The 57,671-nt window shown below is 59.7% G+C and carries 54 protein-coding genes and 1 pseudogene (2 of these 55 running past the window's edge); 6 read left to right on the top strand and 49 right to left on the bottom strand.

The features are described 5' to 3' along the window. Positions 1–326: the 5' portion of a DUF1836 domain-containing protein gene (locus ACKUUJ_RS06230; protein ID WP_409065018.1), read on the bottom strand. 286 nt of this gene lie to the left of the window's left edge; the window shows 326 of its 612 coding nt (coding positions 1–326); it begins with the start codon at positions 324–326; the stop codon falls past the left edge of the window. Between the two features lie 154 nt (positions 327–480). After that, the gene (locus ACKUUJ_RS06225; RefSeq protein ID WP_409065017.1) at positions 481–1,419 is read right to left on the bottom strand and encodes an NAD(P)/FAD-dependent oxidoreductase; all 939 of its coding nucleotides are present in this window, start codon (positions 1,417–1,419) and stop codon (positions 481–483) included. Positions 1,420–1,536: 117 nt separating this feature from the next. On the opposite strand from ACKUUJ_RS06225, the gene ACKUUJ_RS06220 reads away from it, so the two are divergent. Further along, the gene (locus ACKUUJ_RS06220) at positions 1,537–2,838 is read left to right on the top strand and encodes an MGDG synthase family glycosyltransferase (protein WP_409065016.1); all 1,302 of its coding nucleotides are present in this window, start codon (positions 1,537–1,539) and stop codon (positions 2,836–2,838) included. 463 nt (positions 2,839–3,301) lie between these two features. Here ACKUUJ_RS06220 and dut read toward each other — a convergent pair whose 3' ends face one another. From dut to ACKUUJ_RS06205, 3 genes are read right to left on the bottom strand one after another with little or no spacing between them, the layout of a single operon-like run. Then, on the bottom strand, positions 3,302–3,745 hold the full coding sequence (gene dut / locus ACKUUJ_RS06215; protein WP_035138481.1) for a dUTP diphosphatase: 444 nt from the start codon (positions 3,743–3,745) through the stop codon (positions 3,302–3,304). A 4-nt stretch (positions 3,746–3,749) separates the two neighbouring features. Continuing rightward, positions 3,750–4,193 carry a transcriptional regulator NrdR gene (gene nrdR, locus ACKUUJ_RS06210; protein ID WP_409065015.1) on the bottom strand — a complete coding sequence of 148 codons (444 nt, stop codon included), beginning with the start codon at positions 4,191–4,193 and terminating at the stop codon, positions 3,750–3,752. Positions 4,194–4,244: 51 nt separating this feature from the next. Further along, complete coding sequence (locus ACKUUJ_RS06205; RefSeq protein ID WP_117564803.1) at positions 4,245–4,694, bottom strand: LysM peptidoglycan-binding domain-containing protein; 450 nt, start codon at positions 4,692–4,694, stop codon at positions 4,245–4,247. A gap of 163 nt (positions 4,695–4,857) precedes the next feature. Between ACKUUJ_RS06205 and lexA the strand changes: the two genes are divergently transcribed. Together lexA and ACKUUJ_RS06195 are read left to right on the top strand one after the other, a co-directional pair. Beyond that, positions 4,858–5,502 (top strand): transcriptional repressor LexA, encoded by a 645-nt coding sequence (gene lexA, locus ACKUUJ_RS06200; RefSeq protein WP_215674789.1) that lies wholly within the window; start codon positions 4,858–4,860, stop codon positions 5,500–5,502. Further along, positions 5,502–6,206 (top strand): annotated as a pseudogene (locus ACKUUJ_RS06195) (heparan-alpha-glucosaminide N-acetyltransferase). Before lexA ends, ACKUUJ_RS06195 begins: the two are co-directional and overlap by 1 nt. On the opposite strand, the gene hflX reads toward ACKUUJ_RS06195, so the two are convergent. From hflX to pyrR, 42 genes are all read right to left on the bottom strand, one after another. Further along, the gene (hflX, locus tag ACKUUJ_RS06190) at positions 6,191–7,480 is read right to left on the bottom strand and encodes a GTPase HflX (protein WP_409065014.1); all 1,290 of its coding nucleotides are present in this window, start codon (positions 7,478–7,480) and stop codon (positions 6,191–6,193) included. The pseudogene ACKUUJ_RS06195 and the gene hflX sit on opposite strands and share 16 nt — an antisense overlap. Then, entirely contained in the window at positions 7,480–8,418 is a 939-nt protein-coding gene (gene miaA, locus ACKUUJ_RS06185; protein ID WP_409065013.1) for a tRNA (adenosine(37)-N6)-dimethylallyltransferase MiaA, read from the bottom strand. Before miaA ends, hflX begins: the two co-directional genes overlap by 1 nt. Continuing rightward, positions 8,418–9,788, bottom strand: coding sequence for a tRNA (N6-isopentenyl adenosine(37)-C2)-methylthiotransferase MiaB (miaB, locus tag ACKUUJ_RS06180; RefSeq protein ID WP_409065012.1), 1,371 nt, complete (start codon positions 9,786–9,788; stop codon positions 8,418–8,420). Before miaB ends, miaA begins: the two co-directional genes overlap by 1 nt. Before the next feature lie 65 nt (positions 9,789–9,853). Next, positions 9,854–10,171, bottom strand: coding sequence for a stage V sporulation protein S (locus ACKUUJ_RS06175; protein WP_118079896.1), 318 nt, complete (start codon positions 10,169–10,171; stop codon positions 9,854–9,856). Between the two features lie 74 nt (positions 10,172–10,245). Then, entirely contained in the window at positions 10,246–11,331 is a 1,086-nt protein-coding gene (locus ACKUUJ_RS06170) for an ATP-binding protein (RefSeq protein ID WP_409065011.1), read from the bottom strand. 1 nt (position 11,332) lies between these two features. After that, a complete protein-coding gene (rny, locus tag ACKUUJ_RS06165) occupies positions 11,333–12,883 on the bottom strand; it encodes a ribonuclease Y (protein WP_118079891.1) in 1,551 nt (516 codons plus the stop codon). Positions 12,884–13,140: 257 nt separating this feature from the next. Beyond that, positions 13,141–13,833, bottom strand: a complete 693-nt coding sequence (locus ACKUUJ_RS06160; RefSeq protein ID WP_409065010.1) for a regulatory protein RecX — start codon at positions 13,831–13,833, stop codon at positions 13,141–13,143. A gap of 11 nt (positions 13,834–13,844) precedes the next feature. Beyond that, on the bottom strand, positions 13,845–14,993 hold the full coding sequence (gene recA / locus ACKUUJ_RS06155) for a recombinase RecA (protein ID WP_118079887.1): 1,149 nt from the start codon (positions 14,991–14,993) through the stop codon (positions 13,845–13,847). Between the two features lie 257 nt (positions 14,994–15,250). Next, positions 15,251–15,766, bottom strand: a complete 516-nt coding sequence (locus tag ACKUUJ_RS06150; RefSeq protein ID WP_409065009.1) for a CinA family protein — start codon at positions 15,764–15,766, stop codon at positions 15,251–15,253. Positions 15,767–15,793: 27 nt separating this feature from the next. Further along, positions 15,794–16,342, bottom strand: a complete 549-nt coding sequence (gene pgsA, locus ACKUUJ_RS06145; protein ID WP_409065030.1) for a CDP-diacylglycerol--glycerol-3-phosphate 3-phosphatidyltransferase — start codon at positions 16,340–16,342, stop codon at positions 15,794–15,796. Between the two features lie 99 nt (positions 16,343–16,441). Beyond that, a complete protein-coding gene (rimO, locus tag ACKUUJ_RS06140; RefSeq protein WP_409065008.1) occupies positions 16,442–17,791 on the bottom strand; it encodes a 30S ribosomal protein S12 methylthiotransferase RimO in 1,350 nt (449 codons plus the stop codon). A 26-nt stretch (positions 17,792–17,817) separates the two neighbouring features. Further along, on the bottom strand, positions 17,818–18,315 hold the full coding sequence (locus ACKUUJ_RS06135) for a YajQ family cyclic di-GMP-binding protein (protein WP_022094699.1): 498 nt from the start codon (positions 18,313–18,315) through the stop codon (positions 17,818–17,820). Positions 18,316–18,341: 26 nt separating this feature from the next. Further along, a complete protein-coding gene (locus ACKUUJ_RS06130; protein WP_409065007.1) occupies positions 18,342–19,856 on the bottom strand; it encodes a helix-turn-helix domain-containing protein in 1,515 nt (504 codons plus the stop codon). Next, positions 19,856–22,636: a DNA translocase FtsK 4TM domain-containing protein gene (locus ACKUUJ_RS06125; protein WP_409065006.1), complete on the bottom strand. Its 2,781-nt coding sequence runs from the start codon at positions 22,634–22,636 to the stop codon at positions 19,856–19,858. Before ACKUUJ_RS06125 ends, ACKUUJ_RS06130 begins: the two co-directional genes overlap by 1 nt. 1 nt (position 22,637) lies before the next feature. Next, the gene (locus ACKUUJ_RS06120) at positions 22,638–24,308 is read right to left on the bottom strand and encodes a ribonuclease J (RefSeq protein ID WP_409065005.1); all 1,671 of its coding nucleotides are present in this window, start codon (positions 24,306–24,308) and stop codon (positions 22,638–22,640) included. 638 nt (positions 24,309–24,946) lie between these two features. Further along, positions 24,947–27,193: a polyribonucleotide nucleotidyltransferase gene (locus ACKUUJ_RS06115; RefSeq protein ID WP_409065004.1), complete on the bottom strand. Its 2,247-nt coding sequence runs from the start codon at positions 27,191–27,193 to the stop codon at positions 24,947–24,949. A gap of 149 nt (positions 27,194–27,342) precedes the next feature. Continuing rightward, the gene (rpsO, locus tag ACKUUJ_RS06110) at positions 27,343–27,621 is read right to left on the bottom strand and encodes a 30S ribosomal protein S15 (protein ID WP_035138510.1); all 279 of its coding nucleotides are present in this window, start codon (positions 27,619–27,621) and stop codon (positions 27,343–27,345) included. Positions 27,622–27,759: 138 nt separating this feature from the next. Then, a complete protein-coding gene (recO, locus tag ACKUUJ_RS06105; protein WP_409065003.1) occupies positions 27,760–28,509 on the bottom strand; it encodes a DNA repair protein RecO in 750 nt (249 codons plus the stop codon). Between the two features lie 15 nt (positions 28,510–28,524). Next, positions 28,525–29,601, bottom strand: a complete 1,077-nt coding sequence (gene era, locus ACKUUJ_RS06100) for a GTPase Era (protein ID WP_409065002.1) — start codon at positions 29,599–29,601, stop codon at positions 28,525–28,527. Positions 29,602–29,613: 12 nt separating this feature from the next. After that, positions 29,614–29,991, bottom strand: a complete 378-nt coding sequence (locus ACKUUJ_RS06095; protein ID WP_022094706.1) for a diacylglycerol kinase family protein — start codon at positions 29,989–29,991, stop codon at positions 29,614–29,616. 9 nt (positions 29,992–30,000) lie between these two features. Next, positions 30,001–30,510 (bottom strand): rRNA maturation RNase YbeY, encoded by a 510-nt coding sequence (ybeY, locus tag ACKUUJ_RS06090; protein WP_409065001.1) that lies wholly within the window; start codon positions 30,508–30,510, stop codon positions 30,001–30,003. Next, entirely contained in the window at positions 30,507–31,493 is a 987-nt protein-coding gene (locus ACKUUJ_RS06085) for a PhoH family protein (RefSeq protein WP_409065000.1), read from the bottom strand. Before ACKUUJ_RS06085 ends, ybeY begins: the two co-directional genes overlap by 4 nt. Further along, on the bottom strand, positions 31,474–32,766 hold the full coding sequence (locus ACKUUJ_RS06080) for a MiaB/RimO family radical SAM methylthiotransferase (protein ID WP_409064999.1): 1,293 nt from the start codon (positions 32,764–32,766) through the stop codon (positions 31,474–31,476). The genes ACKUUJ_RS06085 and ACKUUJ_RS06080 overlap by 20 nt, the downstream gene beginning before the upstream one ends. 9 nt (positions 32,767–32,775) lie before the next feature. Further along, the gene (dnaJ, locus tag ACKUUJ_RS06075; protein WP_409064998.1) at positions 32,776–33,924 is read right to left on the bottom strand and encodes a molecular chaperone DnaJ; all 1,149 of its coding nucleotides are present in this window, start codon (positions 33,922–33,924) and stop codon (positions 32,776–32,778) included. Between the two features lie 81 nt (positions 33,925–34,005). Continuing rightward, a complete protein-coding gene (locus tag ACKUUJ_RS06070; protein ID WP_373204398.1) occupies positions 34,006–35,109 on the bottom strand; it encodes a DnaJ domain-containing protein in 1,104 nt (367 codons plus the stop codon). 58 nt (positions 35,110–35,167) lie between these two features. Beyond that, on the bottom strand, positions 35,168–36,400 hold the full coding sequence (gene hemW, locus ACKUUJ_RS06065; RefSeq protein ID WP_409064997.1) for a radical SAM family heme chaperone HemW: 1,233 nt from the start codon (positions 36,398–36,400) through the stop codon (positions 35,168–35,170). A gap of 2 nt (positions 36,401–36,402) precedes the next feature. Then, on the bottom strand, positions 36,403–37,446 hold the full coding sequence (gene dusB / locus ACKUUJ_RS06060; protein WP_409064996.1) for a tRNA dihydrouridine synthase DusB: 1,044 nt from the start codon (positions 37,444–37,446) through the stop codon (positions 36,403–36,405). Between the two features lie 4 nt (positions 37,447–37,450). After that, positions 37,451–39,262, bottom strand: coding sequence for a translation elongation factor 4 (gene lepA, locus ACKUUJ_RS06055; protein WP_409064995.1), 1,812 nt, complete (start codon positions 39,260–39,262; stop codon positions 37,451–37,453). A gap of 96 nt (positions 39,263–39,358) precedes the next feature. Then, the gene (gene rpsT, locus ACKUUJ_RS06050; protein WP_022094714.1) at positions 39,359–39,625 is read right to left on the bottom strand and encodes a 30S ribosomal protein S20; all 267 of its coding nucleotides are present in this window, start codon (positions 39,623–39,625) and stop codon (positions 39,359–39,361) included. A gap of 133 nt (positions 39,626–39,758) precedes the next feature. After that, positions 39,759–40,721, bottom strand: a complete 963-nt coding sequence (holA, locus tag ACKUUJ_RS06045; RefSeq protein WP_409064994.1) for a DNA polymerase III subunit delta — start codon at positions 40,719–40,721, stop codon at positions 39,759–39,761. Between the two features lie 78 nt (positions 40,722–40,799). Continuing rightward, on the bottom strand, positions 40,800–42,830 hold the full coding sequence (locus tag ACKUUJ_RS06040; protein WP_409064993.1) for a DNA internalization-related competence protein ComEC/Rec2: 2,031 nt from the start codon (positions 42,828–42,830) through the stop codon (positions 40,800–40,802). A gap of 269 nt (positions 42,831–43,099) precedes the next feature. Continuing rightward, positions 43,100–43,810 (bottom strand): helix-hairpin-helix domain-containing protein, encoded by a 711-nt coding sequence (locus ACKUUJ_RS06035; RefSeq protein ID WP_329738166.1) that lies wholly within the window; start codon positions 43,808–43,810, stop codon positions 43,100–43,102. A 214-nt stretch (positions 43,811–44,024) separates the two neighbouring features. Beyond that, entirely contained in the window at positions 44,025–45,269 is a 1,245-nt protein-coding gene (gene thiI, locus ACKUUJ_RS06030; RefSeq protein ID WP_118079857.1) for a tRNA uracil 4-sulfurtransferase ThiI, read from the bottom strand. Next, positions 45,270–45,551 carry a DNA-directed RNA polymerase subunit omega gene (locus tag ACKUUJ_RS06025; RefSeq protein ID WP_055250050.1) on the bottom strand — a complete coding sequence of 94 codons (282 nt, stop codon included), beginning with the start codon at positions 45,549–45,551 and terminating at the stop codon, positions 45,270–45,272. A 5-nt stretch (positions 45,552–45,556) separates the two neighbouring features. After that, positions 45,557–46,126, bottom strand: a complete 570-nt coding sequence (gene gmk, locus ACKUUJ_RS06020) for a guanylate kinase (protein WP_409064992.1) — start codon at positions 46,124–46,126, stop codon at positions 45,557–45,559. Further along, on the bottom strand, positions 46,127–46,435 hold the full coding sequence (gene mihF, locus ACKUUJ_RS06015) for an integration host factor, actinobacterial type (protein ID WP_006236130.1): 309 nt from the start codon (positions 46,433–46,435) through the stop codon (positions 46,127–46,129). It lies immediately after the preceding gene. 240 nt (positions 46,436–46,675) lie between these two features. After that, on the bottom strand, positions 46,676–47,392 hold the full coding sequence (gene pyrF, locus ACKUUJ_RS06010) for an orotidine-5'-phosphate decarboxylase (protein ID WP_195233596.1): 717 nt from the start codon (positions 47,390–47,392) through the stop codon (positions 46,676–46,678). After that, positions 47,386–48,294: a dihydroorotate dehydrogenase gene (locus ACKUUJ_RS06005; protein ID WP_349125312.1), complete on the bottom strand. Its 909-nt coding sequence runs from the start codon at positions 48,292–48,294 to the stop codon at positions 47,386–47,388. Before ACKUUJ_RS06005 ends, pyrF begins: the two co-directional genes overlap by 7 nt. A gap of 14 nt (positions 48,295–48,308) precedes the next feature. After that, positions 48,309–49,076 carry a dihydroorotate dehydrogenase electron transfer subunit gene (locus tag ACKUUJ_RS06000; RefSeq protein WP_409065029.1) on the bottom strand — a complete coding sequence of 256 codons (768 nt, stop codon included), beginning with the start codon at positions 49,074–49,076 and terminating at the stop codon, positions 48,309–48,311. 116 nt (positions 49,077–49,192) lie between these two features. Then, the gene (locus ACKUUJ_RS05995; RefSeq protein ID WP_409064991.1) at positions 49,193–50,482 is read right to left on the bottom strand and encodes a dihydroorotase; all 1,290 of its coding nucleotides are present in this window, start codon (positions 50,480–50,482) and stop codon (positions 49,193–49,195) included. After that, positions 50,466–51,410 carry an aspartate carbamoyltransferase catalytic subunit gene (locus ACKUUJ_RS05990; RefSeq protein ID WP_035138537.1) on the bottom strand — a complete coding sequence of 315 codons (945 nt, stop codon included), beginning with the start codon at positions 51,408–51,410 and terminating at the stop codon, positions 50,466–50,468. Before ACKUUJ_RS05990 ends, ACKUUJ_RS05995 begins: the two co-directional genes overlap by 17 nt. A 4-nt stretch (positions 51,411–51,414) precedes the next feature. Next, positions 51,415–51,999: a bifunctional pyr operon transcriptional regulator/uracil phosphoribosyltransferase PyrR gene (gene pyrR / locus ACKUUJ_RS05985; protein WP_117654814.1), complete on the bottom strand. Its 585-nt coding sequence runs from the start codon at positions 51,997–51,999 to the stop codon at positions 51,415–51,417. Between the two features lie 452 nt (positions 52,000–52,451). Here pyrR and rpmB point away from each other — a divergent pair, with 452 nt between their 5' ends. Beyond that, a complete protein-coding gene (gene rpmB, locus ACKUUJ_RS05980) occupies positions 52,452–52,640 on the top strand; it encodes a 50S ribosomal protein L28 (RefSeq protein ID WP_022094725.1) in 189 nt (62 codons plus the stop codon). A gap of 207 nt (positions 52,641–52,847) precedes the next feature. Here rpmB and ACKUUJ_RS05975 read toward each other — a convergent pair whose 3' ends face one another. Then, positions 52,848–53,624 carry a transposase gene (locus ACKUUJ_RS05975; RefSeq protein ID WP_409064990.1) on the bottom strand — a complete coding sequence of 259 codons (777 nt, stop codon included), beginning with the start codon at positions 53,622–53,624 and terminating at the stop codon, positions 52,848–52,850. A gap of 332 nt (positions 53,625–53,956) precedes the next feature. On the opposite strand from ACKUUJ_RS05975, the gene adhE reads away from it, so the two are divergent. Further along, positions 53,957–56,605 (top strand): bifunctional acetaldehyde-CoA/alcohol dehydrogenase, encoded by a 2,649-nt coding sequence (gene adhE / locus ACKUUJ_RS05970; protein ID WP_409064989.1) that lies wholly within the window; start codon positions 53,957–53,959, stop codon positions 56,603–56,605. A gap of 88 nt (positions 56,606–56,693) precedes the next feature. Continuing rightward, positions 56,694–57,458 carry a phosphotransferase gene (locus tag ACKUUJ_RS05965; RefSeq protein ID WP_409064988.1) on the top strand — a complete coding sequence of 255 codons (765 nt, stop codon included), beginning with the start codon at positions 56,694–56,696 and terminating at the stop codon, positions 57,456–57,458. A gap of 179 nt (positions 57,459–57,637) precedes the next feature. Here the strand turns inward: ACKUUJ_RS05965 and ACKUUJ_RS05960 are convergent, their stop codons facing one another. Then, positions 57,638–57,671 carry the 3' end of a proline--tRNA ligase gene (locus ACKUUJ_RS05960; protein ID WP_368238421.1) on the bottom strand. Its footprint extends 1,688 nt past the window's final position, so only the last 34 of its 1,722 coding nucleotides appear in the window; the start codon falls outside the window, past its right edge — the gene reads right to left on this strand; its stop codon occupies positions 57,638–57,640.

Raw genomic sequence — 57,671 nt, 5'->3', positions numbered from 1 at the left:
GCAATCTGCTCACGGCCATACTGCTTTTTAACCGGAGCAGGAACGAGACCGACCTTCACGTAGTTATTGATCATCGATGGTGTGATAACGGGCTGCTCTACGCAAATCGAAAGCGGCTCCATCCACAGCGCAACATATTCAATAACCTGATCGCGATAGAGCGTTACGTTGGGCAGCTGGTCATAGCGTGGCAGGCTCAAAGCGTTGAGCTTACCCACCATATCGGACTGAATAAATGCATCCGGCAGCACCGTCGGCTGAATATCCCCCGGCTTAATGCTGACCGATGTATCGGACATCGGGATAACATGTTTGACGTGGTTCATAAGGATCCTCCGTTCGTTATCTATATTGTATTCTAGGTCATCTAGTTTTGCATATCACATAGCCGCTAAGTAAAAGTGGTTGGACAGCACATTTATGCACTGCCCAACCACTTTGTTTGAAGATAACAACCTTACATAAGATATATTATCGTACTTATCCGCGTAAGAAAGCGTATGCGCTGGTAGCCGCTATAGCTCCGTCCGAAACGGCGGTCACAACTTGACGTAAACGCTTGGAGCGAATATCGCCGGCGGCAAATAAGCCAGGTGTGCGGGTGGCCATCGATTCGTCGGTCACAATACCGCCGTCGGGCGCCAGATCTACCAGATGCTCAACAAGCTCGGTATGAGGCTGCGTGCCAGCAAAGACAAAAATGCCAAACGAACCAGGATCAAAGGACTCAACGTGCATTTCACTAGTCGCATTGTCCTTAAACGTGATTGTCGTGGGCATCGCCTCACCAGAAAGCTCAACAATACTAGTTTGGTACCTAACTGAAATATTATCTTTTGCGAGCACCTTTTGAACCACGCCATCGGGGGCACGGAACTGATCGCGTCGCAAGACGATGGTCACGCTGCTGGCGATTTCTGACAAGAACAGGGCTTCCTCGCAGGCAGCATTACCGCCACCGATGACAAAGACCTGTTTACCGCGAAAGAACATGCCATCGCACGTCGCGCAATAAGAAACGCCACGACCGCGATACGTATCCTCGCCAACAAAACCAGCAGATCGCGGCGTGGCACCCATGCAAGCGATAACGCTCGAGGCCAGCGTATCGCCCATATCGTGATGCACCGTAAACAGCGCCGCATCCGCATCGTAATCGATACCCGCAACCATGCTCCATGCAACCTGTGCTCCCAGGCCCTCTGCATGTTGCTGAAACCGCTCGCCGAGTTCGGCGCCACTCAAGAGCGGAATGCCCGGATAGTTCTCGACCTCATTGGTTGTGGCGATCTGTCCTCCCGACATACCTTGCTCAATCACGGTCGTCGTTAGGTTGGCGCGCGCCGCGTAAATGGCTGCAGCATAGCCCGCAGGCCCGCCGCCGATAATCGCAACATCGATCGGCTGATGAGTAGTCATGAAGAGACCTCCTGTCGAAAGATTGGCGTTCTTTGCGCTCATACCCAAATTTATGCGAACGTGACACTCATGCACTACAATGATTCTCTGTGAAACAAAGATGAAGGGGAGATATCGATGGATCAGACGCAGACGAGCGATGACGCTCCCCTGCTCACGCACAGCACTCCCCAATCGGGACAAACCACGCTCTTGGCTCAGCAAAAACCTCTCGTGACTATCGTGCACGCCTCGGTCGGCTCGGGCCACAAGGCCGCCGCAAATGCGATTGCGCAGGCATTCGACCACATCCGCGGCACCAATGGCATCCCCGAGGATGTTGAGATTGAAGTGCTCGATATCCTTGATTTTGGACGCATAAAATTCGACGGCAACAAAACGGCCGCCTCGTTTACCGGCGCCACGCGCCCAATTTATGACTTGACCTGGCGTTATACCCTTACCGGACACCTGCTTTGGGGCGGTGGCACGGCATGGTCGCGCATCATGTTCCCCGCATTTAACGAATACGTTCGAACTCGCAGGCCCATTGCCGTGGTAGCCACACATATCACGGCAGCCAACGTCGCCGTCGGCGCGCGCGTCATTACGGGCATCGACTATCCCGTCATTTGCGTTCCGACCGATTACGAGGTCGAGGGCTGGTGGCCCCATAAGGACACCGACCTATTCTGCGTAGCAAACGAGTTTATGGCCGAAACACTCCGACCCCGTAAGGTTCCCGAGGCAAAGATCCGCATTACGGGCATCCCCATTCGCACCGGGTTTGATACGGATTACAATCGCGAGGAAGAACTCGAGAAGTTCAATCTCCCCACAGACAAGCTCGTTGTGCTGGTGATGGCTGGCGCCAGTTTGCCTCAACCGTACGTTCGCTTTCGGGCGGAGATGGACCGCACCCTCCCCTTCCTGCGCAGCTTCGAGGACATGCACTTTGTCTTTTTGCCGGGCAAGGATGCCGAATATGCCACCCGTCTCAAAACGCTTTTCGATGCCATGAAACTCGAGAACGTCACGGTTCTTGACTACGTCGATGACATGGCAGCGCTTATGCACGGCTGTGACCTAGCAATTCTCAAATCGGGCGGACTCACTGTTACCGAATGCCTGTGCGCACACCTGCCGATGATCCTACTGGGCAAGTCCTATGGCCAGGAAAAGGCCAACACCACCATGCTCACCGGCATGGGCGCCAGCATGCATGTTACCACCGCACGCGAGCTCATCGTGACACTGCGCCATCTCCACGATCATCCCGAATCGCTCAAGGCACTGCTCATCAATGGCGAAGTACTGCGCCGTCCACGCGCGGCCGAGGATATCGCCATCGCAACCATGGAGCTTGCAGGAAAGCCCCAAAAACGTAAACGAGCCTTCTGCCGCTTCTACTGGGGCGGAAAACCTGCGCATATCCGCTAGTCGAATGTCCGCCGCTCTGCCGGAGCCGCCCTTATATCATTCCATGCTCAAACATTCTCGCGGGGCGCTCGCATCCCTCCCGACCACCTCTCACACATATCATCCCGTGCTCAAACATTCTCGCTTCGCTTCGCTCGCTGCGAAACTGCGCGTGGAACGATATGTGTGAGAGGTGGTCGGGCGGCTACTCGCTTGAAACAAAATTATCTTACTGGTTAGCCGGTGCGACAAAGGAACAATCGCTTTGTCGCACCGGCTAACTATTATTAGAAATTTTGTTTCTACCTTCGCAGGCTCTAACTGGGGCGAACCCGGCGTAGCCGCTAGCAAGTAAACGTAGCTCACCTGTGGGAGAGCCCTATATATCGTCCCGCGCGCAGTTTCGCAGCAACGCGAGAATGTTTGAGCACGGGATGATATATAGGGCTCTCCCACAGGTGAGCGAACGTAAGAGGCTATGCGACTAAGCCACGCCGCTGGAGCCGAAGCCTCCGTTGCCTCGGTCGGTTTCGTCTAGTTCTTCTACTTCTATGAGGTTAACCGTGGGGACTTCTTGGATGACGAGTTGGGCTATGCGGTCGCCTTTGTTGATTTGGATGTTGTTTGAGGGGTCCAGGTTGATGAGGATAACCTTGAGTTCTCCTCGGTAGTGGGCGTCGATGAGGCCCGGCGTATTGACTATAGACAGGCCCTGCTTGATGGCCAAGCCGCTGCGGGGCTGGACGAAGCCGGCGTAGCCATCGGGCAGGGCGATGGCCAGCCCGGTAGAGACCAGACGACGTTCGAAGGGCTTCAGGACGCAGTCCTCGTTGGAGCGCAGATCCAAGCCGGCATCGGTGGGATGGGCGTATTTGGGAAGCTCGACGGTGGGGTCGAGACGCTTTATGTTGACGGTAATGCAGGACATGGAATCACCTTAGCTTGTCGAGCTCTTGCAGAAACTCATCGACGTCTTTGAAATCGCGGTAGACCGAGGCAAAGCGGATGTAGGCCACCTTGTCGATCTTGGCCAGGCGCTTGAGTACCATATCGCCCAGGTCGTGGGACGTAACAGCCGTCAGCGTACGTGAACGCAACTCCACCTCGATATCATCGATGATCTCGTTGAGCTTTTTCGTATCGATATCGCGCTTAATCGTGGCGCGCATCAGGCCGACCAGCAGCTTGTTGCGATCGAACCGCTGCTTTGAACCGTCGGATTTGATGACCTCGATGGGATCTTCGCAGCGCTCGAACGTCGTAAAACGATAATTGCACGAACAACATTCACGACGGCGCTTGATAGTGTTGTTCGACTCCTGCATACGGGAATCGACAACGCGGGTATGTGCCTTGCCGCATTTGGGACAGCGCATGGTACCTCCTCCTAAACGATAACAAGGGTACCATGCGACCGAGCGGAAATCTTACGAACGAGCCGGAACTTTCAGAACTGCACCGGCATCAAGGGAGCCGCGATCGAGGTGATTGACACTACGAATCATGTCGGAAGTCTCCTGCGTGGAAAGGCCATCGATGGGATGCTCCTGGGCAAGCGACCACAGAGAATCGCCGGACTGCACACGAACCGTCTCGTAGGTAACGTTGGCTACGGAATCGGCATATGCTGCGTGACGAGCAGAAAAGACTGACGTGGCGAGCACAAAGAACAGGGTGAATGCTACAGCAACAGCAACAATCGTCGAAGCCTTCAGGGCAACAGGAGCCGAAGCAGCGGCCGCACGCTGGGTGCGAACGGGTTTAGTGGCCACGGCCTGAAAATGGGAGCGTCCACCCTTCACGACCGTGAAGGCAGGCGAGGCGGGCGCCTCGAGCTTAAGAGCAAGGTTTCCCTGGACCATATCCGCTGCGTTCATTCTGTTCTCCTCTCGTTTGTTTTGACGAGAACTGTTTTATCAAGCCGCGGGGACAAAAAAGTCTAGCGCGGGAACGAGTGTTCGGTTATTATTATCTTCGAACAGTTGTTCCTGTCAAGCAAAAATAGAACATTTGTTTGGTATGGGTAGAGAGGAATCCCTGATGGCTCGCAAAATTACCAAGCGTCAGCAGCAAATTTACGACTTCATCAAGGAATATCAGCAGGAGAAGGGCTATCCGCCCAGTGTGCGCGAGATGGCTTCGGCCGTGGGCCTTTCCTCCCCTAGCACCGTACATGCTCATCTCTCCGCGCTGGAAGCACGCGGCCTACTCAAGCGTGATGCCACCAAGCCTCGCGCTCTCGAGCTCTTTGACGAGGACGGATCTTCCGTCTCCATCTCAAAGTCCGATGAGCCCACGGCGCCTCGCGGCACCGTATCGCTGCCTCTCGTAGGCCGTGTCGCTGCAGGGATTCCCATCCTTGCCGAGCAGAATATCGAGGACACCTTTACTATCCCAACAGAGATCGCAACGGACCAGGGGTCCTTTATCCTCGAGGTCCACGGCAATTCGATGATTAACGTCGGTATCTATAACGGCGACTACATCATCGTCCGCGAGCAGAAGAGCGCCATGAATGGCGAGATTGTCGTGGCCATGATCGATGGTTCCGCAACAGTCAAAACGTTCTATAAGGAACAGGGACGCGTTCGCCTGCAGCCCGAAAACGACACTATGGAGCCTATCTATGCGACAAATCCCACAATCCTGGGCAAGGTCGTCGGCTTGATGCGCCGGTTCTCGTAATGCAAAAACGCATCACGGTCTTTGATACCATTCGCGGGTTTACCATGCTGTCGATGGCGGGATTTCATGCCTGCTACGACCTTGCCTACCTATATGGTTGGAAGATGCCCTGGTTTACCCAGACCATCTTCTAAGACATCTGGCGCGCCAGCATCAGTTGGGTATTTTTGTTTATTGCCGGCTGGATGTGCACTCTCTCGCGCAACAACATCAAGCGTGCCGCCAAATATGCCGTTGCCGCTTTGATCGTATGGATTGCAACGACGCTCGTCTCAGTCGATGACTCGGTAAACTTCGGCATCATTTTCTGCATGGCGGCATGCACAGCCATTGTTGCACTCGCGCGCCCGGTTCTCGATAGGGTACCTGCAGTATGGGGTATAACGATTTGCCTCATACTCTTTGCCTGTACCTGGAGCATTCCTAAAGCGGTCTACCCTATCCCCTATCTAGCTTGGCTGGGTTTCCCAAGTCCAGACTTCGTCTCCGGTGATTACTATCCGCTCATACCATTCTTATTTATGTACCTCGCAGGCTTCTTTGCCGCCCGCACGGCACAAAAAGCAAACCGTAAAGCGCCAGCATGGGCCTATTCGAATCCCATCCCGGCGCTCGCGAGCCTCGGACGCCATGCGCTGCCGTTCTATCTGCTTCATCAGCCGGTTATCTTGGGTGTACTGGAGCTGATTTATTCCGTTCGGTAACGCTCAAGACGTGGTGCGATACGGGCCGGAAGCTTTGCCACAATACGAACGCCGTCTTCGAGGTATTCCTCGTGCAGGAGGGTTCCCTGTTCGTGCACGAGCGTGATTAACGCGCCCTCTCGATACGGGATATCGGCCGAGAGCAACACGTCTGTAGCGGCCGCTTCACGAGCGATGTGGTCGACTAAGTCATCAAGACCCTCACCCGTCTGAGCCGAGAACAGCACCGCCTCGGGATAGCGCCGGCGAAAGCTCAAGCGATCGACGCTATCGAGCAGATCAATTTTATTGAACACGGTAAGCGTCAAGCGCTCACCGGCACCGATCTCGTCAAGGACACGATCAACCGCCTCAAGCTGACGCTCGTAATCCTCATCGGAAGCGTCTACAACTTTAAGAATCAAATCGGCGCCGAGCACCTCGGAAAGCGTAGATTTAAACGCGTCGACCAGGCCATGGGGCAGCTTTTGAATAAAGCCGACGGTATCGGTGATCGTCATGCCACGGCCACCGGGCAAACGGTACGAGCGCGTCGTAGGATCGAGCGTGGCAAACAGCTTATCCTGCGAAAGTACCGTGGATCCCGTCAAACGATTAAGCAACGTCGACTTGCCGGCATTGGTGTAGCCAGCCAACGCCACGCGAAACGCCGGCGATTCAATACGGCTTTTCGATTGCACATCACGACGTTGTTCAACCTGTTTCAGTTCGCGTCGAAGAGCTGCAATCTTATTACGAATTAGGCGACGGTCGACCTCGAGCTGGCTTTCGCCCTGGCCAAAGCGAGAGCCAATACCGCCACGCGTCTGTTCCTTAGCAAGATGGCTCCACATACCTCGCAGACGAGGCAGCAGATACTGCAACTGTGCCAGCTGCACCTGCAAGCGGCCCTCACGAGTCTGGGCATGCAGGCCAAAGATATCCAAAATCAATGCCGTACGGTCAATAATCTTGACCGGTTCGCCCACGGCTTTCTCAAGATAGGACTGCTGCGAGGGCGTCAGGTCGTCGTCGAAGATAACAACATCCGCATCCATACGATGCACCAAACCGCACAGCTCCTCGACCTTGCCGGAGCCGATAAGCGATTTGGGATAGGGTTTGACCAGGCGCTGAGACAAGCGTGCGACGCATTGGGCTCCAGCAGTGTGCGCCAGACGCTCAAGCTCGTCGAGCGAACGGTCGAGCGGCCAGGCGTTATCGCGCCACTCAACACCAACCAAGATGGCGCGCTCGGGTTCAGGCGCCGTGGGGACCAAAGGGAAACGAGCCATTAGGCAGCCTCGATGCGACGGTAAATATCATCAACGACCTCATCGATCGTAAACTCATCCATATCGAACCAAACGATGCGATCGTCACGCTTAAACCAGGAAAGCTGGCGCTTGGCATAGCGACGCGAGCGCATCTTGATAAGCTCACGGGCCTCATCCATGGTAATAGCGCCTCGCAAGGCATCGATAATCTCTTTGTAACCGATTGCCTGCATCGACGTGAGTGCATCACCCAGGCCCTGATCCATAAGGCCACGGACCTCATCAACCAGCCCCTGCTCAAACATAAGGTCGACACGCAGGTTAATGCGCTCATAGAGCACTTCACGGCTACGCGTCAGACCAAACCACAAGGCATGATAACGCTCGTGCGGGACGCTGAATTTCGACTTCTGCTTGGCATACGACACGCCGTCATCGTGCATCTCGAGCGCACGAATCACACGACGCACGTTATGGGGATGAATCACGGCAGCAGATTCCGGATCGCGTTCGGCAAGCAAGGCATGCAGTGCGTCCTCGCCAATGCGCTCGGCAAGCTCCTGGTAGCCCGCGCGACGCTCGTCCTCGAGTTCTCCCGAAGGAAAATCCATTTCATCGAGTGCAGCCTTGAGATACAAGCCCGTACCGCCGCAAAAGACCGGAAGCCGTTGCTCGCCAAGCAAACGCTCGATATGCGCTCGGCCGTCCGACTGATAGAGAGCAGCAGAATATGCGACGCCCGGATCCACGATATCGACAAGGCGCAGAGGTGCCGAGCACTCCTCGGGCATCATCTTGGCCGTACCGATATCCATACCGCGATAGATTTGCATCGCATCGCACGACAACACTTCGGACGACAAACGAGCAGCCAGGCGGTCGGCAACATCGCTCTTTCCGACCGCTGTCGGACCGACAATCGCTACAGCAGAAAGGCTTGCACCGGGAGAAATCATTAGCGGGGCTCGCCCACGACGGAGCCAGACAGATACCACGTCTTGGCGATATCAACATCGACGTCGACGATTTTACCGATGAGCTGATCGATGCTATAGCCAGCAGGAATCGGCGCATGCACCGTCTGGTTCTTAGGACTCTTGCCCAGAAGGACAGCGTCATTCTTCTTGCTCGTGCCCTCAATGAGCGCAGGCACCACGGTATGAAGCTCGCCCTGGTTATACTCGTGAGCCGTCGTCTCGATAACCTTGACCAGACGGTTAAAGCGCTCAAGGATAACCTCATGCGGGGTGGGGTCATAAATTTCAGCTGCCGGGGTACCGGCACGCTTGGAGTAAATAAACGTGTAGGCCTGGGCATAGCGCACCGTCTCGGCAAGCGAGAGCGTCTGCTCAAAGTCTTCCTCGGTCTCGCCCGGGAAGCCCACGATGATGTCGGTCGAAAGCGCAATATCGGGCATACGGTTGCGAATACGATCGACCAGGCCCAGATAATCCTCGCGCGTGTACCGACGATTCATCTCTTTAAGAATGCGCGTGGAGCCCGACTGAACGGCCAGATGGAGCTGCGGCATAACGGCAGGCGTCTCGGCCATAGCATCGATGGTCTCGGGCAGCAGATCTTTGGGATGCGAAGAGGTAAAGAAGATACGCTCGACGCCCGTATCGCCCACGGCGCGCAGCAGATCGGCAAAGCGCGGCTTACCAAAGAGATCGCGACCGTAGGAGTTAACGTTTTGGCCCAGCAGCGTAATCTCGCGCACGCCCTGGCGCACAAGCCCGGTCACCTCATCGACAATCTCCTCGAAGGGACGACTCTTCTCGCGACCACGGACGTAGGGCACGATGCAGTACGTGCAAAAGTTGTTGCAACCCGTCATGATGGGCACCCAAGCGTGATACTGCGTCTCGCGATGCCACGGCATACTCATGGCGTCGGTATCCTCATGCTCATTCGTACGGATATGGCGCTTGCCATCCAAAAACGCCTCGGCGATAAGCTCGGCCATGTGCGCAATGGAATGGGTACCAAAAATGACATTGGCGTTATCAACGTTGGTGTGCAAGCCCTCGCCATCGCGCTGGGCGATGCAGCCGCCCACGGCGACCACGCGCTTACCCGAAGGCGAAGGAGGAAGGCTCTTGCAGGAATTGCACTGACCATAGAGGCGCGTATCGGCAGCCTCGCGCACACAGCACGTCATGAACACGACAATATCGGCATGCTCGGGATCGAGCGCCATAAGACAGCCATACGAATCAAGCAAACCACTCACGCGCTCGGAGTCGTGCTGGTTCATCTGACAGCCGAATGTGCGGATAAAGTAGGTTTTACCGGCAAGAATATCGCGTACGGAACGCTGGTCCATGAGCATACATCCTAACGATGGTATCGACGGGGCGCATAGGTGCTACAAGCGTGCAGATGGCTCGTTTACGCAACAGGCTTAACGTCGTCCATGACGACGTTATCCATAGCAGCCCGATTAATCTGGTGAACGTAGATAGAGAGACGGATTGCCGTGCGCGACTCCCCGTTAATGAGGATGTCGGAGAACACCGGCGCGCAGGAGACATCAAAGCCGGTCGGAATCAGAAAGCCGCGCGCAATGGCAACGGCCTTAATGGCCTGGTTGACGGCACCGGCACCGACGCATTGAATGTTGACGGGGACGCCATCTTTGACCATGCCGGCAATGGCGCCGGCAACGGACGCGGGCGATGATTTGCTTGATACCTTCAGGCAATCCATGAAGAAACTCCTGCGTTTAAAAGTACGTTTTAACTGCAATAACTGTATCGTACCGAACGGACTCGGTAAAGATTTTATTCCTCTTTGGCAAGATCGAACGTCACCGTGATGCGATCACGCGAAACGCGAATCTTAGGGTCGCCGCACAGATTGAGGTAATACCGGGCAGCGAGGTCGTTAAAGTCACGCTCGACCGCACGCGAAAACTGCGCCATATCATCCTTGGCGATGCGAAGACCTCGACGGTCCTTGGCAAGATCGACGGGAGCCGGCGCATGCGAGGTGGAATCACGCTCGCGCAGCAGGCGCGCGGTCACGCCGCGAACGGGCTTAATCTGTCCCGACAGAATACGGTGGGCAGTGCGCTCGGACATCTCGAGACCCAACCCGGAGCAGATCCGGATAAAGTCCTCGGCATCCGAGGCAAGGCCCAAACGATCGATAACCGGAAGCTCGCACTCGTCATCGATAAAGAGCAGGCGCGACGTATCGAGACGACTCGAAGCCTGAGCGTACAGGGTCGCAGCGATCTCGGACGGAGAGCCCAGATACACATCGCAGCAACGCAGCTCCTCAAGGGCAAACTCACACGCAGCACGAATGATGTTGTGGGGGCCGCGAGCACATACATAGCGGCCGTCATCGTCTTTAACCGCCTGAGGCCAGCTCGACTGGTCGGCGCGCTCACCCAAGCGATCGGTGGCAACACACACCTTAAACGCGGAGCCCAAATCGACGCCCGAGGTAACAACGCGCGCCTCATCCGTGTTCTGCTTGATAGAGAACAGCGCCATACCACGACCGTGAACACCCCAACGGTCCATTTTCATGCTCTCAAGCTTGGAGGTGACACGGGCATCGAAGATACGCTCCTGCATATCCTGCGGCACACCCGAACCGTTATCCAGGAAGAGGAGGGTGCGAACACCCTCCTCCTTGGTCGTGGCAAGATAGACCTTATCGGCTCCGGCATCACGAGCATTGCGCAGCATCTCGATGACAATGTCCTCTACATGCTGAATGTCATGCTTGGCTTGACGGCGCTCGGCCTCCGAAACGCGGAGGCGGACATACCCCTCGCCAAGGTTTTCCTCGACGCGAAGGTTGCCCTCCCCCGACATCGACGCGATAAAAGAGATGAGCTCGTTCGCGTCGTTCATGTTATTTAGCGATATCGACAGCACGGCTCTCGCGAATCACGACAACGCGCACCTGACCGGGATACTCCATCTCTTCCTCGATCTGGTGGGCGATATCGTGCGCAAGCACCGTAGACTGGGCATCGGAGATCTTGTCCGGCTGGACCATGACATGAACCTCGCGACCGGCCTGCATGGCATAGGTACGCTCGACGCCGTCGTGAGAATTGGCAATCTCCTCGAGCTTCTCAAGGCGCTTGATGTAGTTCTCGGCCGACTCGCGGCGGGCACCGGGGCGAGAAGCGGAGACGGCATCGGCAGCCTGGACCAGAACGTCGAGCACCGTGTTGGGGTCGACATCGGCATGATGGGCCTCGATCGCGTGGACGATGACGGGCTTCTCGCCATAACGGCGGGCAAGCTCGGCGCCAATCACAGCATGAGGACCCTCAACGTCGTGATCGATGGCCTTGCCCAAGTCGTGCAGAAGACCGGCACGCTTGGCGGTCACAACGTCCAGACCAAGCTCGGAGGCCATAACGCCGCACAGGTCGGAGACCTCAAGCGAGTGCTGCAGCACGTTCTGACCAAACGAGGTGCGGTAGCGAAGAGCACCCAGGGTCTTGACGATCTCGGGGTGCAGATCGTGGATACCGGTATCGAAGGCGGCCTGCTCGCCAGCCTCGCGCACACGCTGCTGAACCAAGTCGGCGGCCTTGTGATACATCTCCTCGATGCGGGCGGGGTGAATACGGCCGTCTGCAATGAGGTTCTCGAGCGCCACGCGGGCAGTCTCACGACGGACTGGATCGAAGCTCGAAAGCACGACGGTCTCGGGGGTGTCGTCAATCACGAGGTTGACGCCGGACACCTGCTCAAAGGTGCGGATGTTGCGACCCTCGCGACCGATGATGCGACCCTTGAGGTCATCGGAGGGAATATGAACGGAAGTGACGGTGACCTCGGCGGTATGGTCTGCGGCGCAACGCTGAATCGCCAAGGAGAGAATCTCCTGGGCGGTCTTGTGGCACTCGGCGCGGACCTGCTGCTCGGACTCACGGATGATGGTGGCCGCCTCGTGGGTAACCTCGCCGCGGACCTTGTCGAGCAGCTCCTTGTGAGCGTCCTCGCGCGTAAGGTCGGCAATACGCTCAAGCTCGGAAGTCTGCTTGGCGCAGAGCTCCTCAAGCTCGCGAGAGCGCTTCTCGACCTGGCCAGCCTGGCTGGACAGCTGGTGCTCGCGCTTATCGAGCGCATCGTTGCGACGATCGAGCGATTCCTCGCGCTGCATCACGCGGTTTTCGAGCGTGCGAATCTCACTCTTACGCTGCTTGTCCTCGGCCTCGGCGGCCTGTTTGTTCTTGATGATCTCTTCCTTAGCCTCGAGCAGAGCCTCTTTTTTGAGGGTCTCGGCCTGACGCTTTGCATCACCGATCAGGGACTCTGCCTGCGCGTGTGCCGACTGAATCTTTTCGTCGGCCTCGTGAAGACTGCCCTGCTTGGCGGTGCGCATGTAGGCAATGGCGGCGATGGCACCCAAAACGAGGCCAACGAGCGCTGCAATGATAGGCATGCTCACTCCTTTTTATGGATTCGTTACACAGCAAAGCGAACCGTCCTTACGAACGGCTCGCGACATTTGAGTAATATGGGCACAGCTTATGCGGGTCGGATACAGATAAACATATAAACAAACTCATCACAGATGAGCACATATCACAAAGCAAATGACGGTATTTATCCTACGTTGAACCGCAACAACTGTCAAATAAACGCACCCGGCACGGCGCCAATCGAGCGGTGAACGGCAGGGGCGTAACAGGTGCACGCTTACACGGCACACTCCTCGCTTAAGGCATCGAGACGTGCCTTAACGGCATCGGCGGCGATGTGATACGAAAAACCCTTACCCATCAAGAATCTGACGAGCTTTTCGAATGCACGGACCTCGGGGACGCGACGTTTAGCGAGCAAGGCCGAAGCGCGGGCCAAGTCGTCATCCACGGCAAAATATGCCTCGGGATACCCGGGGATATCGTCAAGCACGACATGACGACGCTTGAGCTCAACCTCGATCTTGCGCTGTCCCCAGCCGCGACGTTTGCGCTCTTCGATAAAGTACGAGCAAAAACGGTTCTCGTCCAAAAACCGATACTCGGTCGCTCGAGCAACCGCAAAATCGATCGCGGGCTGTCGAAAGCCATAGCGCGCCAACTTATCGCGCACCTCGCCCGTGGCATGATCGCGGCGCGAAAGCATCTCGGTCACCATGGTGAGTGCACATTTGCGTTCGATAAGCTGCACCGCCTCGCGAAAGTCATCCCAATCACAGGGAAGATCGGGGCGGTTCTTAACGTACAGGCGCGCCACGCGCACGGGAATCCAAATGGAACGTTCGTAACCGCCCTCAAGATCGCAATCGATATGCGCACAGGGCTTTTTAGACGCATAACCGCTCGAGAACGAGGAGGCCGCTTTCTTATCGGGAAAGACGACCGTGGCCTCGGTCACCGTATACGACATGTCGGCATCCGCTACTCGTCGTCATCGTCGAGCATTGCGGAGCCATCGATGGCGTACAGCTCATCAAACTCCTCGGGGGCGGGCTGATCGGTCAGCTCAACCTCGGAGGGGGCATCATCGTCATACTCAAGACCGCAGGCAAGGCGAACCTTGTGCTCGATCTCGTCGGCGCAATCGGGGTGCTCGCGCAGGAACGTCTTGGCGGCCTCGCGACCGTTGCCGAGCTTATCCTCGCCATAGGCAAACCAGGACCCCATCTTTTTACAGATGCCGCACTCGACGGCCATATCCAGAATCGAGCCCTCTTTGGAGATGCCGGTGCCATACATGATGTCAAACTCAGCCGAGCGGAACGGAGCGGCCACCTTGTTCTTAACGACCTTGGCACGCACGCGATTGCCGATAACCTCGTCCTTGAGCTTGATGGTATCGATTTTGCGAATATCGATTCGCACGGAAGAGAAAAACTTGAGTGCGCGGCCGCCCGTGGTGGTCTCGGGGTTGCCGAACATGACGCCGATCTTCTCGCGCAACTGGTTAATGAAGATGCAGGTCGTGTTGGACTTGGCAAGCGAGCCGGCAAGCTTGCGGAGCGCCTGGCTCATCAAGCGAGCCTGCAGACCCACCGTCGTGTCACCGATCTCGCCCTCGATTTCGGCACGCGGAGTCAAGGCGGCAACAGAGTCGACGACGATGGCGTCGATGGCACCGGAGCGCACAAGCATATCGACGATCTCGAGCGCCTGCTCGCCTGTGTCGGGCTGGGAAATCAGGACCTCGTCGATATCGACGCCGATGCGCGCAGCATAGGTGGGATCAAGCGCGTGCTCGGCATCGATAAATGCAACGACACCACCCATGGCCTGCGCTTCTGCAAGGATCTCGAGCGAAAGCGTCGTCTTACCGGAGGACTCGGGGCCATAAATCTCGACGATACGGCCGCGCGGAACGCCGCCGATACCCAAGGCGGCATCGAGCGCCAGAGAGCCCGTCGGAATAGCCTCGACCTCGAGCTCGGGACCGCCGTCGCCATACCTCATAATAGAGCCCTGGCCGAACTTCTTCTCAATCTCGGCCTTGGTGGTGGCGATCATCTCGTCGCGCTCTTTACCCGTCGTGCGTGCATGAACGGTACGTACGGGACCTGAATTCTTGGCCATGAATAGCCCTCCTCTTAACAACCTGAAACGATAATAAACGAACGGCTGTTCGTGGTCAACCGTTCAGATTCATCATATGCACCCGACCATTCCAAAATCCGACCAAACGCCGACCAATCACCGACCAAACGCTTGACCAGGCCAATCACAAATACAGGTATTCGTACAAGTTTATGTCATGTACCAGCGCAAACGTAATTCCGATCAAAGGTCCCTATCTCCACAATTAAGGGGCCCTAAGGCCCCTTAAACCACGTCTATTCCATAGAATTGAGCACGCGGACAATGCGTCCCAAAGCCTCCGCGACCGCATGGGCACGAATGCACGACCGATCGCCCTCGTAATGACAGCGCGCAGACTCGACAACCGGCGCTCCCCCATCGGCCGCGCGATACGCCCAGCCAATATAGAACGTACCGGCGGGGTCCTGCTCGGTGCCACCACCGGGCCCAGCGTAACCCGTTGCGCTCACGGCTATATCGCTCTGATAGAGGTCCAGCGAGCCCGCAGCCATCTCACGCGCCGTCTGGTGCGACACGGCGCTAAACCGATCGAGCGTTTCCTGCTCGACGCCGAGCACGCGATGTTTGATCTCATCGCAATAGGTCACCGCGCCGCCACGAAGCACCGCCGAGGCACCCGGGATATCGGCAATCGTCGAGGCGATCATGCCCGCCGTCAGCGACTCCGCCGTCGAAACCGTCACGCCCCGAGCGCTCGCGCGCTCGACAATATCGCGCGCCAGCTCCTCGTTGTTTGCAGCGATCTGCAAATAAGACTCCGTCATACCCACCAGGACCTAGACCGAAAAGACGATCTTGCGGCAGTTCCAGAAGTACTGGGCGCCCGAGATAACGGTCAGGACAACGGCAACAGCGTACAGGAAGCGTGAGACGCCATAGACACCGAGCAACAGCTCCGCAGGCCCAAACTGGAGGCCGGCCATCGCAAAGACGCACAGATAGCCGCAGATGGAGACCATCGTGGTCGCCGTCTTGTACTTGCCGAGCTTATCGGCGGCAACGACTACACCGGCAGCACTCGCGACCATGCGAAGGGCGCTCACCAGCAGCTCACGGAACAGGATGATGAACACGGACCACACGGTCACCGCGCCAAAATCAAGGAACAGCAGCAGGGCCGAGAACACGAGCAGCTTATCGGCGATGGGGTCCAAGAACTTGCCGAAATCAGTGATCTCGTTGCGCGAGCGCGCCAGATAGCCGTCGACCTTATCGGTGCACGACAGGATCACATACAAAATGAAGGCAGCGGCGGCGAGCGGGCCGTCGAAGGTGCTCCAGTCCGTACCGGCAACGCTCGCGTGAGACAGGGCCGAAACGATCATGAACACCGGGATAAAGACGATGCGAACGCACGTCACGATGTTGGCGGGCGTCCAAACACTCGTCAGTTCCTTATTACTCTCGTTTGCCACGACGCTCTCCTACTCCACAACATGACCGATAAGCTCATAGCAGAAGCTATCGGTAAACTCGACCGTCAGAATATCGCCCACGGACGCCTCGCTGGCGTCCAGATGCACCGCGCCATCGGAATCGGGAGCCTGGAACCAGGCGTGACCGATCAGCTCGGCGCCGTCCTCAGTCTCCTCGATGCCATCGACGATAACCTGGGCGCGCTCGCCCACATGAGCTGCCGTAGCGGCAAAACCGAGCGACTCGGCCAGGTCCATGGCCTCCTGGGCTCGCTCGAGCTTGACCTCCTCATCGACCTGTCCGTCCATCTTAGCGGCCAGGCTACCCTCCTCCCGCGAGTAGGCAAAGACGCTCGTGTAGTCAAAGCCGACGGTGTCCATAAAGTCGATAAGGTCACGGAACTCGTCGTCGGTCTCGGTCGGGAAGCCGACCATGGCCGTGGAGCGAATCACGATCCCGGGGATGCGCTCGCGAAGATCACGGAACAGATCCTCGAGCTCCTGGCGCGAACCGGAGCGACGCATGGCCTTAAGGATGCGCGCGTCACAGTGCTGCACGGGGATATCGATATAGGGCAGCACCTCGGGCGTATCGCGAATCGTCTCGATAAGCTCGTCGGTCATGCCCTCGGGCTGCAGATAGAGCACGCGGACCCAAACATTGTGCGGGCGCACGGCCTCAGCGACGGCACGCAGCAGCTGCGCCAGATTGCGCGGCGAGCCCTCGGCGACGTCCTCGTCGGCAAAGTCGGTGCCCCAAATACCCGTGTCCTGGCCGATCAGCACGATCTCGCGCACACCGCCGGCAACCAGGTCACGCACCTCGGAGATAATGCTCTCGGCATTGCGCGAATGATAGCGACCGCGAATGTAGGGGATCATGCAGAAGCTGCAAAAACGATTGCAGCCATCGGAGATCTTGACGTAGGCAACAGCGCCCTCGACGGTACGCTTGACCTGCGGGATATAGGCGGCAATCTCGCGCTCCACACCCAGTACGCCATCGATGACAGAGACGATACCGTCTTCCTCATCGGCCTTCACAAAGGCCGCGACCTCGGGAAGCTCGTCGGGCAGGTCATCGCCGTAACGAGACGGCACGCAACCACACATGACGATGGGGCAGCCGCGAACGCCGTCCTGCACCTCGTTAGCGAGCTCGAGCGTGGTCTCGATGCTCTCGGACGTCGCCGAGGCAAGAAACGAGCACGTGTTGACGATAGCGATATCGGCATCCTGCGGATCGAACGCTTCCTCGTAGCCCGCAGCGGTCAGCAGCGAACGCATGCGGTCGGTATCGACCTCGTTCTTGGCGCAGCCAAGCGTGATGTAGAGTACAGAACCCAACGGAGTATCCATGTTGGAGAACGGTCCTTTCGAGTAAATTAGCGGTAGTTGGTAAACTGCAGCGGCTGGCCGTAGTCCTGGTCGCGCAGGAACTGGATCACCGTCTGAAGCGCGTCCTTAGAAGCCGAGGAAACGCGCAGCTTATCGGCCTCGATGGTCACCTTGACCTTGAGCTTTTGATCCTTGATGTCCTTATTGATCTTCTTGGCGGTCGCCTGGTCGATGCCCTCGACAATATGGCCGAGCACGCGCACGGTACCGCCCGAAGCTGCCTGCGGGGCGTCCCAAGAGACAGCCTTAAGGTCGATACCGCGCTTGATAAGCTTAGAGCTCAGCACGTCGATGATCTGCTTGGAGACGAAATCGGCCGGAGCATTGATCGTAAAGAGTTTATCGCCCTTCGAAAGCTCGATGGTGGCGCCGGAGTCCTTAAGGTCATAGCGCTGAGAGATCTCTCGGGTGGTCTGCTGGAAAGCGTTATCGACCTCCTGCATATTGACCTCAGACACAACGTCGAAGCTGGAATCTTTAGCCATGGTACTTCCTTTCGGTACGGGGAGCCTTAGTAGCTGTCGTACGAATAGTCATCTGAACCGTTCGCTGTCTGCCCGTCGGATGCCGTGTCGGTGCCGTCGGCAGACTGGGGGTCGGTGCCGTCGGCAGACTGGGCGTCGGTGCCGTTAGCAGTATCGGTGCCGTCGGTACTTTCGCCGTCCTTGGAGTCTGTGGTCTCCTTCTTGGGAACGGTAATGGTCACGCGCGCCACGCCCGATGTCTTGGTGTCATAGCGGACCTTTTCACCGTTCTTGGTAACCGTGACGTCGGAGGGCTTGGACGTGGTGATCTCGATCGAGGACTCGGGCGTGTACTCCTGCTCAAAGGGACCTGTCGCCTGGGCGCCATAGACCGATTTACCGTCGACCTTGACTTCAATCCAGGCGGTCTTGCCCTTGGCAACGGAGACCTTGACCTTGATGACCTCGTCCTCTTCCTTTTTCGCCGTCGCCTTGGCGGCGTCCGAATCGGCAGAATCAGTCGCCTCGTCGGTGCCTTCATCCTCGTCAACGGATTCGGTCTTCTTGGAAGACTTCTTGGTCGTCGCCTTGGTGGCCGCGGGCGTCTCGGGCGTCGACTCGGGTGCAGGAGAGCCGCAGCCACGCAGAAGGACCACGATGAGCAAAATCAGCAAAAGCACTACGGCACCGATGCCAGCGTAAACGATACGCGGATCGAGTCCGTTGTTCTGGGAGACGCGCCCACCGCTGCGTGCGCGATTGGAGCCGCCACGACCGTTTACCTGAGGCATGCGGCCGGGGCCGTTATCGGGACGCCCACGATAGCCGCCCTGGCGCTGCGAGCCACGCTGGCCCGAACGCGGCGCAAGCTCGCCACGGTTCTGATAGTCACGCTGGTCAGAGAGAGGCGCCGAAGAGCGCTGGCCGTAAGGCTGCGATTGCGAACGAAGGCGCGGCGTCACCTGCGTGGTATCGGCGTCGGCATATCCACCGCGGGAACGCCCGGCAGAAACTCCGCGATAGCCACGACCGGAGTAGCCTCCGTCGCCGTAACCGGCGCGAGGATCGCGACTCAACCCGCGAGCGGCGGGAAGCGCACGGTCATCCGGCATGGGCGTACTGCGAAAGCGATCACGCTGAGAACGAATCTCCTCACTGGAGCCCGTCTCGGTGATATAACCCGCCTGCGGAGGACGCTGGCCGTACCGCGTCGAGCGACCACCCTGAACCATCAGAAAGCGTCCTTTATCGACCGACGAACGCGAGTTAACGTAGCCGGCAGCATCCTGAAAACGACCGCCCTGCTGCGAGGTCTCGCGTTCATATGCCATGAGGTCATCAAAATAAGCGTTGACGACCTCGCGCGGATTGAGGCCCAAAAAGCGAGCGTAGCTCGAAATCATACCCTGCGCATAGCCGCGCGGGGGCATCGATGCAAAGTTACCGGTCTCGAAAAACTCGATGATCTGCGGCCTGATTTTGATGGTGTTGGCGACCTGCTGGATGGAAAGGCCCATCCGGCGACGCTGCTCGAGCAGCATGACACCAAAGCGTGCAGCCATCAGAATCCTCCAAACTCACGATCTTCACGTGCCATCTCGGCGTCGACAGACTCCAGCGCGGCAAGCCCCTCCTCGTCCAGCAGGACCTCGCGCGGCTTGGAACCGTCGGGCGGGCCGACGACACCCTTTTCTTCCAGCATGTCCATAATACGCCCGGCGCGCGCATAGCCAACCTTGAGGCGGCGTTGCAGGCCAGATGTGGAGCCCAGCTGCGATTCCACCACAATATGGGCGGCTTCCCAGATAAGCGGGTCGTCATCTTGCGGCTCGGCAACGCCCATGCGAACAATGCCGCCACCACCAGCCATGGACATGGAAGCAGGCGCCACGGCAGACAGGATCTCCTCGTGGTAGTCGGGCTCGCTTTGCGACTTAACGAACTCGACGATCTCGTTGATCTCGTCGTCCGAGACAAAACAGCCCTGGATACGGCGGGGCTTGCCCCAGTCGACCTTGGAGAACAGCATGTCGCCCAAACCAGTAAGCTTTTCGGCGCCCATCTGGTCGATAATGACGCGGGAATCGATGCCCGTAGCCACGTTAAAGGCGATACGGTTGGTGATGTTGGCCTTAATAAGGCCCGTCACCACGTTAGAGCTGGGGCGCTGCGTAGCCACGATAAGGTGAATACCGGCGGCACGGCCCAGCTGGGCGATACGGACGATCGAGGCCTCGACATCCTTGCCGGCGACCATCATCAGGTCCGAAAGCTCGTCGATGATGATGACCAGATAGGGCATCTTTTGCGGCGGGTTATCGTAGTGTTCAAACTCGCCGGCTGCCTGCTTATCGTTATACGTCGATATCTTGCGAACGTTGAGGCGCTCGAAGACCTTTAGACGACGCTCCATCTCGGACACGGCCCATTGCAGTGCACTGGCAGCCTGCTTGGGCTCAGTCACCACAGGCACATAGAGATGCGGCAGGCCGTTATAGCCCGCTAGCTCGACGCGCTTGGGGTCGACCATGATCAGGCGAACGTCCTCGGGAAGAGTGCGCATGAGCAAGGTCGTGATGATGGAGTTAATCATGACCGACTTACCCGAACCAGTGGTACCGGCGATAAGCAGGTGGGGCATCTTGGCGAGGTCGGCGACAACCGGCGTGCCCTCGGCATCGCGACCGATAGCAAGCTCGAGCGGACCGCCCTTCACATAGGGAAGCACGTCGCCCAGGTTGACGTTCTGACGCTTGCGATTGGGAATCTCGATACCAACAAGCGAGGTGCCGGGGATCGGCGCGAAGATGCGCACCGACTGGGCGGCAAGCGAAAGCGCGATATCGTCCTCGAGGCTCGAGATCTTGCTCACGCGCTCGCCCTCACCGGGCTGCAGCTTAAAGGTCGTGACCGTGGGGCCAGCAATCCAGCCGACAACGCGGGCGCTACGGCCAAACTCAAGCAAGGTGGACTGCAACGACTCGGCAGTCTGTTCCAGCTCCTTATCAGAAGACGCGGAGGACGCCGACTGCGGGTTGGCGTGCAAGATATCGAGCGGCGGGAGCTTGAGGCCGTCCTCTTGATCGCCCTCGGCATCGGCAGTAGTACCGTCCGCTCCCCCATCGCCGGCCGCAACAGGAGCAGCGGAAGCCGTAGAGCTGGAGGCATCAGCAACCTTGGGATGCTTTAGGAAGTCGGGGATCTGCGGAGCTGCCGAAACGGGATTCACGGCAAACGGCGGTTCGGACTCGTCGGCCTTGTCCGGGTCGTCTTCCATCGAAAACTGTCCGGTGACCTGTCCTGCCTTGGCACGGCGACGCGGCAGCAAGGTTGTCTTGGCGGTCTCGAGCGGAGACTCGTCGTCCTCGTCATCGCCTTCGGTGAGCTCGATTTCGCTATCGGACCAAGACGGGTCGGACTCGCTCGTGTTGAGCTTGGGAGCGGCCTTGCCCTTCTTGGCATGACGGCGCGGCAGCAGCGTGGTCTTGGCGCGCTCGGCCTCCACGGCCTCGGACACGTCGACAAACGGGTCATCGTCCTCGTCGTCATCCAAAACAGGATCAACATCGCCACCCATGACCGTGGTCACGGCGGCGTCAGTTCCCTTCTGGCGCAGAATGCTCAGGTGCGGACGGGCGACGCCGGGAACCGACAGGGCCTCTTCATCGCCCCACGGGCTCGCATTGACATCGGCACGACGACGCTCGGCAAAATCGGCAGCGCGATCGCGTGCGGAGCGCAAAACGCCGCCCACCGAAAAGCCGATAATGACCAGGCCAACGACGACAAGCCCCAGCAAGACAACCATGGCAATAGGTTTACCCAGGGCGTTTTGCAAGGCGCTTGCGATAAAGGCGCCAATGTAGCCGCCCGAGACGGAAAGGTTCTGCGGCGTAAACATGAGGTCGCACGAGTCGGTCGTACCCGGCACCATCAGCGACAGGATAGAGACAATGGCCACAAAGACCACGGCGCCACCCGCGACCGAGCGAATATTGAGCGGCGAGTCCTCACCCAAAAAGAGCGTGGCGGCAAACAGCAAGATGACGATCGGCAGCACGTAGGCGCCCAGGCCAAAGCCAAGATGGTAGAAACCGGCAACCGCAGCTGTCACAGGTGCTGTTGCCGGGGAAATCACGGCAATGAAGGACGCAATCGCCAAAACGGCAATGACCACGCCGGCGATATCGCGATTGGCCGAAGGCTCGACCAGGGGCTCGAACTCATCGAACTCGGACTCGTGGCCCTTATTGGCACGAAGATGGGAACCGGCACCCTTAGCAGATGCCGGTTGGTTGTTGGCCTTATTGCCTTTGGCGTTTTGTGCAGATCCGCGCGCCAAACTAAACCTCCATGACGACCGGGATGATCATCGGACGGGTGCGCGTACGGCTCCAAATGAAGTTGGAGAGCGAATCGCGCACGGCCTTGCGAATGGCATCGGAGCCGCTGCTGGTAAAGCTAAACTTGCCCTTCTCGATCGTCTTCATGATGGCTGCGGAGGCATCCTCGGAGAACTGATCGTCGATGGCAAACGAAACACCGCGGCCCGAGAACTCGATAGCCTCGATCTTCTTGTGCTTGAGCGAGACGATGGCAACGGCCGTGACCATACCGTCGTTGGCGAGCTTTTGGCGATCGCGCAGGACGATGGGGTCGGTGTCGCCGATGCGAAGACCGTCGACATAGACGACGCCGGACTCGACGGGCGCACCGCGCTTGACGATACCGCCGCGCATCTCGAGCGTGTCACCGTTATCGAGGATAAAGATGTGATCGTCCTTAAGGCCCATCTTGCGGGCGAGCTGGGCATGGGCGCGCAGGTGAACGGCCTCGCCGTGAACCGGCATAAAGTAGGTGGGCTTGGCCATGGCCATCAGGAGCTTGAGCTCCTCTTGACTGCCGTGACCCGAGACGTGGACGAGGGCGCGAGACTTATCCCAGACGTCGCAGCCAAGCTTGGCCAGGCTGTTGACGACCTGCTGGACGGCCTTCTCGTTGCCGGGGACGGGAGTTGCCGAGAGGATGACGGTATCGCCCTCGTGGATGGAAAGCGTCTTGTGCTCGCCGTTGGCCATGCGGGACAGGGCCGACAGCGGCTCGCCCTGAGAACCAGTGCACATGACGACGATCTTGTCATCGGGCAGGTTATCGATATCGAAGGCATCGAGGATATCGGCATCGTCGATGTTGAGGTAGCCCAGTTCGCGCGCCACGCGGGTGTTGGTGAGCATGGAACGTCCGGTCACGACGACCTTGCGGCCGCACTTGCGAGCGGCGTCGCAGATCTGCTGCAGGCGATGGATGTGGCTCGAGAACGACGCGACGAACACACGGCCCGGGGCGTTCTTGATGGCGTGCAGCAGGTTGGGGCCGACTTCGGCCTCGGACTTGGTAAAGCCGGGAACCGTGGCGTTGGTGGAGTCGGAAAGCAGCAGATCGATACCCTGCTTGGCAAAACGGCTGATGGCGGCATAGTCGGGCGTGACGCCGTCGATGGGCGTCTGGTCGAGCTTAAAGTCGCCCGTGTGCATAACGGTGCCCTGGTTAGTGCGAATAAACACGCCCAAAGCACCCGGAATGGAGTGCGTCATGGAGAAGAAGTCGAGCGAGATGCCACCGAGATTGACGTGGCTTCCGCCCTTGACCTCGCGGAACTTAGGTGCGCGAATGCGGAACTCGGAGAGCTTGCCCTCGATAAAACCGAGCGTCAGCTTGCTCGAGAAGATGGGCACCTTGTTGTTGAGGTCCTGCAGCAGGTACGGAAGCGAACCGGTGTGGTCCTCGTGGCCGTGGGTGACGACGATGCCGCGGAGCTTCTCCTCGTTCTCCAGGACATAGGTGTAGTCGGGAAGTACCAGGTCGATACCGGGCTGGGAGTCGTCGGGGAACATGAGGCCGGCGTCGACGAGCACCATGTCGTCGCCGCACTCGAAGACCGTCATGTTCTTGCCGATGCCGTCAAGGCCGCCGAGCGGAATGATCTTCAAGGGAGATGATTTTTTAGCTGCCATAGGTTCGTGTGGTTTCCTTTCTTCGAAACGGGTCTGGAACAACCGACGGGGCGCTTCTGGCAAACCGACCGCCGGGAACGTACAAACATGCATCACAGAGTCGATGCAGTAACCACAGTATGATACCCATTTGCCCACCAACAGACCACCCATGCATCAAAGCCCCATCTGAGCCGGTCTATCCCGCCGGTTTCCCGTGGGGCGGGCACTGATGAAGTTTCCTGCTCTACAGTCCTGCTCACGACGGAGGCCACATTAAGTGGCCTCCTGTTCGTGCGGAACTCGCGATAAACTTCATCAGTGCCCGCCCCACGGGAAACCTGCCAAAACAAGACAGGTTTATTTTGGTCGGTTTTATCTGGAAGATGCTGCTGCGGCTATCTACAGATCTGAAATCTGACTACTGAATAGACCGTCTAACTAAATAGCGAGCGGCATTAACCAGCCCTTTTGCTTGCGCCCGGGAGGGCCGTATATGAAGTTTATCGCGAGTTCCGCACGCAAAGGAAAGCACTTAATGTGCTTTCCGTCTTGCGCAGGACTGTAGAGCAGGAAACTTCATATGCGGCCCTCCCGGGCGCAAGCAAAAGGGCGACCCCCTTAGGAGTCGCCCTTGTTGAGCTGCTTATGTTTAGCTGTTACTCGGCGTCGTGGTGACGGCGAGGCTTGCGGCCTCCGTTGTCGCCGGGACGGCGCGGACGGTCGCTGCGCTCGGAGCGCTCACGACGCAGACGCTCACGACGCTGAAAGTGCTCGCCGTCGCCCTCGGAGGTACCCTCGGCGCGAGCCGGGGCCTCGGGCTTATCCAGACGATCGAGCGAGATCTTGCCGCGATCGTCGACCTCGATGACGACGACCTTGACCTCGTCGCCCACATTGAGGACATCCTCGACCTTCTCCACGCGGCCCTTGGCAACGCGGGAGATGTGCAGCAGGCCGTCCTTACCGGGCAGCAGGTTCACGAAGGCGCCGAAGGGTTGGATGGAGACCACGCGACCGGTGTACTCCTCGCCCGGCTCGGGAACCTTGATGATGAGCTTGATACGCTCGACAGCCTGGTCGACGGACTCGCCGGTGCCGCCGACAAAGACGGTGCCGTCCTCCTGGATGTCGACCGAAGCGCCGGTCTCGTCCTGGATGCCACGGATGACCTTACCGCCGGAACCGATGACGTCGCGGATCTTGTCAGTCGGGACCTGGATGGAGACGATGCGCGGAGCGGTGCTGCGCGTGGTATGGCGCGGCTCGGGGATCACATCGAGCATCTTCTGCAGGATGAAGGCGCGACCCTCCTTGGCCTGCTGCAGGGCGCGGGCCAGGATGTCGAAGGTAAGACCGGTGGCCTTGTTGTCCATCTGCAGGGCGGTGATGCCCTCAGTGGTGCCGGTGACCTTAAAGTCCATGTCGCCCAGGAAGTCCTCGAGACCTTGGATATCGGACAGGACCACGGTCTTGCCCTCCTCCTGGATCAGACCCATGGCGATACCGGAGACCGGGCGCTTAATGGGCACGCCGCCGTCCATAAGGGCGAGCGTGGAGCCGCAGGTCGAAGCCATCGAAGAGGAGCCGTTGGACTCCATGACCTCGGAGACGACGCGGATGGCGTAGGGGAACTCGTTCTCGTCGGGGAGCACCGGGAGCAGAGCGCGCTCGGCCAGGTTGCCGTGGCCGATCTCACGGCGCTTGGGGCTGCCCATGCGACCGGTCTCGCCGGTGCAGAACGGCGGGAAGTTGTAGTGGTGCATGTAGCGCTTGCCCTCGGTGGGCTCGATGGTATCCAGACGCTGGCCCTCGTTGAGCATACCGAGCGACAGGACGGAGAGCACCTGGGTCTGACCGCGCTGGAACAGGCCGGAGCCGTGAACGAGCGGCAGGTAGTTGTCCTTCACCATGATGGGGCGAATCTCATCGGCAGCACGGCCATCGACGCGCTCACCGGTCTCGACGACCATGGTACGCATGGCCTTCTTCTCGAGCTTCTTAAGCGCCACGGGAATCTCGCGCTCCCAAGTGGCCTGCTCCTCATCGGTGAACTCGGCGCGGATGGACTCCTTCAGAGCCTCGACCTTACCGATACGGGAGAGCTTGTCGGCATCGCGAAGGGCGGCCGCCATCTCGTCGTAGTGGGCGAAGATGCGCTCCTGGACCTCCTCGACGGGCTGGTCGAGCGGGTACTCCTTCTTGACGATGGGGCCGTTGACCTGCTCCCACTCGGCGACGAACTCGTCCTGAGCCTGGCAGAAAGCAGCAAGGGCCTCCTGGCCAAACTTCATGGCGGCGAGCATGTCGTCCTCGGAGATCTCCTCGGCGCCGGCCTCGACCATCGAGATGAAGTCGGCAGAGCCGCCCAGCTCCAGGTCCAGATCGGAGTTCTCACGTTCCTCGTAGGTGGGGTTGACGATAAACTCGCCGGTCTCCACATTACGGCCGATGCGCACGCAGGCAAGCGGGCCCTCGAAGGGCACGCCGCCAAGCGTCATGGCCAGAGAGGCACCCATGACGTTGATGACGTCGAAGGGGTTGACCTGGTCGGCGACGAGCGAGGTGGCGACGATGTGCACCTCGTTGCGGAAGCCGTCCGGGAAGCTCGGGCGAATCGGACGGTCGATCATGCGCGCGGTAAGCGTGGCCTTCTCGCTGGGACGGCCCTCACGCTTGAGGTAACCACCCGGGATGCGGCCGGCGGCGTACATCTTCTCGTTGAAGTCGACGGTCAGCGGGAAGAAGTCGTAGTTCTTGCGCTCCTTGGAGACGACCACGGTGTCGAGCATCGTGGTGTCGCCCTGCTTGACCAGGCACGCGCCGGTAGCCTGCTTGGCAAGCTCGCCCGACTCAAAGGTGTAGGTCTTGCCGTACAGCTCAAAGGTCTTGGATACGAGTGTCATTGTTCTCCTTTACCCCACAGGCCCCTTGCCTGCGGGCTTCTCATGTGACGCGGGCCCCCTGCCCCCGCCACGCTTCAGAGCGTGATTGTTCACGCCCTTACACAAAAAGAGCGCCCCGCTGCGCAGGACGCTCTTAGCATGTACAAATCCTACTGGATGTTGTCGCGGATGCCCAGAGCCTTGATGAGCTCACGGTACTCGACGATGTCGTTCTTCTTGATGTAGGAGAGAAGACGACGACGACGGCCGACGAGCATGAGCAGACCGCGACGGGTGTGGAAGTCCTTCTGGTGGGACTTCATGTGCTCGGTCAGCTCCTTGATGCGCTCGGACAGGATGGCGACCTGAACCTTGGGGTTACCGGTGTCGACCGGGGTGTTACCGAACTGGGCAGTCAGCTCCGCCTTGCGCTCTTTGGAAACAGTCATTGTTTCACCTTTCGTTTTACGTCGCCCGCGGGCGACTCGATTCGCCTCGGACTGGGAAGCCGCCGGTGGAGCGAGCAACCAAGGTCGAGGTACCAACAGGTCGGTATGTTACCACAAGCAGCCCGCGCCCGCGCATCATCACCGACCCAACATGAATTCCATCGCACGGAGGCGCTGATCGGCATGTGTTGCCGCCCAGACATGCGAAAGCCCCAACAAAAAAGCGGCAGTATGGGGATCGATCCTCTCAGCCAAAAGCGCATCGAAGGTCAGGGACATGAGGGCGCGCAGCCATGCGACCTCACCGGTCGATACCAACTCTGCACCCGGAACGCTCGACGCGCACGAGCCGCACATGAGCCCGCCGGCCTGGGGCGAAAAATACGACAGCATGGGGTCTCCGCACAGCACGCAGGCAGAAAAATCGGGTCGATAGCCAACATGCGACAGCAGCTTAAACACATATGCCGCCACAAGTAGATCCGTATGTGCCGTATCGAGCCCGCTGCCCACCAGGGCAAGCGCCCGCTGCGTGATGGCAAAGGTAAACGGGTCCTCGGCGTCCTCGAACGAGCACACGCGCGCGACCTCGGCGATCGCGCTTGCGGCGCAGGTCGTCTCGTAATCGGGCGCAGCTCCGAGCGGCGCCTCCATAAGCTCGGCCTGGGAAACCACATCGAGCGACCGTCCATGCGCGAGCAGCATATCGACAGTACAGAACAGCTCGCAGCGCGCAGCCAGGCGCCCACCGGGTTTGCGGGCGCCCTTTGCCACGGCACGAACCTGCCGACCCCGCTCGTCAAGCATCGTCAGGATCAGGTCCGTCTCTTTGAGCTTCGTCTTGTCGAGGACGAGCACCTTCGTGCGATATGTCCGGGAGCCTGCCATGCGCGCCGCGAGTCCTTACTCCTCGGCGTTGTAGCCAAAGCGGCGAATCTGGGCCTCGTCGTCACGCCAGCCGGCCTTGACCTTCACGTCCAGCTCCAAAAAAACCTGCGTGCCAAAGATGCGCTCAAGATCGCGACGGGCGTCGATACCGATATGCTTGATCATCTCGCCGCCCTTGCCGATGATGATGCCCTTTTGGCCCTCGCGCTCGACGTAAATGGTGGCGTGCACGCGCAGCACCTTCTTGGTCTGCTCGAGCGCATCGCAGATTACGCCAACGGAGTGCGGAATCTCATCACGCGTGCGGCGCAAGACCTTCTCGCGCACAAACTCGGCAACGAGCGTCTCATCGGAAGCGTCGGTACCCATGTCCTCGGGGAACCAACGCGGGCCCTCGGGCAAAAAGTGCGCAACGGTCTCGATAAAGGCATCGACGTTGAAGTTCTTGACCGACGACGTCACGATCTCGTCGTCATATTCCATGAGCTCGTGGGCTGCCTTAAGCTGCTCCATGACCTGTGCGGGGTCGGCCTCATCGGCCTTGGTGAGCACCAGGACCTTCTTGGCACGAGCGTTCTTGACGCGCTCGGCAACCCAGGCGTCTCCCCTGCCGATCGGCTTGGTGGCATCAATCAAAAACGCGACGACGTCGACATCGTTCAACTCGAACAGCGCGCTCTTGTTGAGCTCGGACCCCAGGCCGTCCTTAGGCTTATGGATACCCGGGGTATCGACAAAGACCAGCTGGTAGCCGGGACGGTTGACGACGGCGCGCATGCGGCGGCGGGTCGTCTGGGCCACTGGCGAGGTGATGGCGACCTTTTTGCCATAGCAGGCATTGAGCAGTGTGGACTTGCCGGCGTTGGGGCGGCCGACCAGGGCCACGAAGCCGCTGCGGAAACCGGGCTCAACGTCGCCAAAGCCCGCGAGGCTATCGTCCTCGTCGCACAGGGCGTCGAGCTCCTCGTCACTCATGTCCTCAAACGGGTCGAACTCCTCGACATCCTCATAGGCCTCGTTCGCTTCGGTATCCACCGCATCCAGGGACTCGTCGTCCAGAGTTTCATCGATAGGCTGCATATTGTCGGACATGGAAATCCCTTTCTAAATAAAGTCGAGCGCGTGGGCAAATACCAGCAAGCCCACAATCGCGGCGGTAATGGAAAGTACGTATACGGAGGCGGCGGCGATATCCTTCGCACGCTTTGCCAGCGGATGGAGCTCCTGGGTCGCCAGGTCGACAATCGCCTCCATAGCGGTATTGCACAGCTCGCCGTGAATCACCAGGCCACAGCAGATAATAACCGTGGCCCACTCGGCAATATCGAGGCCGACAATGCAGCCGGCAATGACGGTGCACACGCCCGCCACGAGCATGACCTTAATATTGCGCTCGGTCTTGACGGCGGTAACGAAGCCCTCCATGGCGTAGGAAAACGACTTTAAGAAGGACGGATGGTCCTTGTTCGATCCGGGAATCATAGACGGCTCCTAGTCGTGGGCGTGGTTGGTAATGGGGCCGACGTGGACCAGCTTGGGGTCCTCGCCGCGCTCGAGCGCCAGATCGCGCAGGATGGCGTCCTCGCGGGCCTCCATGACCTCGGCCTCGTCGTCCTCGATATGGTCATACCCCAGCAGGTGCAGCATGCCATGCACGAGCATCAGGCGGCACTCGTCGGCAGGGCTATTGCCAAAGCCGGGGGCCTGACGGGCAATGACCTGCGGGGCCAGGATGATATCGCCGAGCTCGAGCGTCTCGTCGGCGGGAATATCCTCGTCAAAGGCCGAGTCACATTCAAACGAGAGGACATCGGTGGTTCGGTCGATACCGCGCCACTCGTGGTTGAGCTCGTGCATCTCGTCCTCATCGACATACGAAAGGGAAATCTCGACTTCACGCTCAACGCCCTCGGCGGCAAACACGACCTCGCAGATGTGCTCTACCTCCTGCGCATCGAGCAGCGTATCGAGCTCGGCATCGTTGCTGATCAATACACTCAACGGGACTCCTTTCGGTCGTGTACGCGCTTCTCGCGCACATCATCATAGGCATCGTATGCCTCGACGATACGCCCAACCAAGGCATGGCGCACGACGTCGGCACGCTCGAGGTGAGAAAATGCGACATCGTCGACACGGCCCAAAATCTGCTCAACGTCGGCAAGACCGCCACGACGACCCACCAGGTCACGCTGACTCAGGTCACCGGTAATCACAAACTTGGAGTTAAAGCCCAAGCGCGTCAGAAACATCTTCATCTGCTCGGGCGTGGTATTTTGCGCCTCGTCGAGCACCACGAAGGCATCGCTCAGCGTGCGGCCGCGCATGTAGGCAAGCGGGGCGATCTCGATCACGCCACGTTCCATAAGTTCATCGGTGCGTTCGCGATCCATCATGTCAAAAAGGGCGTCGTAGAGCGGACGCATATAGGGATCGATCTTTTCCTCGAGGGTACCGGGCAAAAAGCCCAGGTTCTCCCCAGCCTCGACAACCGGACGCGTCAAGATCAGACGGCCCACCTCGTGACGCTTGAGCGCGGCGACGGCGAGCGCCATGGCCAGATAAGTCTTACCGGTACCGGCAGGACCCAGACCAAACGTGATGGTATGCGAGCGGATGGCATCCACGTAGCGCTTTTGGCCGAGCGTTTTGGGGCGAATGACGCGACCACGATACGAAAGCAGCACGTCGTCGCGAAGCGACGTAGCCTCGTGCTCACCGTCGCGCAAGACGGCAAGGCAGCGAGAGACATCGTCGGCAGACAGCGTGCGTCCGGCGGCCGCCTCGCGAAAAGCGTACTCGAAAAAGCGCGCCACGAGCTCGACCTCGTCCGGGTCACCGCTCACGGCGATGCTGTCGCCACGGGCGACCACGTGGGCGCGAACCAAGCTCTCCAGCGCACGTAGGACGCCGTCGCCGGCACCCAAAACGCGCGAGGGGTCAATACCCTCAGGAACGGTAAGTCTAATCTTCGAGGCTTCCATGAACCTCCCTGCGTGCATGGACCAAGCCGGAATCATCGACTCCGATGATAGCAACATCGAGCAGGCACGGGGCTGTGAGTCCATGGGTATCGTCAAGACGGGCATGATGGAACGAACCAAGCGTCAGGTTGTCGCCATACTCGAGCACGGCGCGTTCAACGGTTCCCACGCGACGGCGAGCGTCGGCGATCGCGAGTTCTTGCGCCGTGGCTCGCATACGACGACTGCGCTCGGCCATAACCTCGGGCGGCACCTGGTCGGGCATATCGGCAGCAAGGGTACCGGGACGTTTGCTGTAGCGGAACACGTGCATACGCGAAAAGCCCACGCGGCGGCACAGCGCCAGCGATTCCTCAAACTCCTCGTCCGTCTCGCCCGGAAAACCGACGATGACGTCGCACGAAAGGGACGCCTGAGGCAACTTGGCGCGAATCATGCGCACCGTCTCCTCGAAGGTCTCGGCGCTATAGGGACGGCCCATGCGTTGCAGCGTCCTGGTGCAGCCGGACTGCACGGGCAGGTGCAAAAACGGGGAGATGCGCTGCGGATAGCGCGCCATGACCTTAAGCAGGCGATCCGAGATATCCATGGGCTCGACCGAGGAAATGCGCACATGCGGAATGGACGTGCGCTCCATAATCGCCTCGAGCAGCTCATCGATCTCGACGTGTTCGTCAGTCGCGCTCTTGCCATCGTAGGCGCCCAGGTTCACGCCCGTCAGCACCACCTCGGGCACGCCGGCCTCCTGGGCCTCGCGAACCTGCTCGAGCACGGACTCGACCGGCACGGAGCGCTCGGGGCCGCGGGCCTTCCACACGATGCAATAGGTGCAACGATGATTGCAGCCGTCCTGGATCTTCACGCCCAGACGCGAGCGCCCGAGTGCGTCGACCACCTCGACGTCGCTGCAGGCGGGAACGTCATCGGACTCAACGCCCAGCACCTCGCAGACGCGTTCGGCGACATCGATCTTGGACGGCTCGGCGATCACGCGGTCCGAAAGCTCCAATAGCTCCTCGGGGTGCAAATTGACCACGCATCCGGTCACGACCACATAGGGCTCGCTTGGATAGGCCAGCGCATGGCGGACGGCCTTACGAGTCTTGGCCTCGGCCTCGCCCGTAACGGCACAGGTGTTAATGACGATCAGCTCAGCATCCTGAGGCTCCACCATTGCAAAGCCCAGGCGCATTAGATCGGCAGTGATACGGTCAGACTCAACCCGGTTGACACGGCAACCGAGGTTGACGACGGAAATATGGGGTGCGAGCACGCGGGCTCCTTAATCGAGGATATCGTCGAGAGCGCTCTTAATGCGATCGGTCACCGACTTCTTACCGGAAGCGACATCATCGCCCATCTCATCGGCAAAAGCACGGAGCAGCTCGCGCTGCTTATTGGAAAGATTGGTGGGAACGACCACGCGCAGTTGCACGATCAGGCGACCACGCGAACCGCCACCGCCAATGCGCGGCATGCCGTAATTATTGACGCTCACGGTGTCGCCGTACTGGGCGCCGGCGGGAACCGTCACCTTAACGACCTCGTCGGGCATGATACCCTCGACCTCGATCTCGCAGCCGAGCGCAGCCTGCGCAATCGAGACATCGCTCACGAGGTACAGGTCGTCACCGTTGCGCTTAAAACGCTCGTGGTCGGCGACGCGCACGTTGACGATCAGGTCACCCGAAGGTTCGCCGCGAAGGCCGGCCTCGCCAAAGCCGCTCACGCGCAGCTGGCGACCGGTCGAAACGCCGGCGGGGATATCGATGTCGATCTTTTCGTGCGAAGGTGTACGGCCCTGACCGTCGCAGGTCTCGCAGGGATGGTCGATGACCGTGCCCTCACCGTGGCAGTCGGGGCAAGGCGAAGAGGACTGAACCTGGCCCAGGAACGAGCGCTGGACCGTCGTGACATAGCCTGTGCCGTGGCAGCGGCTGCACTGCTTTTCCTGTGCGCCCTCGGCCCTACCGGTGCCGTTACAATCCTCGCAGGGGGCAAGACGGTCATAGCTGATCGTCTTTTTGCAACCGAGTGCCGCCTCCTCAAGGGTCACCGAAAGGGAGATCGCCATATCGCGGCCGCGACGACGCTCACGGCGATTTCGGGCGCCACCGCCGGCACCGCCGCCAAAGAACGACGAGAAGAGGTCGTCCATGCCCATGCCGCCAAAGATATCGTTGATATCGACGTAGCCCGAACCACCAGGGCCGTCCGCGGTGCCGTAACGGTCGTAGTTAGCACGCTTCTGCTCGTCGGAAAGAACGGAATAAGCCTCGTTGAGCTCTTTGAACTTGGCCTCGGCCTCGGGGTCGTCCGAAACGTCCGGGTGTACGGTACGGGCCTTCTTTAGAAACGCGCGCTTAATCGTCCGCGCATCGGCATCCTTGTCGACGCCAAGTACCTCGTAGTAATCCCTATTTTCCGACACGACCGAATCCTTCCGACTTTCATTATTGTCACAGTGCGTCCTATACCCAAGCTGGGCCGGCCGCAAACAGAGGGCTAGATGTTATTGCATTGCGTAGGGCGAAAGCATGGCGCGTTGCGAGCAGCTCGCAAACCAAACCGACACGAGCGCGAACATAAATCCGTTGGCAAAACCGTTGGCAAACTGCATCACGCCGCGCTTCCACCACAGCAGGCTGCGGTGCAGCACGCCGTCCGAGACCACCATGAACAAGCCCATGGCAAACGGAATAAAGCACATCACGGCAAAGGCCGAGAACACGCCCGAGATGGCCGACAGCACCAAAAACGGCGCCACGATGCCCATCAGGTAAAAACCGGTACGGGCCTTGCCTTCCAGACGCTCGGCCTCAACATGAGCGCGACCGACCAGATCGCCGCCCGAGGCACCGTTGGTGCCGGCGTGACCCATGCCGCTAATGCGGACCTCGTCGCCATCGTGCGTGCCGGCAGGAAACTCAATTGTCTGCTCGGAGGTCACACGAGTTCGCCCGCTGCCGCCGCAATCGGGACAGGGGTCGGCGACGACCTTACCGGAACCTCCGCACTCGGGGCAGACCGACTGGAACGTGCCGGCACCGAACAGGAAGGACAGGTCGACGTCGATGTGGCCGCGACCGCCGCAGCTCGGACAGGTATGTGCATGCTCGGACGAGACAGAACCCGAGCCTCCGCAGTGACCACAGGTATCGAAGCGCGTATAGCGAACGGTCTTGCGGGCACCGCCCTTGGCCTCCTTGGCGTCGAGCTTAATATCGACGACCACGTTGGCGCCGTTCTCGGGATTATAGGCAGCCTGCCCGCGACGCGGCTGGCCCCAGGCGCCACCAAAGGGAAAGCCGCCCTCAAAGGGATTGCCATAGCCCGCGCTACCGGCGTAGCCGCCGCCATAGGGCGAAGCCGTAGGAGCGCCGGCAAAGGGGTTGCCCGAGCGCATGGCGTCGTAGCGCGCACGCTTCTGCTCGTCCGAAAGCACGGCATAGGCCTCGGAAACCTCTTTAAACTTTTCCTCGGCATCCGGTTCTTTGTTGACGTCCGGATGGAGCTTGCGGGCCTTTTGCTGGAAGGCCTTCTGTATATCACGCGAGGTGGCGTCCTTGGAGACACCCAAAATCTCGTAGTAATCTTTTTCGTTCATCGTCGCCATGCGCGGCAACCTCCTGCTCACAGCAGCGTATATATTGCGGTAATTCTACCCGAGCGGCCTAGGCTAGACCCCAAAACAGCTCGAACAGCACATTTCCATCGAGCCAGCCCAAGTGGGTGGGCGCTAAACGAGCACGGACGCGACCTGCGATAACGTCTTTCGAGATGACGCGACCCGCATGTCCTTCAATTTGATCGGGCACCCAAGTGGCAAGGCCCAACTCGAGCGCACGGTCACAGGCCGCCGCCAACTCATCTGCGGCGATCATGCTTGCCGAGCGAACCAACAGATCGGGGCCAATGCCACGCGTCATGCGACAGGCGAGCATCAAATCCTCGGCCGCCGCCTCGCGCTGCGACAGATACTCGGCATCAAACGTCGTCGCGGCATCGTCGCGTTGCACCAAGCGCACGCGATATGCATCGCCGCGAGCAGGCACGTCGGGATACAGCCCGGCCAAGCGATCGAAATCCTCGGCGTCGAGCATACCGGCGGCAGAGCGACCCAAGCCCAGATAGCCCTGTCCGGTCCAATAGGCAATATTGTGGGCGCACTCATGACCGTCGAGCGCGTAGCTTGCAACCTCATACGGGTGATAGCCGGCAGCACCCAGACGCTCACGCGTCGCGTCCATACACGAAGCCTGAAAATCCTCGTCGGGCTCGAGCGACTCGTCGCAGCACGCCATGCGGTAGAGCGGCGTGCCCTCCTCGAGCGTGAGAGGATACACCGATACATGATGCGGCGCCGCCGCCAGCACGTCATCGAGTGTGCGCTGCCAGCTTACGATGGTCTGCCCGGGAAGACCGCACATAAGGTCGCACGACACATCGAGCCCAGCGTCCTTAACCGTCATGATGGCAGCGAGCGCCCGATCAGCATCGTGAATACGGCCGATGGCGGTAAGTTCGGCGTTATCGAGCGTTTGCACGCCCAGAGAGACGCGTGTGACACCAACCTTGGAAAGCGCAGCGGCAAGCTCGGCGGTCAACGATTCGGGATTGGCCTCGCAGGTGAACTCAACGGGCTTACACCACGCAGAGATACGCCGGGCGAGTTCTACCAGACGCTCCCCCGCCAGCGACGGCGTGCCGCCGCCAACATAGACGGTGCGGATGCCCTCGAGCGCCCCGACGTCTCCAAAGGCATCGAGGCGCGCATAAAGCAGCTCAAAATAGGCATCGAGCGCAGCGCTCAGGTCGCACGGAGCAAAACTGCGTGAGTCAAAGTCACAGTACCGGCATTTTTGGGCGCAAAACGGCACGTGCACGTACAGCGCGGTAACGGCCACCGTTAGGCCTCCAGCGGATGAGCGGGCACCGACTCGCCGGCGGCAAGCGCAGCCTCGCAGGCCACCACATCGCGCTCGATATCATCGACCAGCGCCATGAACTCCTCGTATGTGGAGCAACGCACCACTTGGGCGCGCCAGGCGGCAGCATGGGGCATGCCCTTTAGATACCAGCTCGCGTACGTACGGGCACGCGACATGAGCGGTAGAAGCTCGTGCGTCAACGTCAGGTGCTCACGCAGAGCCTCCAGGCGCTCAACCGAGGAGCGAGAAGGAACCGGCGTGCCATCGAGTGCAAGGGCTCGGGCATCGCCGAACACCCACGGATTGCCGTAGATGCCGCGCGCGATAAACACCGCACTGGCACCCGAGCTTTGCAGACGCCCCGCCGCACCCTCGGCCGAGAACACGTCGCCCGAACCGATAACGGGAATCTCGACGGCGTCGGCCACCTCATCGACGACCGACCAATCAGCCTGGCCCGTATAGAGCTGCGTGGCACAGCGACCATGCACCGCCACCGCGGCGGCGCCTGCCCCCTCGAGCATCTGGGCAAACGTCGCGGCATTGCGGTCCTCGGCGTAAAAGCCCTTGCGGATCTTGACGGTCACGGGCACGTGCGCCGCGCCTACCGCCGCCTCGACGATCTGCTCAGCCAGCTCGGGCGTGCGCATAAGTGCCGAGCCCTCGCCCTTGGTGACGACCTTGCGAGCCGGGCAGGCCATGTTGATATCGATCAGTGACAGGCGATCGCCCACACGCTCCTCGACGGCAGCGACAGCGCTCGCAAACTGATCGGGTTTGGAGCCAAAGAGCTGCACGCAGATCTGCTGTTCCTCATCGGCCGGTAGCACCAGGCGCCACGTCTTGTTGCTCGCGTAGGCAAGGCCCGCCACGCTCACCATCTCGCTATAGGCAAGATGGGCACCGCGGCGGCGGCACATGATGCGGTAGGCAGGGTCGGTCACACCGGCCATGGGAGCCATAAGGAACGGCTGCTCAGCATAGGCGCCCAGCAGCCGCTTGCTGTATTCAGAAAGCGCCATGGACCTACTCGTCCACCTTGAGGATCGCCATAAAGGCCTCCTGCGGGACCTCGACCGAGCCGATGGCCTTCATGCGCTTCTTGCCCTCTTTTTGCTTCTCGAGCAACTTGCGCTTACGCGAGATATCGCCGCCATAGCACTTGGCCAAAACGTCCTTGCGGCGCGCCTTGACGGTCGAGCGGGCGATGATCTTGTTGCCGATGGCGCCCTGAATAGGCACCTCAAACAGCTGACGCGGAATGATTTCCTTGAGCTTGTCGCACAGACCGCGGGCCAGGCCATAGGCCTTGTCCTTGTGCACGATAAACGAAAGCGCATCCACCTCGTCGCCCGAAAGCAGGATATCGAGCTTGACGAGCTCGGAAGGACGATACTCGTTAAACTCATAGTCAAGCGAGGCATATCCCTTGGTACGGCTCTTGAGCTGATCAAAAAAGTCCAGGATGAGCTCGGCGAGCGGCATATCAAAGCGCATCTCGACCGATTTGCTCGTGAGATGGATCATGTCGGTCGTAATGCCGCGGTGCTCGATAGCGAGCTGCATGACAGCGCCCGTATACTCGGGCGGGCAGATAATTTTGGCCTTGAGGTAAGGCTCCTCAATGCGCTCGATGCGCGTGGCCTCGGGCAGATCCTGAGGGCTGCGGACATCGATCATCTCACCGTCGGTCTTGTAAACGTGATAGTCGACCGAGGGACTCGTGGCAATGAGGTCCAGGTTGAACTCGCGCTCCAGGCGCTCCTTGACGACCTCCATATGCAACAGGCCCAAGAAGCCAACGCGGAAACCAAAGCCGAGTGCCACCGAGGTCTCGGGCTCCCACACCAACGACGGGTCGTTGACATGCAGTTTATCGAGAGCGTCGCGCAGATTCTCGTAATCCTTGTTGTCGATCGGGAACAGGCCCGTGTAGACCATGGGCTTGGCCTCGCGGTAGCCGGGAAGCGGCTCGGGGCAGGGATTCGACGCCCACGTGAGGGTATCGCCCACGTGCACGGCCTCGGGATCCTTCAGACCCGTGACCACGTAGCCAACCTCGCCGACCGTCAGCGCATCGACCGGGGTCTCGGCGGGACGCTTGACGCCCACGCCATCGACCAAAAAGTCGCCCTCGGCCTGCATCATGCGCAGGGTATCGCCCTTCTTGATAGAGCCGTCAAAGACGCGGACCGTGGCAACGACGCCGCGGTACTCATCGAAATACGAATCCAGGATGAGTGCCCTGAGTGGCGCGTTTGCATCGCCCTTGGGCGGCGAAATCAAAAAGACGATGGACTCCAGCAGGTCGTGGATGCCCTCACCGGTCTTGCCCGATACGCATACGGCATCGTCGGCAGGGATTGCCAGGTCGTCCTCGATCTCGGTCTTGACCTCATCGGGGTGCGCCGACGGCAAATCGATCTTGTTGATAGCGGGCACAATATCCAGGTTGGCGTTCATGGCGAGCGTCGCGTTGGAGACGGTCTGCGCCTCGACGCCCTGAGTGGCGTCCACGACGAGCACCGCGCCCTCGCAGGCGGCCAGCGAACGCGAGACCTCGTAGGTAAAGTCCACGTGGCCCGGCGTATCAATCAGGTTGAACTGATACGTCTCGCCATCGTCGGCGTCATAGGAAACGCGAACGGCATTGGACTTGATCGTGATGCCGCGCTCGCGCTCGATATCCATGGTGTCGAGCAGCTGCGACTCCATGTCGCGCTCGTCGACGGTATGGGTGAGCTCGAGGATGCGGTCACTGATCGTGGACTTGCCATGGTCGATGTGCGCAACGATCGAGAAGTTGCGGATGTGGGAAATGTCAATTGAAGTATTCATGCGGACTATCTTACCCGAGCGGTACAAAAAATGGAGCCTGTTCCATAAAACAGGCTCCATTTATGCGCGTAATCTGTGTGGTGTGAAATTTACAACTTAGGCGTTGATGCTGTTCACGAGCTTGGCAAGACCGGACTTGCGGTTGGAAGCCTGGTTCTTGTGGATAACATGCTTGGCGGCAGCCATGTCGAGACGCTTGGTGACGGTCTTGAGGGCAGCCTGGGCCTTCTCGGCGTCGCCCTCGGCGACGGCGGACTGGACGTGCTTGGTCAGCGTCTTGAGCTCGGACTTGACAGCCTTGTTACGCATGCGAGCTGCCTCATTGGTGCGGATACGCTTCTTCTGAGACTTGATGTTTGCCACTTCTGGAGTTCCTTTCGAGTTCCTTGCAAAAAATGTATGACACCTCTGAGACACGGTGAGGTCATGCAAGCGCCTACTATAGCACGCTCCCCCTCAAAGGGATAGAACGAATTTGTCAAATAGGCAGGTATCATCACGATTTTCTCAAGATGTTCGTAATCCAGAGCAAAAGCGCGGTCTCCGAATCGGCAGAACCCTTCAGTGCGAGCTCCACATCGACCGCGCCCTCGAGCGCAGCGACAAGCTCCGCCATCGAAAAGCGGCGTGCCCAGGTCAGGTGATTTTTGACCTGCCAGGCCTGAAGCTTGAGTGTCGCGGCGAGCTCACGCCCCTGCCCACGAGAGTCGAGCGCCTTGGCGACGATCAACTCGCGGATGCGACCGCATAGCAGCGTGTAGGTCCACACATAGCTCTTGGCGGGCAGCAGCCCAAAGAGCTCAAGCGAGCGGCGCATATCGCGGGCCGACACTGTGTTGAGAAAGTCCCAGGGCTGAACTTCGGCCGTGCGCACGATCCAGCGCTCCACATCGGCAAGCTCAATTTGCGGCGCCTCGACCATCTGGGCAAGCTTGGCCAAGTCGTTATCGAGCATGCGGGTGTTCTCACCCGAGCGCGAAACGAGCTCCTCGGCAGCAGCCGTCGAGATGGACTTACCGCGCTGCGTCGCCATCTGCTGAACGCGGCGCGGCAGTTCCCAGCGCTTGGTACCCGAACAATCGACGACAGCCTTCTTGTCGATCTTGGCGATTGCCTTATACAGGCGCGTATTCTTGGCAAGTGAGTCGGCAATAATGAGACAGACCGTCGTGGGGCTGGGACTTGCGAGGTACTCGACAAGCGGCTCGGAAATCGCTTTGGCGAGTTTTGAGCAGCCGTCAAGGATTACCAGGCGAAACTCGCTGCCCATGGGAAAGGTGTTGAGCGATCCGATAATCGACTCGATATCGGGGTCTTTGGTCATATCGCGCTCGTCGAGGTTGAACTCGACCATGCCCGTCTTTTCCAGACGCGCCTTCATACGCGAGACGGCGTGGTCGCGTTTGACTCCGTCGGTACCGACAATCAGATATGCCGGCAGCAGACCGGTTTCGGACATCGCGCTCCCCTCCCGCAGGCTCTCGTGTTCGTACCGTGCCATTCTAGCCCACGGGCTTATCCCGCGCCAACGGCAGCATCACGGTCGCTGGCATCGCATGGCAAATCCGGTTACGGTCGGCGAGACGGTGATGTCTCCTTGTTCGATGGTGCATGCGAACGCGCCGCCCGCATCGCGAACGGCATCGATGCAGGCATCGGATGGATGGCCGTAGCGGTTGCCCTCGCCCGCACTCGCGATAGAGAGCTCGGGCTTAAGCGTTTCCAGCAGGTCTGTGTCGACGGAAACTTTTGAGCCGTGATGCCCCAGCTTGAGCACATCGATATCGCCCACCTCCTGTACAAACTCGCGCTCCTGATCGAGCTCGGCATCACCAGTGAGGAGCATACGCAGGCTCTTACCTTCCTGAGCATAGGAGAGCAGCAAGACAAGCGAGTCCTCATTGCCCTCACCATCCACCGTGTCAAACGGCCACATCACACGAGCCCGAAATGCGCCGATATCGACCGCGTCTCCGCGGGCTACCTGCCGATACGTTACGCCGGGGCGATTCAGGACCTCAACAGGCGCGCCGTCCAGTGCATCGGCCGCGACCGCAATGGTTCCAACCGAAAACTGATCGAGTACGTCGGGAAGACCACCCCAATGATCTTCATCCCAATGCGTCACGAAGACGGCATCGATATGGTGAACGTTATTGCGAACCAACGCCGACACCACGCGCTCATCGAGCCCACAGTCGACAAGCGCCACGGCGCTACCCTGACGAACCAGAATCGCATCGGCTTGGCCGACATCGAGGACTGTTACCGAAGGCGGCGCACATCGATCCCAATAGACATACGGAACAGCCGCCGCAAGCATCAAACACAGCAGCCCCACTGCCATGGGCCGCGCGCGGGGACGTGGCCACCAGACCAAGAGGACCGCCAGCGCAAACGGCACCACGTATATCAAGGGCGCATCGGGCGGCACGCTTACGGATGCGCCCGGAACGGCAGCAAAGAGCTGCTCAAAGAACAGGGCGCAGCGAGCGACAATCATGGGCCCCACGAGCGCCCCGTGACGCAACAGCGGCACAAGCGAGCAGGGCACCAGCACAACCGATATAGCAAGCAGTACGCTTATCACCGGACCGATCACGGCATTTGCAAGCGGGGCAATGAGCGAAAACGTCCCGAATGCGGGAATGGTTACAGGAAGTGTCGCGAGTTGTGAGCACATCGTGACGGACAAAATACCGGCAACCTCCGATGGCACGCTCAGCTCGCACAAGGCGTAGGTAGCGTAGGGGCAAAAACAAAGGATGGCAAAAACACTGGCGCACGATAGTTGAAAACCCATCTCGAACAATACCGTCGGGCGCAGCAACACAAAGATTGCCATGGTGACAAACAGAGCCGAGAGGCCATGCCGACGACGTCCGGCGCCGTTGGCGACAAGCGTCGCCGCCACCATACAGCACGCGCGCACGGCCGAGGGCGAGGCGCCCGTAAAGACGGCATAGGCAGCAAGGGCCAGCACCAACAGTCCCCGCTGCAGCCCACGAGAGAGGCGTGTCTTTTGCAGGGCGCTCTCAATCACAAACCCCACGATGGCAAGATGGCTGCCCGAGACGGCGATGAGATGTGCGGTGCCCGTTACCGAAAACCAATCGCCCGCCGGCTGGGCGCGCAGCTCGGACGAGCGTCCACAGACAACGCCGGCAATGAGCGAGCGCGCTGGATCGGTCGCGGGCGCGATAACGGCAAGGAGCTCGCTTCGAAGCCAAGACAACGGGCCTGGAGGGCCCTCGTCGATCGATACCAACCGGACGACTTTAACCTTTCGAAGCTCGCCCCGAAGCACGCGTGAGCGCCCATACGCATCATTCTCAAAGCGCGAAATTCGACCGATAGCACGTACATGCGAACCGGCGCCAAGCTCACGATCACACGACAGCCGTACCTGACCCAAACGCTTTTCGCCCGCATACGCATCACAGGTATAGGAGTACGCACCGTCATTGATGGACGGGTCGCCACACACAACAAACTCGAGACTGCTCGCAGCCCGATTATCCAACGCCCTCGAAGCGCGCAGCGCCCCTATCGCCCAACCCGCGGACACTACGGCTCCCGCCACGAGGCCGAGGGCCGCGGCATACAGCCATCGCCTCCACCGCACAAGGCGCATGCAGGACCGAGCCAATACGATGCACCCTGCTGCCGCAACGGGAATGGCCATAAGCAATGTGACGGGCGCCGCCCGCTCTCCCAGCAGCGCATCGGCCGCCATGTTAAGCACTAACCCACAGCTCGCACACAAGCCGGCACAACGGGCTATCGTCCACGGCATCAATGGGCGCGGTGGCATCACATGCTCGCGCTCGGTCGCACTCATACGCAGATGCAATCTTTAATTTTGGCGAGTTTCTTCTCACCGATCCCCGATACGCGCATAAGGTCATCGACCGAGGCAAAGGCCCCGTTTTGCGTCCGTTCGTCGATAATTGACTGGGCCATAGAAGGCCCGATGCCCGAAAGCGTCTGCAGCTCCGCCGCACTTGCCGTATTGATATTCACAAGTCCCGACGAAGACCCTGTACCAGGGGTCGTGGAAGCACTGCTTTCGGCGGCGCCGACGGCCGCAGCCGTTTGTTGCTCCCCTACCGTCGGCACATAGATCTTTTGACCATCGGTGATCTTGGACGCACGGTTAAGAACCGTCACATCCGCCTCGGCCGTAAGCCCTCCGGCGGCATCAATCGCCTGGGACACCCGTGCTCCATCTTTAAGCCGGTACACGCCAGGCTTCACAACGGCGCCATCAACATCGACGTACACCTCGGCAGCAGAGGAGCTCTTGGCAGACGGCTCATCGGCATCGTCAGGAGAGGCATCCCCGGCCCCGCGCACATCCGAGGCGCTCGCCTCATCACTACGCTCAAACGATACGTCGCTGGAGTGACCACCAAAACCTGCCATCGCCAAGCCGCTCGCGGCGGCAATGACAACCAGGATCGCCACGACCATCGCCTTATGGCCGAGCAGCTTTTCTGCCCAGCGGTCCATCCGTTTAACCCGTTCGTGTTGCTCGCGCTGCGCCATAGCAAACACCTCCCAACACCATCGTGTCAGGAAACGAACGCCGCAGCCTCCGCACGCCCACACCGGTTTTCGCGGTCAAACCAAAAGCTGACCAAAACCTTGCGGAAAAGTGTCCATTTATTCAGGCACACGTCGACAAATGAACCGTTTATCGCCTAATGCCCAGATAGAAAAAGACCGACGATGCAAAATCACCGCCGGTCTATACACAACATTATTCGTGATCTTGGTAAATCTCACGTGGAGCGAGCTCGGAATGTTTGCGTTTTAAGGTCTTAGGGGCCTTATACGTGTTGCTCTCGAAGTCGATATACTCGGTCTGCTTGAGCAAGCGCTCAATCATCTCCTCGTGATCGAACAGCTCCCACGCCTCATGCACGGCATCGAGTTTGGCGTGCGTCTCGGGGCGGCGCGGCATAAAGAGCGTGCAGCAATCGGGAGCAGCTTCGGTCGAGATATCGAAGGTACCGATTTCCTCGGCACGCGCGATGATCTCCTGCTTGTCCGAACCAATCAGCGGGCGGAACACGGGGATCTTGACGGCCTCGTTGACGGCCATGATGTTCTCGAGCGTCTGGGAAGCAACCTGACCGAGCGATTCACCGGTCACAATAGCCTTGGCGCCCTCGATATGCGCAATGCGCTCGGCAACCGAATACATAATGCGACGGTACATGATCACGCGCAGGTTGCTGGGGCAGGTCACCGAGATCTCACGCTGACAATCGCCAAACGGCACCACGTACAGGCGGCCGATCTGGACACCCGGCTCAAGCGCACGGATGATGTCCTGCACCAAATACTCGCTCGTGTCGGGCGTCTGCGGACGACCGGAGAAATGTACCGGCACGCACACCGCGCCGCGACGCGCGAGCATCCAGGTCGCTACCGGAGAATCGATACCCGACGACAGTAGCGTCACGACCTTGCCGGCAGATCCCACCGGCAGACCGCCCACGCCGCGCTCGGAGCGCGCGTACACATAAACGCTACCCTGGACCACAAGCACGTGCACCATTGCGTCGGGGTCGTGCATCTGGACCTTTTTATCGGGAAACGCCTCGCACAACACCTCTCCCACCTGACGATTGATATCAATCGAGGTGAGCTCGTAGTCGGTGTTCGAGCGCTTGGCATGCACCTTAAACGACTCAAAGGGACCAAACTCGCGCAGCGCCTTCACGGCGGCGGCGCAGTACTCCTGCGGGTCGCGGTTCGTGTGATATGCCAGGGACACGCGAGCAACGCCGGGGACGGTGCGAATGACGCGCGCCGCCTCGTCGGCCTGATGCTCGTTAAAGGTCACGAGGATATAACCGGAAATTCGAGACACGGCATTCACGGAAAAGGCGGCCAAGGCCGCCTTGATGTTATCCATGAGGATATGCTCAAAATGTGCGCGGTTCTTGCCCTTTAGTCCAACCTCGTGATAGTGGACCAGGCAGACGCGGGCTGCCATTTAGGCTTCAGCAACCTTATGGCCGAGTGCCTTCTCGTAACGGGCCTCGTCGTAGGAGATGTCGCCGTCGACAATCTCGTCCATAGCCATCGAGATGGTATCGGCGCCGGAAAGCGCAATGGTGATGTCATCGACATCCTGGACGGCGAGCACGCGGTTGTGCTGGCCACGCAACATGCTGTTAATGTCGCAGGCGCGCTTGGAGGCAAGCGAGGCGAGCAGGAAGCGGTTGTGATCGGTCTTCTCCAGAAGATCGTCAATGCAAGGCTTTACAACGGACACGGACCTCAGATCCTTTCATGCATATCGAGAACGCGAACGAGCTCATCGGTCGCGCGGTCGAGATCGTCATTCACCACGACGTCGTCGTAGCGGTCGGCAAGGGCAAGTTCATCGGCGGCGTTTGCCATACGCAGCTCAATCGTATCGGGCGTCTCGGTACCGCGACCGACCAGACGCTCGCGGAGCACCTCGAGCGAAGGCGGCTTGATAAAGATCAACACGGCCTCGGGGAAACGCTCCTTGACCTGCAGGGCTCCCTGGACATCGATCTCCAAGATCAGAGACGAGCCAGAGGCGAGCTTGGATGTGACCTCGCTCACCAAGGTGCCGTAGCAGTTACCGTGGACCTCGGCCCACTCAACAAACTCACCGTTTGCCACGCGGCGGTCGAACTCCTCGCGCGTCAGGAAAAAGTAGTTGACGCCGTCGACCTCACCTTTGCGTGGTGCTCGCGTGGTAGCCGAAACCGTCAGGCCCAGGTTCGAGCGACGCTCGCGCACACGAGTGACGAGCGTGCCCTTGCCTGCACCTGACGGTCCAGAAATCACAAAGAGCTTTGAATCCTGAGCGCTCACTTATTTGGTCAGCTGCTCGAGGAGCTGCTCGCGCTGACGGACACCGAGGCCCTGGACGCGACGGGTAGCGGAGATGCCGAGCTCCTCCATGATCTTGGCGGCCTTGGCCTTGCCATAACCGGGCAGGGACTCGATGAGGGTGGAAACCTTCATGCGGGAAGCGATGGGGTCATCGGAGTTAAGCACGGACTCGAGGGACTTCTCGCCCTTCTTGATCTGCTCGCGAAGCTCAGCGCGGGCGTGACGTGCGGCGGCAGCCTTCTCAAGAGCCTGCTTGCGCTGCTCGTCGGTAAGCTGAGGGAGTGCCATTCGAACCTCCAAATAGTTGGGTTATATCTGATGCAATAATTAGCATTTTAGCACGTCAAACGCACTAAATGCCCAATCGACGGCTCCATAGATTAGACGATACCTGCGAAAAGTGCAATATACGGAGGTTAAAGTTGAGCCCCTGACCTGCGATTCCACACAAAGGATGGGAAAGTTTTCGCAGGCACAGGGGCTAATTTGTGCTAATGAGACCCAAAAGTGGTGACTTGAGGGAATCTTTTAGGCGACGTTTTCGACCAGCTCGGCAACGATAGCGTCAAAGGCGGCAACCGGGTCGTCGGCACCGGTGATGGGTCGGCCCACCACGATATGGCTCGCGCCGCGCTCGATAGCCTGAGAAGGCGTCGCCACACGGGACTGGTCACCAAGGGCGGCACCCACCGGACGAACGCCCGGAGTCACGATCAACGCGTCGGGGCCGAGCAGCTCGCGCATGTCATGGGCCTCCATCGGCGAGCACACGATGCCGTCGATACCGTTGGCCTGGGCAAGCTTTGCCAGGCGGGCGGCCTCCTCGGCCACGGGTGACTCGACGCCAATCTCGGCCAGCGAATCCTGGTTCATGCTCGTGAGCACGGTGATGGCGACGAGCTTGGCGCGGTCCTCGCGCGCCTCCTCGGCACCCTCACGGCACGCAGCGAGCATAGCACCAGAACCCAGGCCGTGGACCGAGAGCAGGTCGGCACCGGCAAGCGAGGCCGAACGGGCGGCACCGCGCACCTGATGCGGAATGTCATGGAACTTGAGGTCGAGGAAGACCTTAAAGCCCAGGTCCTTGAACGTCTTGACGATCTCGGGCCCCTCGGCGTAATAGAGCGTCATGCCCACCTTGAGCCAAGCGGCATGACCAGAAAGCTCGTGGGCGAGCTCGAGCGCACGCTCACGGTCGCAGTCGAGGGCGACGATAACGCGGTCGCGGGCGTCGGTCTCTAGCATTCGAAAGCACCTACCAGCTCGTTGATGTCCTTCACGCCCTGGGACTCCGCCCAAGCCTCGAGCTCGTGCGCAATCTTAATCGAGGCGCACGGATCGACAAAGTTGGCCATACCGACCGACACGCAGGTGGCGCCAGCCAGGATAAACTCGGCCGCATCTTCGCCCGTCATGACGCCGCCGACACCGTTGATGGGGATATCGACGGCCTGAGCGACCTCCCAGACCATGCGCACGGCGATGTGGTGGCACAGCGGGCCCGAAAGGCCGCCCTTGGGCTTGGCCACACGGGACTTGCGGGTATGAACATCGATGGCCATGCCCTGGATGGAGTTAATGACCGAAAGGCCGTCGGCGCCGGCGGCCTCGAGAGCCTTGGCAATCTCGGCGACGTTGACCGGCGCCATCTTTACGAACAGCGGCTTATCGGTCACCTTACGGCAGGCAGCCATAACGGCAGAGGCGCCCTCGGGCGAGGAGCCCATGGCGGCACCGCCGGCGGCAATATTGGGGCAGCTCACGTTGATCTCGTAGCCGGCAGCCCAGGGGCACAGCTCGACATACATCTCAAGCGCGCGGACAAACTCCTCGACGGAATGACCGGCGACCTGACAAATGACCTGGCAGCCATCCTTGGAAAGCTGTTCGAGCCACGGGCCGGACTCACGGGCAAAGGCGGCCACACCGGGGTTCTGAAGGCCCACGGAGTTGATCATGCCGCCCGGGATCTCGGCCATGCGAGGCGCGGGGTTGCCGGGCCAGGGCTCGGCAGCACAACCCTTGGTGGTGATGGCACCCAGCTGGGAAACATCAAAGAAGTTCTGGAACTGCCAACCGTAGCCAAAGGTACCGGCTGCGGTGTTGATGGGGTTTTGCATCTTGACGCCGCCGAAATCGACGGCCATGTTCACGGTACCCACTAGAAGACCACCACCTTGGAAGCATCGAACACGGGGCCGCACATGCAGGCGCCCTTCATACCGTCGACCGTCTCGACATTGCAGGTGTTGCAGGCACCAAAGCCACAGCTCATCATGCGCTCGAGCGAAACCTCGCAGTACGCACCGGCCTCGGCGGCAGCGACGGCGACCTTCTTCATCATGACGGCGGGGCCGCAGCTGGCGACGTAGTCGTAGCCGCGCTCGCCAAGCAGCTCGGCGGCAGGATCGGTGCAGAAACCGTGCATGCCGAGCGAACCGTCGTCGGTGCACACGTTAACCGTATCGCACAGCGAGCGGAACTCATCGACGCCCACGGCCTTGGACGCGGTACCAAAGCCCAGGCACACGTCGACGGCCACACCCTGCTCGGCAAGCTTACCGGCAAGGCACAGCACGGGCGGAACACCGATGCCGCCGGCGACAAGCAATGCCTTCCTGGTGCCCTCGGGTACCAGCCAGCCGCGGCCGCCAGGGCCCAGCAGGTTGGACTTGGAACCGGGGCCCATCTGCGACAGGCGACGGGTGTCGTCGCCCACGACGGCGTACCACAGCTCGACGGTGCCGGCCTGGGCGTCGGCGCGATAGTAGCTCAGGGGCACGCGAAGCAGCGAGGACGCATCGCCGGGTACGGCAATGTTCACAAACTGACCGGGCTTGAGCGCACTTGCAAGCTTGGGGGCCGAGATGACGAGCGAGAAGATGCCGTCGGCGATCTCCCGGTTCGAGACGACCTCGAAGTCGTGCATGCGTGCAGTGGAAGGTGTGGGCATAGACGCTCCAATCCCCCATGCGGTTGCATGGTCCAAACGAACAGAAAGCGCGGCACCGCAAGGGCGCCGCGCACAAAAGCGATAAGGCTATGCTAGCAGATGCAGCCGTCGGCAAGCGTCTGTTTACCGCCGACAAACACATCGGTGGCTCGACCGGTGAGCGTACGGCCGGCAAAACCGGAGTTCTCGGCGCGCGACTCGTAACCGTCCTCGCCGACCGTCCAGGTTACGGAGGGATCGAACACGGTCAGGTCGGCAACGGAGCCCGCCTTGACCTGAACCTGGTCGAGGCCCAGGATCTCACGCGGTTTGATGGCCATGAGCTCGACCATGCGGCCCATGCTCATCTTGCCCGTGTTGACCAGCTCGGTGAGCACGAGCGACAGCGAGGTCTCGAGGCCGATCATGCCAAAGGGTGCGAGCTCGAACTCGCGGGCCTTCTCCCACGGGGTGTGCGGAGCGTGATCGGTAACGATCACGTCGACGGTACCGTCGATGACGCCCTGACGGATGGCCTCGGCGTCCTCGTCGGTGCGCAGCGGCGGATTGACCTTGAGCGAGGTGTTGTAGGTCTCGTCCAAGTCGTTCTCGGTCAGGAACATGTGGTGCGGGGTGGCCTCGCAGGTTACCTGGACACCGGCGGCCTTACCGGCACGCACGAGCTCGAGGCCGTGAGCGGTGGAGATGTGCTGGATGTGCAGCTTGGCACCGGTCAGCTTGGCAATCTCGATGTCGCGGGCGATCTGAAGCTCCTCGCCGGCGGCCGGCCAGCCCTCGAGGGCCAGACGGGTCGAGACCTTGCCCTCGTTGATCTGGCCATGGCCGACCAGGTCCTCGTCCTGGCAGTGGCTCATAAAGACCTTGCCGAACATCTTGCCGTAGTCCATGCAGCGACGGAGCATGCCCGCGCCCTGCACGCCGCGACCGTCGTCGGTAAAGGCGACGGCGCCGTGGGCGACCATATCGCCCATCTCGGACATGGCCTCGCCCTTAAGGCCGCGGGTCATGGCGCCCGACGGATAGACGCGGCAGTGACCGACCTCGGCAGCGCGGGACTTGACGAACTCCACGACGGTGCCGTTATCGGTGACGGGATCGGTGTTGGGCATGGCGCACACGCCGGTGAAGCCGCCCTTGGCAGCTGCGCGGGTGCCGCTCTCGATGTCCTCTTTGACCTCATAGCCGGGCTCGCGAAGGTGAACGTGCATATCAACCAGGCCGGGGACGAGGTACTTGCCGGAAAGGTCGCGGACCTCGGCTCCCTCGACGGCGAGATTCTCGCCGACCTCGACGATCTTGTCGCCGTCAATCAGGACGTCAACGACACCGTCAAGCTCGACGGACGGGTCGACGACGTGGGCATTCTTAAGAAGCAAGGCCATTATCGGCACCTCCAAGCAGCAGATACAGGATAGCCATACGCACGCAGATACCGGCGTAGACCTGCTCCAGGATGACGGAGCGTTGCGGGTGGTCGGCCATATAAGAGTCGAACTCGACGCCGCGGTTGATGGGGCCCGGGTGGCAGATGATCGCATCGGGCTTCATGAGCTTCTCGCGGTCCTTGGTCAGGCCGAAGAGCTTGTGGTACTCGCGAATGGTCGGGAACGGGGCACCTTCGAGGCGCTCCTGCTGCACGCGCAGCATGTAGACGACGTCCAGCTCGGGCAGGACGGAATCGAGGTCGCTCGTCACGTGGTCGCAGCCCAGGACCTCGGGCGCCGGCGGCAGCAGCGTGCCGGGGGCGACGGCGTAGGTCTCGCAGCCCATGATCTTAAGGGCGGGGATCAGCGAGCCGCACACGCGGGAGTGGGCGATATCGCCGACGACAGCGACCTTCAGACCGTGGAAGTCGCCCTTGTGCTCCCAGATGGTGTACAGGTCGAGCAGGGCTTGCGTGGGATGGTTGTGCTTGCCATCACCGGCGCAGATGACGCTTGCGGGCGAGTTCTGCGTGACGATGTAGGGGGCGCCGGCGTGCTTATCGCGCACGACGATGCAGTCGATCTTATAGGCGTTGAGGGTCTCGACGGTGTCAACGAGGCTCTCGCCCTTGACCGTGGAGGTCGAGGAGCCACCAAAGTTGAGGCTGTCGGCCGAAAGACGCTTCTCGGCGAGTTCGAAAGAGCTGCGGGTACGCGTCGAGGGCTCGTTGAACATATTGACGATGGTCTTACCCTTGAGCGTGGGGACCTTCTTGATCGCACGCTCGTTGACCTCGGAGAACGCCTTGGCGGTCTCGAGGATGAGCTTGATGTCCTCTTCGGAGTACTCGGTAATGTCGATCAGGTGCTTATGGTTGAACGCCACGGTACTACTCACCTCCCAGCGGCGCGGAGCCCACGTGGGAACCCGGCGCGACGTCGTTGATCTCGACGGCGGTACGGCCGTCGACTTCCTTCATATATAGGTGCACGTTCTCCTCGTGCGACGAGGGAACGTTCTTGCCGACAAAGTCCGGCGAGATAGGGAGCTCACGGTGGCCGCGGTCAACGAGGACTGCCAGCTCAATACGGCTCGGACGGCCCAGATCCATGACGGCGTCCAGAGCGGCGCGGATGGTACGACCCGTGTACAGGATGTCGTCCACCAGCACGACGCGCTTGCCGTCGACACTGAAGGGAATGTTGGTGGCGTGGATCGCGGGAGCGAAATTGGTAGCGTAGTCATCGCGGTAGAAGCTGATGTCGAGACTGCCGAGCGGAACGTCGACGCCCTCGATCTCCTTGATCTCCTCGGCGAGCTTCTTTGCCAGAAGGTCGCCGCGCGTGACGATGCCGACCAGAGCGAGGTCTTCACAGCCCTCGTTGCGCTCGAGAATCTCGTGCGCGATGCGGGTCATCGCTCGATTGACGGCGGTCTCGTCCATAATGACCGCCTTGGGGGAAGTCGTGCCCATCGATCTCCTTCCTCACATGTCTTGACTGCTGACACAGTCAAAAAAATAGATGCCCGACCGCTCAAAGCGGAACCAGACACCCACAGGAAGGGCTGCTCTTTGGCAGCTATGTAATTCCATGTGGGTATCTCGTACCCCTTTAATGGTCAAGGGATAGTGTAGCCAACCTCAAGCTGAATTGCGAGCATAAATACAGAGCATTCCGTAAACGGAGCCCAATGCTCAATAAACCTATATATATTTGTGGGACGAGCTTGAAAACGCACACACGAGCTGGCATAATCCCCTCTGCTGCACGCAAATCGGATCTACGTCCAGGGCCGTGGCGTGGGCACTATCGCCAAAAGAGAAATATCTCTGTGTAGATTACGCACAGGGAGCTGCTTCTGTGCTATAGTTCAGGCTTGTTTGTTAACGCGACATGTTCGTTTGTCGCCCAAGGAGGGTCAGTTATGTCCAAAGTTTGCGAAGTTTGCGGTAAGCACCCCGTTGCCGGTCGCTCCATCAGCCACTCTCACCGCGTCACCAACCGTAAGTTCCGCCCCAACATCCAGCGCGTCTACGTCGTCGTCGATGGTCACCGTCGCAAGATGAACGTTTGCTCCACCTGCCTCAAGTCCGGCAAGGTTGCGCGCTCCTAAATAAGGTCTTACCAACAAGTACCTCGGACTCTCCGGGTCAAAGACCTCGCGTTCACATAGAACTTACCAAAGGCGCCCTCCCCTACGGAGGGCGCCTTTTTGCACTCATTGGGCACTCATTGGGGACAGACTTGCATGAGTGTTTTCACTCATTGGGGACAGACATGACGCACGCATGCGGCGTCCCGATCGGCTACGGCCCCTATCTCACGCTGCATCCTTCCAGCTTGCAGTAGCCTTGGTCACGCTTGTGGCGCCGATACCGGTGATACGGGCAATTTGCTTGACCGTGAGATGTGCCCGCCTGAGCCTCAGCAGGCAGGCATCGCGTTCGGGGCGTGGCAGGGCCTTGAGCAGCGCAGGATCTATGCTCGGCAGGACTTCGCGCGCAACGGAAAGAGCCTCCTCATCGGGGATCCGCCGGCGCGGAAGAACCTCCACTGACCAGATGCGCCCGCCAACTTTCTTGAGATGCTCGCAATAGCGACGGGAGCCTCCGACAACATCGAGCATAGGGGCCGCATCACAGATGTCAAAGGGATCATAGCCCAGCTGATATGCCTTATAGCTTGACCAGCGGTACGCCTCGAGCGAGTCAAGCGCACCCTTCACGGGATTGAGATGAATATAGTCGAGCAGCTGCACTGCCTGCGTGTCCGACTCAACCGCGACCCGCGAATAGCGATTGTCAAACAGATGCCCCGTTCTCCCCGTTTTCCCATTGAAATACTTAGCATACGCCGTCAATGCGCACTGCATTGCCTTTGAAAGATTGTCAAACGGATCATCAACCATCAAATGGAAGTGATTGTCCATAAGGCACCAAGCCAACACCGCCACTTCATGGCGAGCGAATCGGTCCGAGATATCAGATAAGAACCGATAGCGGTCGGAGTCATCTTCAAAAATTATCTGTTTAGAATTGCCGCGGTCATAGACGTGGTAATAGCCGGTGAGAGAAACGGCGCGGGCACATCGGGGCATAGCCTCTCCTTTCAAAACTGTACAGGCAACACCTAAAAGGAGAGACGCAACGCGAAATGCTGAGCCTGTAACCTATTTATATCCAGTGAGCGGCAATAACAGGCCCAGAACGGCAAAATGGCAAATCGATGTCTGTCCCAAATGAGTGAAAGCACTCATTTAAGTCTGTCCCCAATGAGCGGGGCGATGCGCAGGGCAGATAGATTTAGTTGAAACGTTTCATTTGATTGAAGCGTTTTAGTTTGTCTTTTACGGGAATCTGCCCGTTCACCGAATTATTTCTTGCTATCATGCATCTTGTAGGGTAAATCTCCGATCGCAAGGAGACACAAATGGTGAAAAAGTCACCGGAAAACACTACTCCCGCCATCGTGGACAACGTGGAGGCGCTTGAGGCCAAACTCAAATCTATGCGTGAGGCCCAGGCTAAATTCGCTGAGTACACTCAGGAGCAGGTAGACAAGATCTTCTACGAGGCTGCTATGGCCGCCAACAAGGCTCGTATTCCTTTGGCCAAGCTCGCCATCGAGGAGACCGGCCGTGGCGTTCTCGAGGACAAGGTCATCAAGAACCACTACGCCGCTGAGTACATCTACAACGCTTACAAGAACACCAAGACCTGCGGTGTCATCGAGCGCGACGACGCTTACGGCATCACCAAGGTCGCCGAGCCGATCGGTATCGTTGGCGCTGTCATCCCGACCACCAACCCGACCTCCACGGCCATCTTCAAGACGCTCATCTGCCTGAAGACCCGTAACGCCATCATCATCTCCCCGCACCCGGCAGCCGCCAAGTGCACCATCGCCGCCGCCAAGCTCGTTCTCGACGCAGCTGTCAAGGCCGGTGCTCCTGAGGGCATCATCGGCTGGGTCGACAAGCCGTCCATCGAGCTGACCAACATGGTCATGCGCGACGTCGACATCATTCTCGCAACCGGTGGCCCGGGCATGGTCAAGGCTGCTTACTCCTCCGGTAAGCCCGCACTCGGCGTCGGCGCCGGCAACACCCCGGTCATCATCGACGATACCGCGGACATCAAGCTCGCCGTCAACTCCATCATCCACTCCAAGACCTTCGACAACGGCATGATCTGCGCTTCCGAGCAGTCCGTGACCGTCATCGACACCATCTATGACCAGGTCAAGGCCGAGTTCCAGAAGCGCGGCTGCTACTTCGTCAAGCAGGGTGCCGAGATGGAGGCCCTGCGTGCCGCCATGTTCAAGAACGGCGCTCTCGATCACCGCATCCCCGGCATGGCTGCCGCCAAGATCGCCGAGCTCGCCGGCATCGAGGTTCCCGCCAAGACCAAGATCCTGATCGCCGAGGTCACCTCCACCGATCCCGAGAAGGAAGAGTTCTCCCACGAGAAGCTCTCCCCGGTCCTCGCTATGTATCACGCCAAGGACTTCCAGGAGGCCGTTGACAAGGCAGAGCACCTCGTCCTCGCAGGTGGCCCGGGCCACACCGCCTCTCTCTACGTGCACCCGGCACAGAGCGAGAAGATCGCTAAGTTCCAGCACGTCATGAAGGCCTGCCGCATCGTCATCAACACCCCGTCCTCGCACGGCGGCATCGGTGACCTCTACAACTTCGGCATGAAGCCGTCTCTAACCCTGGGCTGCGGCTCCTGGGGTGGCAACTCCGTCTCCGAGAACGTTGGGGTGAAGCACTTGATCAACGTCAAGACCGTGGCAGAGCGCCGCGAGAACATGCTGTGGTTCCGCGCACCCGAGAAGGTCTACTTCAAGAAGGGCTGCACGCCCGTCGCACTCGACGAGCTCGGCACCGTAATGGGCAAGAAGCGCGCCTTCATCGTTACCGACCAGTTCCTCTTCAAGAATGGCAACACGCGTGCCATCGAGGCCAAGCTCGATGAGATGGGCATCGCTCACGACTGCTTCTACGACGTTGAGCCCGATCCCTCCCTGCAGTGCGCACGTCGCGGCGCCAAGCAGATGACGCTCTTCGAGCCGGATGTCATCATCGCCGTTGGCGGCGGTTCCGCAATGGACGCCGGCAAGATTATGTGGATGATGTACGAGCACCCCGAGGCGAACTTCGAGGACATGGCCATGGACTTCATGGACATCCGCAAGCGTATCTTCACCTTCCCCGAGATGGGCAAGAAGGCTTACTTCGTCGCCGTCCCGACCTCTTCGGGCACTGGCTCCGAGTGCACGCCGTTCGCCATCATCACCGACAAGGAGACCGGCATCAAGTGGCCGCTCGCCGACTACGCGCTGCTCCCCAACATGGCAATCGTCGACGCTGACAACTGCATGACCGCCCCGAAGGGCCTCACCGCAGCTTCCGGTATTGACGTCATGACCCACGCCATCGAGTCCTACGTCTCCATCATGGCTTCCGATTACACCAAGGGCCTCTCCGAGCGCGCCGCAAAGCTCGTCTTCGAGAACCTCCCGAGCTCCTTCACCAACGGTGCCAAGGATCCGCACGCTCGCGAGGAGATGCACAACGCATCCTGCATGGCCGGTATGGCATTCGGTAACGCCTTCCTGGGCCTCAACCACTCCATGGCCCACAAGCTCGGCGCTTTCCACCATCTGCCCCACGGCCTCGCAAACGCAGTCATCCTGACCCGCGTCATGCGTTACAACGCCGCCGAGGCTCCTGTCAAGATGGGAACCTTCTCTCAGTATCCTTACCCCAACGCGCTGCACAACTACGCCGAGATGGCTCGTTACTGCGGCATCGACGGCAAGGACGACCGTGAGGTCTTCGAGAACTTCATCACCAAGCTCACCGAGCTCTGCGACTTCATCGGTGTCAAGCACACCATCGCTGAGTACGGCGTTGACGAGAAGTACTTCCTCGACACCCTCGACGAGATGACCGAGCAGGCATTCAACGACCAGTGCACCGGCGCTAACCCCCGTTACCCGCTGATGAGCGAGATCAAGGAGCTCTACCTTGACGCCTACTACGGCCGCGAGCCTCAGGACTACGCCGTCTGCTAGTTTTAGCACGGTTTTTAACGGCGGGGGTGCACGGGTGTTTCACACACCCCCGCCGTCGCTTCTATCGCATCGTTGAAAGGATGCAACCATGCTGCTACCCGATTCCAAGACCGAGCTCGTCCGCCGTGGCAACAAGGTCGTTTACGACCTGGGCGACAAGATCGTCAAGGTCTTTAACGAGACCAAGCCCGTCTCCGACGTGTTCAACGAGGCTTTGAATCTTGCCCGCATCAATGAGTGCGGCATCCGCAGCCCCAAGGCTCTCGAGGTTTCCCAGCTCGAGAACGCCAACGGCTGGGCGCTCGTGACCGAGAAGGTTCCGGGCGCTACCCTTGCCGAGAAGATGACTGCCGAGCCCCAGCGCTTTGGTGAGTACCTCGAGATGTTCGTCGACCTCCAGATCGAGATCCACGGCTACACCTCCCCGCTGCTTAACCGTCAGCGCGACAAGTTCGCCCGCATGATCGACAGCCTTGATCAGCTCAATGCCACCACGCGCTACAACCTTCAGGAGCGTCTGGACGGCATGACCAAGGAGTTCAAGGTCTGCCACGGCGACTTCAACCCCTCCAACGTCATCGTCGGCGACGACGGCCAGCTCTATGTGTGCGACTGGGCACACGCTACCCAGGGCTCCCCTGCTGCCGACGTTGCCACCACCTACCTGCTCTTTGCCCTCAACAGCAAGGACCAGGCCGAGGCCTACCTGGAGCTCTACTGCGACCGCGCCGACATGCCCATGCAGGTCGTGCGTCAGTGGACGAGCATCGTCGCCGCTTCCGAGCTCGCTCGTAAGCGCAACGTGAACGATGAGTTCCTGAAGAACTGGATCGACGTCGTCGATTATCAGTAATATCTGAGCGATTTATTTCGCATCGGAGGCACAAAGAAAACCCCGCAGCTCATATGGGCTGTGGGGTTTTTCTTTTAGCGATTGAGCACGACGGCAAGATAAAAGGGCGGCCTCGCATCTCCCCAATCTGGAGAAATGCGAGGCCGTCCCGCATATCGAACTACAAGCGAAATCGTAGATTAACGGCGTGCTGCCTTCACCAGCTCGGCAACC

It is taken from the genome of Collinsella sp. wc0583 (assembly GCF_046116915.1).
Lineage (GTDB): Bacteria > Actinomycetota > Coriobacteriia > Coriobacteriales > Coriobacteriaceae > Collinsella.
The sequence above is the reverse complement of the archived record's forward strand: the minus strand, read 5'-3'. Positions and strand labels throughout refer to the sequence as shown.

Excerpts from the sequence above, each read along its gene's own strand:
- ACKUUJ_RS06175 (WP_118079896.1), bottom strand. The coding sequence starts at position 10,171 with ATGGATTGCCTGAAGGTATCAAGCAAATCATCGCCCGCGTCCGTTGCC.
- rimO (WP_409065008.1), bottom strand. The coding sequence starts at position 17,791 with ATGGATACTCCGTTGGGTTCTGTACTCTACATCACGCTTGGCTGCGCC.
- ACKUUJ_RS06130 (WP_409065007.1), bottom strand. The coding sequence starts at position 19,856 with ATGGCTGCACGCTTTGGTGTCATGCTGCTCGAGCAGCGTCGCCGGATG.
- ACKUUJ_RS06225 (WP_409065017.1), bottom strand. The coding sequence starts at position 1,419 with ATGACTACTCATCAGCCGATCGATGTTGCGATTATCGGCGGCGGGCCT.
- ACKUUJ_RS06000 (WP_409065029.1), bottom strand. The coding sequence starts at position 49,076 with ATGCACGACTTCGAGGTCGTCTCGAACCGGGAGATCGCCGACGGCATC.
- pyrR (WP_117654814.1), bottom strand. The coding sequence starts at position 51,999 with ATGGGCACGACTTCCCCCAAGGCGGTCATTATGGACGAGACCGCCGTC.
- ACKUUJ_RS05975 (WP_409064990.1), bottom strand. The coding sequence starts at position 53,624 with ATGCCCCGATGTGCCCGCGCCGTTTCTCTCACCGGCTATTACCACGTC.
- lexA (WP_215674789.1), top strand. The coding sequence starts at position 4,858 with ATGGCTCGCAAAATTACCAAGCGTCAGCAGCAAATTTACGACTTCATC.
- ACKUUJ_RS06035 (WP_329738166.1), bottom strand. The coding sequence starts at position 43,810 with ATGGCGCAGCGCGAGCAACACGAACGGGTTAAACGGATGGACCGCTGG.
- ACKUUJ_RS06135 (WP_022094699.1), bottom strand. The coding sequence starts at position 18,315 with ATGGCTAAAGATTCCAGCTTCGACGTTGTGTCTGAGGTCAATATGCAG.
- holA (WP_409064994.1), bottom strand. The coding sequence starts at position 40,721 with ATGTCCGAAACCGGTCTGCTGCCGGCATATCTGATTGTCGGTACCGAC.
- ACKUUJ_RS05995 (WP_409064991.1), bottom strand. The coding sequence starts at position 50,482 with ATGGCCTTGCTTCTTAAGAATGCCCACGTCGTCGACCCGTCCGTCGAG.
- dusB (WP_409064996.1), bottom strand. The coding sequence starts at position 37,446 with ATGGCGCTTTCTGAATACAGCAAGCGGCTGCTGGGCGCCTATGCTGAG.
- ACKUUJ_RS05965 (WP_409064988.1), top strand. The coding sequence starts at position 56,694 with ATGCTGCTACCCGATTCCAAGACCGAGCTCGTCCGCCGTGGCAACAAG.
- ACKUUJ_RS06170 (WP_409065011.1), bottom strand. The coding sequence starts at position 11,331 with ATGAACGACGCGAACGAGCTCATCTCTTTTATCGCGTCGATGTCGGGG.
- ACKUUJ_RS06120 (WP_409065005.1), bottom strand. The coding sequence starts at position 24,308 with ATGGCAGCTAAAAAATCATCTCCCTTGAAGATCATTCCGCTCGGCGGC.
- ACKUUJ_RS06070 (WP_373204398.1), bottom strand. The coding sequence starts at position 35,109 with ATGGCGACGATGAACGAAAAAGATTACTACGAGATTTTGGGTGTCTCC.
- rpsO (WP_035138510.1), bottom strand. The coding sequence starts at position 27,621 with ATGACTGTTTCCAAAGAGCGCAAGGCGGAGCTGACTGCCCAGTTCGGT.
- lepA (WP_409064995.1), bottom strand. The coding sequence starts at position 39,262 with ATGAATACTTCAATTGACATTTCCCACATCCGCAACTTCTCGATCGTT.
- ACKUUJ_RS06115 (WP_409065004.1), bottom strand. The coding sequence starts at position 27,193 with ATGACACTCGTATCCAAGACCTTTGAGCTGTACGGCAAGACCTACACC.
- adhE (WP_409064989.1), top strand. The coding sequence starts at position 53,957 with ATGGTGAAAAAGTCACCGGAAAACACTACTCCCGCCATCGTGGACAAC.
- nrdR (WP_409065015.1), bottom strand. The coding sequence starts at position 4,193 with ATGCGCTGTCCCAAATGCGGCAAGGCACATACCCGCGTTGTCGATTCC.
- thiI (WP_118079857.1), bottom strand. The coding sequence starts at position 45,269 with ATGGCAGCCCGCGTCTGCCTGGTCCACTATCACGAGGTTGGACTAAAG.
- mihF (WP_006236130.1), bottom strand. The coding sequence starts at position 46,435 with ATGGCACTCCCTCAGCTTACCGACGAGCAGCGCAAGCAGGCTCTTGAG.
- ACKUUJ_RS06205 (WP_117564803.1), bottom strand. The coding sequence starts at position 4,694 with ATGAACGCAGCGGATATGGTCCAGGGAAACCTTGCTCTTAAGCTCGAG.
- recA (WP_118079887.1), bottom strand. The coding sequence starts at position 14,993 with ATGGCCAAGAATTCAGGTCCCGTACGTACCGTTCATGCACGCACGACG.
- rpmB (WP_022094725.1), top strand. The coding sequence starts at position 52,452 with ATGTCCAAAGTTTGCGAAGTTTGCGGTAAGCACCCCGTTGCCGGTCGC.
- ACKUUJ_RS06095 (WP_022094706.1), bottom strand. The coding sequence starts at position 29,991 with ATGATTCCCGGATCGAACAAGGACCATCCGTCCTTCTTAAAGTCGTTT.
- miaA (WP_409065013.1), bottom strand. The coding sequence starts at position 8,418 with ATGATTTCTCCCGGTGCAAGCCTTTCTGCTGTAGCGATTGTCGGTCCG.
- recO (WP_409065003.1), bottom strand. The coding sequence starts at position 28,509 with ATGGCAGGCTCCCGGACATATCGCACGAAGGTGCTCGTCCTCGACAAG.
- hflX (WP_409065014.1), bottom strand. The coding sequence starts at position 7,480 with ATGGCTCGTTTCCCTTTGGTCCCCACGGCGCCTGAACCCGAGCGCGCC.
- ACKUUJ_RS06160 (WP_409065010.1), bottom strand. The coding sequence starts at position 13,833 with ATGTCGTATACGGTGACCGAGGCCACGGTCGTCTTTCCCGATAAGAAA.
- rny (WP_118079891.1), bottom strand. The coding sequence starts at position 12,883 with ATGCCTATCATTGCAGCGCTCGTTGGCCTCGTTTTGGGTGCCATCGCC.
- dut (WP_035138481.1), bottom strand. The coding sequence starts at position 3,745 with ATGTCCTGCATTACCGTCAACATAAAGCGTCTCGACCCCACCGTCGAG.
- era (WP_409065002.1), bottom strand. The coding sequence starts at position 29,601 with ATGTCCGACAATATGCAGCCTATCGATGAAACTCTGGACGACGAGTCC.
- pgsA (WP_409065030.1), bottom strand. The coding sequence starts at position 16,342 with ATGATCGTTTCGGCCCTGTCTCACGCGAGCGTTGCCGGTACGGACTGG.
- miaB (WP_409065012.1), bottom strand. The coding sequence starts at position 9,788 with ATGGACCAGCGTTCCGTACGCGATATTCTTGCCGGTAAAACCTACTTT.
- ACKUUJ_RS06085 (WP_409065000.1), bottom strand. The coding sequence starts at position 31,493 with ATGGAAGCCTCGAAGATTAGACTTACCGTTCCTGAGGGTATTGACCCC.
- pyrF (WP_195233596.1), bottom strand. The coding sequence starts at position 47,392 with ATGCTAGAGACCGACGCCCGCGACCGCGTTATCGTCGCCCTCGACTGC.
- ACKUUJ_RS06220 (WP_409065016.1), top strand. The coding sequence starts at position 1,537 with ATGGATCAGACGCAGACGAGCGATGACGCTCCCCTGCTCACGCACAGC.
- ACKUUJ_RS06005 (WP_349125312.1), bottom strand. The coding sequence starts at position 48,294 with ATGGCCGTCGATTTCGGCGGCGTCAAGATGCAAAACCCCATCAACACC.